Here is a 57,671-nt window from a genome sequence, read left to right as displayed (position 1 = left end):
ATGGATCCGCAAATGACTTCGATCCAACCAAATTGTTCTTTATGATTTACTGTATTTTCGAGAAACATTTTGTATTTTTCTACCTTTAAAAATGAATAGTTTTTATTACTTTGTAACGGTAACAAATTTATTAAAAAAGACCTGCCCTACTCACTATAATCTCAAAAGTTATGAAAAAAAAATTGGAAGCCGATTTAATCAGCATTGCGCACAGAATATTACAGCTAAAAAATAAATCTGACATCAATCAATTATATTTGGAAACGCAGAAATTATATGAAAAACTTTCTGTCTTACGATTTGTAGAGGAGCATTTTGGCGATGTAAAACCTACTATTGGTACTCTTGAAATGGAGAAAAAAATAGAACAAGCTTTTGATCAACAGGAAACGGCACGACCTGATACGCAGGTAGTAATCGACGAAGTAGCGGAAGAGGTTATTATTGAAACACCTGTAGAACAAGCTTCAGAAATTACTGGAATATTACAACCTACAACTAACATAGTTGTTGACGAAATAATTTCTGAAGAAAAAGAGGACGAAAAAGAGGAAGAAGAGGAAGAAGAAGAAGTTATTGAAACGCCTTTAAATGATTTTGAAGAAATTCAAGAAATGGTTACTGATGGAGAAATCCATCCGGAAGAAAAAACAGAACCTCAAATTCCACCATTCCTTCCATCTTTCGAATTAGAAGAAGAAATTAAAGAAAATGAAGCCAAAATCGAAGCCCCAAAGAAAAATGAAGCAATTCAAATTTCTTTCGAAGATTTATTAGGTGGAAATTATCACGACACTCAATTTGTAAAAGTACAACAAATTGAAAATATCCCAACTGCGGTAGTAATTGAAACCCCTACAGAGGTTGAGTCGGAGGAGAAAAAACCGGAAAATATACTTGAAGAAAAACCTGAAAATGCTGAACCAAAAATTGTTTCTTTAAACGAGAAGTTAGCGAAAGGAATCAATATAGATTTGAATGATCGTATTGCCTTTACAAAACACCTTTTTGGTAATAGCAGCGAGGATTACAACCGTGTTTTAAATCAATTAATTACGTTTGATACATTCTATGAAACCCGAGATTTTATTCAGGATATGGTAAAACCAGATTACAACAACTGGAAAGGAAAAGAAGATTATGAAGAACGTTTTATGGATATTATAGAGAAAAAATTCCTTTAAAAAATCAACTTTACAACAATTAGCAATCCTTTTTGTTACTTTTTGAAATACACTTTTAGTTTTAAATTCGAGTTTAAATTTTATGTCAAAATTATATATAGTTCCTACGCCAATTGGCAATCTCGAAGATATGACGTTTCGAGCCATTCGAATTCTTAAAGAAGTCGATTTGATTCTCGCCGAAGACACTCGAACGAGTGGTAAATTACTAAAGCATTTCGACATTTGCACACACATGTATAGCCATCATATGCACAACGAACACAAAACGGTAGAGAATTTAATCTCCCGATTGAAGGCCGGAGAAAACATCGCCCTGATTTCGGATGCGGGAACTCCTGCAATATCTGACCCCGGCTTTTTATTGACTAGAGCTTGTGTCGAAAATGGCGTGGAAGTAGAATGTTTGCCAGGAGCCACGGCATTTGTTCCGGCATTAGTCAACAGCGGTTTACCCAATGATAAATTTGTTTTCGAAGGATTCTTGCCTGATAAAAAAGGGAAACAAACTCGTTTTTTAGCTTTAGCCGAAGAAACGCGAACTATGATTTTATATGTTTCTCCCCATAAATTATTGAAAACCTTAGTCGAATTTATCACTTATTTCGGTGAAGACAGACCCATTTGCGTGTGTAGAGAATTATCAAAACTATATGAAGAAAATGTTCGAGGAACAGTAAGAGAAGTTTTGACTCATTTCGAAAAAATAGCACCAAGAGGAGAAATCGTGGTAGTTGTAGGCGGAAAAACAATAATCAAAGAGCCGAAAAAGAATAAATTTTCGGAAGAAGAGTAAAAAATGAGCAAACCAAACATTGTAATCATCGGTGCCGGACTAACTGGTTTAGCAACTGCTTATTTTTTGCAAAAAAAAGGGATTGAATTCGTAGTATTAGAAGCGAATGACAGCATTGGTGGACGAATAGAAACAATCATCGGCTCACATGGCGCAACCATGGAAATGGGCGCCACGTGGTTTGGAAGACAACATCCACACTTAATCCAATTGCTCGATGAATTAAAATTGGAGTATTTCAAACAGTACACGCAAGGCATTTCTTTGTTCGAAACCATGTCTTTTGTGCCTCCGCAAAAATTTGAAATTCCAGATTCTGAAGAACCCTCTTATCGTATTGTTGGTGGAACAAAGATATTAATTGAAAAATTAGTTTCGCAAGTGGGTTTACAGAACATCAAGACTCAAACTAAAGTGATTTCGATAAAAGAAATAGGCAATCAATTAGAACTAACTGATTCTATTGGCAACTGTTTTTTAGCATCTAAAGTAATATCCACATTGCCCCCGAATCTATTGGTACAAACCATCCAATTTGAGCCTAATTTACCTGAATCATTTATACAATTAGGAAAAGAAACACATACTTGGATGGGAGAATCTATAAAATTTGCTGTCGAATATGCTAACCCATTTTGGAGAGAAAATGGTTTTTCTGGAACTTTATTTAGTCAAGTCGGCATCATTAATGAAATGTACGACCACTCCACTTACGATACTACTGGTTTTGCGTTAAAAGGCTTTCTGAATGGTGGTACTAATATACTTTCTAAAGAAGATCGGAAAGCAAAAGTTATCGCTCAACTAATAAAAGGCTTTGGTCCCGCGGCTGCAGATTATGTAGGATACCACGAGAAAGTTTGGCGGGATGATCCGTTAGTCTTCTATCCTTACGAAACTCTTGTGATGGGACATCAAAACAATGGTCATGCCCTCTATAAAAACGCATTATTAAACGAAAAACTATATATTTCAGGTTCAGAAACGGCTTCTGAAAATCCAGGTTATATGGATGGAGCAATTGTTGCTGCTAAAACTATAGTTTCAAAATTTCAATAAAATAAAAATTTTTTTTATGAATATTACATCCTTTTTAGAAAAATTAAATAAAACTCCTGAAGCGATTACATTTGCAGAAACCATTGCGGTAATCGAAGCAAATTTTGATTTTACCGAAACGGCTTTCGAAAATGGATTGCAGCATAATGCAGCTGGCGAAAACTCTGGTTCTTGTAAATTGTTCGCTTTCGCAGAAATCCAAAACTTATCAGAAGCTGCCACTTTAGCTTGCTTTGGAGCTTATTATTATGATGATGTATTGAAAAATCCAAATGGAACTGATCATCAAAACATTCGTAATTTTATGAAAACCGGTTACGATGGAATTGCATTTTATGGAGATGCTTTGGTTTTGAAAGTCTAAAAATTGTTATTCAAAACAAACAATTATTTCAAAAATCGTTACGTACAGATAACAAAAAAATATAAAATCGTTATGTGTAGATAACAATTTTTTAATACATTTGTTATCTAAAACAGCCAAAATGGAAAATCTATTATTAGAATTTCAACAAAAAATAAGCCGAACATCATTAGAATTTCAGCGGTATTTGATTGACGAAATCGACTGGAACAACCAATTAATTGCCGTAAAAGGAGCGAGAGGTTCCGGCAAAACTACCATGTTGTTGCAGTACATCAAAAAATATTTGAATTTAAAAACCAGTTTGTTTGTTAGTCTTGACCATTTGTTTTTTATTGAAAATACATTAATTAGTTTGGCTAAGGATTTTTCTAAAATTGGAGGAACCCATTTGTTGTTAGACGAGGTTCATAAATATCCGAATTGGTCGAGAGAATTAAAATTGATCTATGATGATCTTCCCGAATTAAAAGTGATATTCACCTCCTCTTCGATGTTGGAAATATACAAATCTGAATCTGATTTGAGCAGACGAGCCGTGACTTATGATTTGAAAGAAATGTCTTTTAGAGAATTTATTGTTTTCGAAACCGGACTCGATTTAAAATCGCACACCTTAGAAGATTTATTAGAAAATCATACTGAAATTGCCAATTCGCTTTTGCAGCAAATAAAACCGATTCCGTTATTTTTGAAATATCTTGAGTTTGGAGCGTATCCTTATTATAAGGAGAACATCAAATTGTATCACCAGAAATTAATAAACACTATTAATTTAATAATTGAAGTGGATATAAATGCGGTAGATCACATCAGTTACGATTTGATTATTAAACTCAAAAAACTATTATTTGCCATTGCAACGAGCGCTCCTTTTACGCCGAACATCACGAAATTGAGCGAAAGAATCGGAGCTTCGAGAGCGGTATTGATTCAAGCCATAAAACAATTGGAAAGAGCGGGATTAGTAAACGAATTGTACCGTCCGACTAAAGGAATTGGCGTATTGACAAAACCTGAAAAACTATTTCTGAACAACACCAATTTGATGTACGCTTTGGCAAAAGGAAATACTAATGTGGGTAATTTGAGAGAAACTTTTTTTGTAAATCAATTCAAAAATCTAGCAGTAATTCACTTGGCAGATCAGGGTGATTTTTTAATTGATGAAAAATATACTTTTGAAATTGGAGGAAAAAACAAAACACAAGTACAAATTCATAACGTCAAAAATAGTTATATTGCTAAAGACAATATTGAAATTGGAATTGGGAATATTATTCCAGTTTGGCTTTTTGGCTTTTTGTATTAATTTCATATAAACAGCAAGACAAACGCTTTAAATTTTAGACTTTAAAAAAAATTAAACCATTAAGAAATTAAGAAAATTAAGGGGTAATGAATCTTAATTTCTTAATGGTTATACAAAAAACCCGCTTTATAGCAATCTCAAATTCGAAAAAATATGCGCTGGACCATCAAACCAAAACCTTCCGAAGAAAAAATCAATCATTTGGCGAAAGCCTTGAATGTAGAAGATTTTGTGGCGACCTTATTAGTGCAACGCGGTATTGAAACATTCGAAGAAGCTAAAGCCTTTTTTCGCCCCTCTTTAGACCACTTGCACGATCCTTATCTGATGAAAGATATGGACAAAGCAGTTGAACGAATAGAAAAAGCCATTTCAAAACAGGAGAATATTCTCGTTTTTGGCGATTATGATGTCGATGGAACGACGGCAGTTTCTCTCGTTTCTTCGTATTTTAGAACGTATTATCCCAATGTGGCGACTTATATTCCAGATCGTTATGACGAAGGTTACGGCATTTCTTTTAAAGGAATTGATTTTGCCGATGACAATGAATTTTCATTGATAATTGCTTTAGATTGCGGTATAAAATCCATCGATCATGTGGATTACGCCAAAGAGAGAAACATCGATTTTATCATTTGTGACCACCATAGACCTGGCGAATTCTTACCCGATGCCATTGCGGTTCTCGATCCAAAACGAGACGATTGTACTTATCCATATGATGAATTATGCGGTTGCGGAATTGGTTTTAAATTGATTCAGGCTTTAGCCAAAAATAGAAACCAAACCATTGAGGATTTAATTCCTTATTTGGATTTAGTTGCTGCTGCCATTGCTGCCGATATTGTTCCGATGACTGGTGAAAATCGCGTTCTCGCCTATTTTGGTTTGCAAGTCATCAACTCTGAACCCAGACCCGGAATCAAGGCTTTGATTCACCAAATAAAAAAACAAACTTTAGACATTACCGATGTCGTTTTTATTATAGCTCCAAGAATAAATGCTGCTGGACGCATCAAACACGGCAATCACGCAGTAGAATTATTAACCGAATTCGATTTTGAACAAGCCCAACAATTTGCCTCCGAAATCGAGTCTTATAATTCGGAGCGAAAAGATTTAGACAAATTAATTACCAAAGAAGCGCTGCTGCAAATCCATGACAATGAGGAAAAAGAACGATTTACCTCCGTAGTTTTTCAAGAGGATTGGCACAAAGGCGTGATTGGAATTGTAGCTTCAAGACTTATAGAAACTTATTATCGTCCAACACTGGTTTTTACCAAAAGTGGCGATAAATATGCAGCATCCGCAAGGTCTGTTAAAGGTTTTGATGTGTACAATGCATTGGAAGCGTGTTCGGAACATTTGGAGCAATTTGGAGGACACATGTATGCAGCTGGAATGACTTTGAAGGAAGAAAATTATTTACTATTCAAAGAGGCTTTTGAAAAAGAAGTGGAAAAAACCATACATCCCGATATGCTAATTCCAGAAATTGCAGTCGATGCCGAAATTAATTTTGCTGATATTACTCCAAAATTAACTCGGATTCTCAAACAGTTTGAGCCTTTTGGACCTCAAAATATGACTCCGGTTTTTTTGACAAAAAATGTAAAAGATACGGGATACGGAAAACCAATGGGACAAGAAGAGGAACATTTAAAACTATTTTTAAAACAACCCCAAAGCTTCGACATCGGAGGCATGGCAACAATTGGCTTTGGTTTAGGAAACAAATTCGATTTGACTACCAATCAAAAAACATTCGATGCCGTATATTGCATTGATGAAAACGAATGGAACGGAAAAATTAGTTTACAATTAAGATTAAGAGATATAAAATAATAGATTACCCATTAGATGAAGAAGAAAAACGACCCTTATGCAGCCTTGCGTTATAAAGAATTCAATATCTTTTTAATATTACGTTTCGCTATGGTTTTTGCTTGGTCCATGCAATTTATTATTATTGAATGGCAAGTATATAGCTTAACCAAAGATCCGCTTTCACTAGGAATTATTGGTTTAATGGAGATAATTCCGGCGATTGCAATGGCTTTGTTTGCAGGACATATTGTCGATCAAAAAGAAAAAAAAGGATTACTTCTCAAATGTATTTTGGGGTTTTCGGTGATCAGTTTTGGGTTGTTTTTACTGACATGGCCAACATTCATAAGTGATTTTTCTACCAAAATGGTTTTATATGGTATTTACTTTTTAGTGTTTTTAGGAGGAATCGTAAGATCGTTCCTAGGACCAACCATATTTTCACTTTTGTCATTAATTGTTCCTAAAAATTTATATCCTAATGCCGCTACATGGAGTAGTACCGTTTGGCAAATTGGTTCCGTTCTAGGACCCGCGGTGGCTGGTTTTTCTATCACTTGGATTGGGGTTCACTGGTCGATGTGTTCTGTATTTGCGTGTTCTATTTTTGCTTTACTTGCTTTATCCCAAATACCTACTAAACCTATTTTGAATCCTAAAATTGGAGAACCCATTATGGACAGTTTGAAAGAAGGGGTGAAATTTGTTTTCCAAAATAAAACCATCTTAAGTGCTTTATCGCTCGACATGATAGCCGTTCTTTTTGGTGGTGCTGTGTCTCTTTTACCCATATTTGCACAGGATATTTTAAAAGTGGGACCCGAAGGATTTGGCGTTTTAAGAGCTGCTCCAGCTGTTGGATCTTTTTTGATATTGATTGTTTCAGCTTATATTCCCTTCAATAAAAATGCGGGAATAAAGCTTTTATCAGCGATTTTTGCCTTTGGAATTTGTATTATCGTCTTTGGAGTTTCGACCATCTTTTGGTTATCTGTTGCCGCATTATTTTTAAGTGGGGTTGTCGATGGCGTTTCAGTGGTGATACGCCAAACTATTTTACAATTGAAAACTCCCGATCATATGCGAGGCAGGGTTTCGGCAGTGAATTCTATATTTGTGGGTTCTTCAAATGAGTTGGGTGCTTTTGAAAGCGGATTGACCGCAAAATTAATGGGAACGGTAACGTCAGTGGTTTTTGGGGGAACAATGACACTTATAACCGTACTTATTACTGGAGCAATATCGCCAACATTTAGAAAACTGGATTTGCAAAAAGACATTGACGAACACGAAAATCACAAGGAATAAATCTATTTTGCATTACACCACTCGACTCTGGATTAAAATAAATGTGATTTACAGCGGGGCGTTGCGCAAGGGATTGCAGTGGAAATCCTTTGTGGGTCCGTTTTTTAACGAGACCCACAAAGATTGTAGCGTAAAGCCCGACCCGCCTTTTTCGGCGGGATGCGCCCAAATGATTTGGACTTTACAAATATTTCTTGATTTCGAAATTTTCTCCATCAAAAACACCGTACGTAAAATAACTGATCCAATCGCCCAGATTAACATATTCTGAGTTTTCACCTACCGTTATTTTCATAGGCAGATGGCGGTGACCAAAAATGAGATAATTATAATGCTTGGTTTCTAATTTTCTTTTCGAATAAAGGATAAGCCATTCATTCTCTTCGCCAAGAAAATTTACATCTTCATCACCCGAAATCAATTTGTTTTTCACCGAAAGATATTGAGCCAGACCTACTCCAATATCCGGATGAAGCCATCTAAAAAGCCATTTTGAAAACGGATTTGTAAATACTTTCTTCATTCGTTTGTATCCCATATCGCCTGGACCTTTTCCATCGCCATGCCCTATGAGAAATGTTTTGTCTCCAAAAGTATATTCCTGGTTATCGTGATAAACAGGAATATTTAATTCTTTCTGGAAATAATCCTCCATCCATAAATCGTGATTTCCTACGAAGAAATAAATAGGAATACCGCTATCTCGGATTTCGGCCAGTTTGCCTAAAACCCGAACAAATCCTTTTGGCACAACTGTTTTGTATTCGAACCAAAAATCAAACAAATCGCCTAATAAAAATATCGCTTCCGCATCTACTTTTACCTCATCAAGCCAGGCCACAAATTTTTTCTCTCTGGGAAAACTTAATTCAGGAGTTGGCGCACCAAAATGCTGATCAGAGGCGAAATATATCTTTTTGTTATTTGGTAATTGCATGAATCTAAAGTATGGATTTTTGATTGTCGCTTGCGTACCATTCTGCAAAAGAGGAATCCGTTTCTTGAAGTTTTAAAGAAAAAAGGGTAATTCCATCGGGTAATCTATTTTTTATTCTTTGTGAGAAATCAATCACCATATTCTCGCTGGTAGGCTGATAATCTACTAAAATAACGTGATGACCGCGTTGTATTAATTCGTTTGCCAGTTCAATATGTGGTGTTGTTTCATTAAAAACCGTTGCATGGTCAAATTGATCCACAATTTCTTCTTTTACAATTTTTTTTAAATCTGTAAAATCGATTACCATTCCAAATTTTACATTATTTCGGTCGGTGATTGGAGTCCCAATTACGGTTACTGACAATTTATAACTATGTCCATGAACATTTTTACATTTTCCGTCATAACCATATAAGGCATGGCCAGTTTCGAAACCAAATTGTTTTGTAATTCTGATATTGCTCATCGAGATTTTATTTTGATTGCAAATTTAGTGAATAATTACCCGTTTTTATCTCTTTTTTTTGCATTGGAATACATCCAATACGCCAACCCGATTAAAATTACAAAGGGGACAAATGACCCAATAATAACCCCAGTCTGATAACTGTTATCGGTAGCATGCTTCAGTTTTTCGGCAATATTTACTTGTTGAGCGAGTGCTATAATTGTCATGTTAATTTATTTTTTAAATTGAGTTAATGCCTTTCTCGAATAGTCAGAAAGCACTAATTTTCCCGTAATCGCAGCGCGCTCGAACAAAAGTGTTTCCCAGTGATCTGTTCCTTCCCAAAGGACTTTTTTCATTTCGCTTAAGGCTTCCGGATTATAACTGGCTAAATTCGAACAGAAATTTTCTAATGCTCTATCAAGATCCTCCGTGTTTTCAAAAACATCTGCATACAATCCTTTGGCTGCAGCCCAATCGGCCGTTTTCCATTCGTGAGCCGCCAAAGTCATTTCAGCCAAGGCTGTTTTTCCTATTTTTCTCGAAACTGCGGGTTCTATCACAAAAGGACCGATTCCAATCGCTAATTCTGATAATTTTATAGAAGCGTTTTTGGTTGCCAATACATAATCACAGGCTGAAGCAATCCCAACGCCCCCGCCTACGGCTTTCCCATGAATACGTCCTACAATTATTTTCGTACACTTGCGCATGGCATTGAGTAAGTGAGCAAATCCCGAGAAGAATTTTGTTCCTTCTTCTTGATTCGAAACCGCTAAAAGTTCATCAAAAGAAGCGCCGGCACAAAAAGCTCCTGTCCCTTCACTTTTCATAATAATGACAGAAACTTCTGGATTACTACTTAAATCGTTGAGTGCATTTGTTAAACGGTCTAACAATTCCCGAGGAAAAGAATTACTCGCCGGATGCCCAAATTCGAGCGTAGCGACTTTATTTTCTATTGTTGTAATGAGCGAACCGATTGAATTTTGCGTTATCATAGCACTTATTTTGCTGTAAAGTTAAAAAAATAGCCGATGCTTTTGGTCTTTTTTCAAATAGAATGGATTTGTCTTTTTGAAATTTGCTTTTTGCTATATTTATATGTTATATTTGTCAAATAATCCTCAGAATCCAGCTTAGTTGGCTAGACCATTCTGAATGATTTTAGGAAAATTTCCGTTTTAGATTAAATTTTGGGGGATTAGCTCATTTGGCTAGAGTGCTTGCCTGGCAGGCAAGAGGTGACCGGTTCGAATCCGGTATTCTCCACAAAAAACCGCAATTACTTGTTTTAAAAGTGATTGCGGTTTTTTATCTTTTAACCCAAAAGAAAAAGGTAGGGTAAAAGTCTTAAATAAACAGTTTCTCAATATTTAATTTTTCCCACATGTCTCATTATGCGGACAATTTTAGATTTTCTATTATTGATATACGAAGAAGAACTTGTCGCTGAATACTTTCTTGGATTCGGCAAAATAGCTGCTATTCCCGCAGCCTGCTGTGGCGTAAGGCTCGATGCACCTTTTCTGTACCAATGTTCTGCCGCTGCTTGGGCTCCATAGACCCCATCACCCATTTCAATACTATTCAGATAGACTTCCATGATGCGTTCTTTGCCCCAAATCAATTCAATCAAAACCGTAAAATAAGCTTCCAGGCCTTTTCTAAAATAACTTTTTCCTTGCCACAGAAATACATTTTTAGCCGTCTGTTGAGATATAGTACTTCCGCCTTTTATTCTTCTACCTCGCTCATTATTCTTATATGCTTTTTGCAAGGCAGCAAAATCGAAACCGTTATGACTTAGAAAGGTCCCATCTTCACTGGCAATAACTGCTTTTTGTAAATTGACAGAAATATTTTCAATGGACTCCCAATCGTGACTAAAATGGTTTTCTTTTCCTGCCATCTTATTTTCAATCCCGCGGATTACCATCAAAGGCGTAAACGGTACGGGCAAAAATTTAAATAGAACCACAAAAAAGAGTGACAAGCCAATAAACCATAATAATATTTTGAATAGAAATCGGGTCAATTTACTCATAAACGGAGTTGTGTCTTTTTTTACTGGTTTTTTTGCTTTATTTACTGGTTTTCTTGCTGTTATTTTGGTTGCCATTATATTAAATCTGCTAATTCTTGTCCTATTAAACTTCCTATCGCTACTCCCATTCCTCCTAATCTTACTCCACAATACACATTTTCGGACAATTGGGAAACTATAGGATTCTTGCTGTTTCCTATTCCCATTATACCACTCCAGCGATGGGCAATTTCAAATTTATGGTTTGGCAAAATTACTTCTTTTAATAGCTGTTCCAATTTATTTTGCACAATTTCTGTTTGACCAAATTCTGTTGTAGTTTCGGTATCAAAATCAAGATTTCTACCACCACCAATTAAAATTCGATCCCCAATATTGCGGAAATAATAATACCCTCTGTCTAGGTGAAAAGTTCCTTTAATATCTAAATTTTCTATAGGCTCCGTAATTAAAACTTGGGCTCTGGCAGGTTTTACAGCTCCATCCGTCAATACATTTGCAAATCCGTTGGTCGCAAACAATATTTTTTTTGTGCTAAAACTAAAATCACCAAGCGCTACTTCAACACCATTTCCTTTATCCAAATATGACGTTACCGTTTGCTGATTTAAAATCAAAATATTTTCAGAAACTGCTTGTTTCATCAAAGCCTGCATCATATTCCCCGTATCAATCTGTGCTTCAAATGGATTAAAAATAAGGTATTCCTGAATGCCACCAAATCCAAAACGATCGACCTCTTTAGCAAAAACATCGGCTTTAAAAAGTGGTTTTAGGATTTCATTTATAAAAGATAATTTACCGACACATTCGGAATAAGCACTTTCATCATCTGTTAAAAACAACTCATAACCACCATAAGGTTTAAAATCTATTGCTGCATCACCAAGTGTTTTTCTTAATAGTTGCAAACCGTTCCAGCGTTTTTTTAAAAGATTCACAACCTCCTCTTCCGAATGGGATTTTAAATCATCCATAATTTCTGAAAGACTGCCAAAACAAGCGAAACCAGCATTTTTTGTACTGGCGCCTTGCGGTAATATTCCCTTCTCTAAAACCAGAATTTTACTGTCCGGGAATCTTTCGCGCAAGCGCAATGCAGTATGGAGACCTACAATACCGCTTCCAACTATAGTGTAATCTACATTTGAAAACCAATTTTTTAATTCCCAATAACTTAAATCCATATCGCAAATAATTTTTATAAAAATAATATTTTTTACCTCTGATAAGCTATTGAATAAAAATAATTATTAAAAATTAAACAAAGTATTCCATTCCTAAAACGCTCCAAAAATCATTTGTAATACTATTAACTTAAAATTTACATTAAAATCAGTGTTAAACACATATAAATGGAATTTTGTTATAAAATTTCGTTAAAACGGCAAATTAATTATATATTTGAAACGTTAAATTTAACCAAATACCACAATCCTATTTATGAAAAAAAATCTACTTTCAATTGCATTAATTGCAATTACCAGCTTTTCTTATGCCCAAGGAGGAGCTCTGTGGAAAACCAGTATTAAGAAAAACGGTTCAACTGTTTTTGAAAACAAATCATTAATATCGAACCCTAACTTATTTGAACTAGATGTAAATGAACTACAAAAAAGTCTTATAAATTCTCCTAAACGAAATGCAACAACAGCTAAATCAAGCGTAATTGTTTCTTTTCCAAATGCTGATGGAAAATTAGAACGTTATAGAATTTTTGAATCTTCCAATATGGATCCTGCCTTAGCGGCAAAATATCCTGAAATCAAGTCTTATGTCGGAAATGGAATTGACAATCCTACATCTTCAATCTATTTTAGCACCTCTCCACTTGGAATACAAACAATGGCTATTAGTGCAGATAAATCAGCCGTATTTATAGAACCTTACACAAAGGATTTAAGCACTTATGTTGTCTATAAAAAATCAGACAAAGCAGCATCATTATCTAAATTTGAATGTACGATAATAGCGAATGCAAAAAAAGATTTGAAGAACAACAGCCTTTTAAACAGACCAAATGCAGATGATGGAAATTTAAGGACTTTTAGATTAGCACAGTCTGTAACTGGTGAATACACTACCTATTTTGGTGGCACAAAAGCTTTGGCTTTAGCAGCAATAAACAACACGATGACACGTGTAAATGGAGTCTTTGAAAAAGATTTCGGTGTTCATATGAATCTTATTGCTAATAATGATCTAATAATTTACACAACCGCTTCTACAGACCCTTACTCTGCTTCAGCGTCTAAAGCAAATTGGAATCAAGAATTGCAAACTAACCTTACCAATGTAATAGGTAGCGCTAATTATGATATTGGTCACTTATTTGGTGGTGATGGTGGTGGTGGTAATGCAGGTTGCATCGGTTGTGTCTGTAAAAACCCAAGTACTACTGTACCATTAGGAAAAGGAAGCGGATATACTTCCCCGGGTGATGGAATTCCTCAAGGAGATAATTTTGACATTGACTATGTTGCTCACGAAATGGGACATCAATTTGGTGGAAACCACACTTTCACTCATAGTAATGAAGGAACTGGAGCTCAAATGGAACCGGGTTCAGGTTCTACAATTATGGGTTATGCGGGTATTACTGCATTAGATGTTCAACCACATTCTGATCCTTTTTTCCATGCGGAAACAATTCAACAAGTAACCAATTACGTAAAAACAACTACTTGTCAAACTACAACTCTTACTGGTAATGCCGTTCCAACAGCTAGCGCTGGTTTAGATTATACTATTCCAAAAAGCACTCCTTTTATGTTGACGGGTGCTGGAACTGATGCAAACGGTGACGTTCTTACTTATGATTGGGAACAAATGGACAATGGTACAACTGCCGCTGCACCAAGTGCTACTAAAACAACGGGACCAAATTTCAGATCTTATGCCCCTAGCGCTTCAACAGTTCGATATTTTCCTAAAATGTCATCCGTATTGACAGGAGCAACAACTACAGCAGGAACTGAACTTACTGTAGAGGCTTTGTCTTCTGTGGCGCGTACATTGAACTTTAGATTAACTGTTCGTGACAATCATGCTGGTGGACCGGCAAACAATAGTGATGATGCTATAATTACTGTAAATGCAACGGCAGGACCTTTCACCGTTAGTTCTCCAAATACAGCAGTTTCTTATGTAGGTGGATCATCTCAAACGGTGACTTGGAATGTTGCAGGTACTACTGCAAATGGTGTTAACACAGCAAATGTTGACATTCTACTATCTACAGATGGAGGAACTACTTTTCCTGTTACGCTACTTGCTGCAACTCCAAATGATGGGACACAAGCGGTAACAATTCCTAATACTGCCGGAACACTAAATAGAATCATGGTAAAAGGAACAAATCATATTTTCTTTGATGTTTCAAATACTAATTTTACTATTACAACAGGTTCTTCTGATACAGTTGCTCCATCTGCACCAACAACATTGGCGGCAGCCGGAACTACAGCTACAACTACTAATTTATCTTGGACAGCTTCTACTGATAATGTAGCTGTAACAGGTTATGATGTTTACCAAGGAGCAACTTTGAAAGCAACAGTTACAGCAACAACATATGCTGTAACAGGATTAACAGCTTCAACTGCCTATACATTCTCAGTAAAAGCAAAAGATGCTGCCGGAAATGTTTCTGTTTCAAGTAATGCAGTAAATGTTACAACTTCAACTACATCTATCACTTATTGTGCTTCTCTAGGAAGCAGTACCGCTGATGAAAAAATTGGAAAAGTAGTTTTAGGAACTATTAGCAACACTTCAACTGGAACAGCAGGTTATGAAGACTTTACTTCATTATCTACAAATGCTACCAAAGGAACTGCAAACACGATTACAGTTACACCTTCTTGGACAGCCACAGCTTACCCTGAAGGATATGCAGTTTTTATTGACTACAATCAAAATGGATTATTTACTGATGCTGGTGAATTAGTGTGGTCTAATGCTGCATCTACTACAACTCCAGTTTCTGGTTCATTCACAATTCCATCAACAGCAACATCAGGCGCTACACGAATGAGAGTTTCAATGAAATACAATGCAATCCCAACTGCTTGCGAAACTTTCCCTTATGGTCAAGTTGAAGATTATACGATAAATATTGTTGCAGGAACACCTGACACAACGGCTCCTGCTACACCTGCGGCTTTAGCGGCTTCCGGGACTACTCAAACTACAACAAATTTAACTTGGACAGCCTCTACAGACAATGTAGCCGTAACAGGTTATGAGGTATATCAAGGCGCTACTCTAAAAGCTACTATTATAGGAACAACTTATGCTGTTTCAGGATTAACCGCTTCAACTGCCTATACTTTTTCAGTAAAAGCTAAAGATGCTGCCGGAAATATTTCTGCTTCAAGTAATATAGTTAATGTTACCACTTTAGCTGTTGTCGTTTCTACTTATTGTACTTCTCAAGGAAACAGTGTTGCCGATGAAAAAATTGGTAAGGTGGTTCTTGGAACTATCAACAATACTTCAACGGGAGGAACGGGTTATACTGATTTTACAAGTATTTCAACAAATCTAACTCTTAACACAGCCAACACTATTACTATTACTCCAGCATGGACTAGTACCGCTTATTCAGAAGGATATTCCGTTTGGGTTGATTATAATCAAGATGGAGATTTTGCTGATGCTGGGGAACAAGTTTGGACTAAAGCCGCTTCAACTACGACTCCTGTTTCTGGAACATTCACCATTCCTGCAACCGCAACAATTGGTTCAACAAGGATGAGAGTTTCGATGAAATACAATGCAATTCCAACCGCTTGTGAAGCTTTCTCATATGGACAAGTGGAAGATTATACCATAAATATAGTTTCTGGAGCAAAACAATCTGAAACATCACGAAACACGATCACAGATATTAAATTATACCCTAATCCAACCTCTTCAATTATAAATGTAACTTCAGTTTCTGAAAATGCTACATTTAAAGTGTATAACTTATTGGGACAAATGATTATCAATGGTAAATTATCGAACGGTTCAATCGATGTTTCGAATATTAATGCTGGTAATTATATTTTAGAAATTACTGATAAGGAAACAACTTCAGTAAAACGCTTTATCAAACAATAACAAATAAAAACGCATTTTTCCTCCCTCTAATTTGGAAAGTCCTAATACTACCAAAAGGAGCAGGAAATTAAAACTAAAAACTATCTCAATTGAGGTAGTTTTTTTTTGGACTTAAATGAGTAATTTTATCCTTTATAAAAAATCAATTTTAAAATGAAAAAAATACTTTTTTTAACTCTAACAATGATTAGTTTGAATGCAGTAGCACAAAATGTAATGACCCCCGAATTACTTTGGAAACTAGGAAGAATAACCCCGTTAGGTATTTCCAAAGACGGAAAAAACATCGTCTATAAAGTTTCCACTCCATCTATTGAGGAAAACAAATCAAACTCAAAATTTTACACTTTACCTGTAATTGGGGGAAATCCAACCGAGGTAAAAGACTCTAAAGAAATTTTAAAAGACAAGAACATTTCTCCAGACAGCAAATACATTGTTTACAATGAAGAAGTGAAAGTTGATAAAGTTCTTGGAAAAGATTACTACCCTGATCTGGAGAAATCTCAAGTTCAAATCTACAATGGATTAGATTATCGTCATTGGGACACTTGGAACGAAGGGAAATTTAACCATGTTTTTTATAAAGAAAACAAGGAAGGTTCTGTTGGAATTGACATTCTCAAAGGAGAAAATTTCGATAGCCCACAGAAACCTTTTGGTGGAGACGAAGATTATATTTGGTCCCCAGACAGCAAAAACATTCTTTACGTGAGTAAGAAAAAAGCAGGAACACAATATGCTATTTCCACAAACACCAATATTTTCGAGTACAATCTGGAAACTGGAAAAACCATAAACAGAACCGAAGAAAATCTTGGGTATGACATGGCCCCGCAATTTTCGCCAACAAGAAATCTGACTTGGCTACAAATGAAACGCGATGGCTACGAAGCGGACAAAAATGACTTAGTTGTTAGTTTCAAGGGAATGAAGATGAATTTGACTGCCAATTGGGATGGTACTGTGGATCATTTTATGTGGAGTAGCGACGGCAAAAAAATCTATTTTGTTGCGCCAATCGATGGAACAAAACAATTATTCGAAGTTAATTTTCCAGGTTTGACTAAAATAGCTGTTAGGGTCAGCCAAATTACAAATGGTGATTTTGATGTAAACGATTTACTTGGATTTTCCGGCGAAAATATCATCGTAACTAGAACAGACATGAATCATGCGGCTGAAATTTTTTCATTTAATTTAAAGAAAAAAAATTGGAAACAATTATCAAATATAAATACGGCAACTTATAAGTCTTTGGCGTTAAGCAAAACCGAAAGAAGATACGTTACCACAACAGATGGCAAGAAAATGTTAGTTTGGGTAATTCTTCCTCCAAATTTTGATGCTTCAAAAAAATATCCAACGCTTTTATATTGCCAAGGAGGACCACAATCTCCATTAACCCAAAGCTATTCTTTTCGTTGGAATTTTCAATTAATGGCAGCAAACGGCTACGTTGTTGTAGCGCCAAACCGCCGCGGAATGCAAGGTCATGGTGTAGCGTGGAACGAACAAATAAGCAAAGATTGGGGTGGACAAGTCATCAATGATTATCTATCTGCCATTGATGATGTAGCCAAAGAAAACTATGTTGACAAAACAAGATTAGGATGTGTTGGCGCCAGTTATGGCGGTTATTCTGTATTTTACTTAGCCGGAATTCACAACAACAGATTTAAAACTTTTATCGCGCATGATGGGGTTTATAATACCCAAAGTATGTTTGGCACCACAGAGGAAGTTTTCTTTAACAACTGGGATTTTGGTGGAGCATATTGGGAAAAAGACAATGCTGTTGCCCAAAAAACCTACACGACTTTTAATCCGATGACTATGGTAGAAAAATGGAATACACCTATATTAATCATTCAAGGCGGAAAAGATTTTCGTGTGCCAATAGGACAAGGGCAGGAAGCTTTTCAGGCGGCACAATTACGAGGAATAAAAAGCAGGTTTTTATATTTCCCTGAAGAAAACCATTGGGTGTTAAAACCCCAAAATGCTCAAGTGTGGCAAAAAGAGTTTTACAAATGGTTAAAAGAAACTTTGTAAATTTACATTTCGATGGAAAACAAAAAAACTCGCTTCGCAGCGAGTTTTTTTTTATAAATAGAATTCCTTTATTCTGGATCGTTCATTTTAAAAGTATCCATAAAGGCAGTTGTATAATTCCCTGCAATATATCGAGGATCATCCATTAATTGTCTGTGGAATGGAATGGTTGTTTTTATTCCTTCAATTACAAATTCATCTAAGGCTCTTCTCATTTTGCTAATTGCTTCTTCTCTCGATTGTGCCGTAGTAATTAACTTTGCAATCATAGAATCGTAATTTGGCGGAATGGTATAACCGGAGTAAACATGTGTGTCTAAACGAACACCGTGTCCACCTGGCATATGAAGTGTTGTGATTTTCCCTGGAGAAGGACGGAAATCATTATAAGGATCTTCCGCATTAATTCTACATTCGATAGCATGAAGTTGTGGTAAATAGTTTTTACCTGAAATAGGAATTCCAGCTGCAACCATTATTTGCTCACGGATTAAGTCGTAATCAATAACTTGTTCCGTAATAGGATGCTCCACTTGAATACGGGTATTCATTTCCATGAAGTAAAAGTTACGGTTTTTATCAACCAAAAATTCTACTGTTCCTGCACCTTCGTATTTAATATATTCAGCTGCTTTTACAGCTGCTTCACCCATTTTTTGACGCAATTCATCGGTCATAAATGGAGATGGAGTTTCTTCAGTTAATTTTTGATGACGTCTTTGAACAGAACAATCTCTTTCCGAAAGATGGCAGGCTTTTCCATAAGAATCACCAACAACTTGAATTTCGATATGACGAGGTTCTTCGATTAATTTCTCAAGATACATTCCGTCGTTTCCAAAAGCAGCAGCAGATTCCTGACGGGCATCTTCCCAAGCTTTTAACAAATCTTCTTCTTTCCAAACCGCTCGCATTCCTTTTCCACCACCACCAGCAGTTGCTTTCAGCATTACTGGAAAACCGAAGTCTCTTGACAATTGCAACGCTTGTTCATAAGATTCTAAAATCCCTACTGAACCTGGAACACAAGGAACACCAGCTTCAATCATGGTTGATTTAGCAGAAGCTTTGTCTCCCATTCGATCAATCATTTCCGGAGAAGCTCCAATGAATTTGATTCCGTGTTCTTGACAAATTTTAGAAAATTTTGAATTTTCAGAAAGAAAACCGTATCCTGGATGTATAGCATCTGCATTGGTAATTTCAGCAGCGGCAATAATATTGGACATCTTTAAATAAGACAAGTTACTTGGAGGCGGCCCTATACAAACTGCTTCGTCAGCAAACTTTACATGAAGACTTTCAGCATCAGCAGTAGAATAAACAGCTACAGTTTTGATACCCATTTCCTTGCATGTTCTAATTACGCGAAGCGCAATTTCTCCCCTATTTGCAATTAATATTTTTTTAAACATCTATTTTGAGTTATGAGTTATGAGTTATGAGTTTTTTAAAATTATGATTGATCAAAAACCAATTCATAATTTATAATTCATAATTTATAATTAATTTAAGATGGGTCTACTAAGAATAAAGGCTGATCAAATTCTACAGGTGACATATCATCCACCAATATTTTTACAATTTTACCAGATACTTCAGATTCAATTTCATTAAACAACTTCATAGCTTCAATAACACAAAGCACGTCTCCTTTAGCAATAGTTTTACCTACTTCAACAAACATAGGTTTGTCTGGCGATGGTTTTCTATAGAAAGTTCCAATAATTGGAGATTTTATAGTGATGTAATGAGCATTTTCTGCCACCGGAGCTTCTGCCACTGGAGCAACCGCAGCAATTTGCTGAGGAGCTACTGCTTGTTGAAGGGGAGCATGATTTGGCATTTGTTGTACATACGTCGTCTCGGTTACATTTCCTTCTAAAGTTGTTCTAATAGTGATTTTAACATCATCCATTTCTAATTTAACTTCTGCAACTCCAGAATTAGCTACAAACTTGATTAAATTTTGAATTTCTTTTAAATCCATAATTGGTTATTTTTAGTTTAAATTTATTTTTTATCGTATGCCCATTTTAGATAAATGGATCCCCAAGTAAATCCGCCTCCGAAAGCTGCCAAAATAATTGTATCTCCTTTTTTGAACAAATGCTCAAAATCGTAGAGTACTAATGGCAAGGTCGCTGATGTTGTATTTCCGTATTTTTCGATATTGATTAGAACTTTAGAATCCTCTAAATTCATTCGATTAGCAGTGGCATCAATAATACGTTTATTAGCCTGATGCGGCACTAACCAATCGACATCTTCATTAGTTAGGTTATTTCTTTTCAAAATTAACTCACTGGCATCAGCCATGTTCGTTACAGCATATTTGAAAACAGTCTTCCCATCTTGTATGATATTGTGTCTGTTTTCTTTTATTGTTTCTGAGGAAGCTGGATGAAGAGATCCGCCGGCATCAATTTTTAAAAAATCCCGACCAATTCCATCGCTTCGCAAATATTCATCTTGTAGTCCTAATCCTTCGTAATTAGGTTCGAATAAAACTGCTCCTGCACCATCTCCAAAAATTATACAGGTTGATCTATCAGTATAATCGACTATAGATGACATTTTATCCGCACCAATTAAAAGTACTTTTTTGTACCTTCCAGATTCTATGTAAGCTGCAGCAGTAGACATTCCGAATAAAAAGCTGGAACATGCTGCTTGCAAATCATAAGCAAATGCATTTGTGGCTCCTATTTCAGTAGCTACATATACTCCTGTCGCCGCTACTGGCATGTCCGGTGTAGCAGTTGCCATTATTACTAAATCGATTTCTAAAGGGTCAATATTGGCTTTAGCTAATAAATCCTGAGCTGCCTTAATAGCAAGAAAGGACGTTCCTTTGTCCTTATCTTTAAGGATTCTTCTTTCTTTTATTCCTGTTCGAGAAGTAATCCACTCGTCATTTGTGTCAACCATGGTTTCCAGAATTTTGTTTGAAAGCACAAATTCTGGTACATAGCCTCCAACAGCGGTAATTGCGGCCGTAATTGTATTCATTGTATTCGCTTATTACTAGTCAAATGTTGCCATTTGAAAATTTTTAAAAGACCTTAAAATTACAAAAAAAATCCAAAACATACCGTTTTAAGACTTCTTATTTAAATGGAAATTAGAAACAACAAAAAAACTCTCACGATGTGAGAGTTCGAATATCATTTACAAAAATGTATTAAGCAACAGCTACAGATTTATCTATAACAACTTGCCCTCTGTAATACATTTTTCCTTCATGCCAGTAGGCTCTGTGATACAAGTGTGCTTCGCCAGTTATAGGGCAAGTAGCGATTTGTGCTACAGTAGCTTTGTAATGTGTTCTTCTCTTATCTCTTCTTGTTTTGGAGATTTTTCTCTTAGGATGCGCCATTTTACTATATTATTTATCCGTTAATAGTTGCTTTAATTTGTCCCAACGCGGGTCAATATTTTCTTCTTTTTGTACTTCTTTTTTATGCTCTTTTTTTTGTTCTTTTATTGTCAATTCTTTCAGCTTTGTTAAGGCTTCAGTATTTAAACTTCCATCTTTAACTCCTGGATGAACTCGTCTTAGAGGGACGGAGAGCACTACCATTTCATAAATAGATTGTGAAACATCTATTTCAAACTCACCAAATGGTAAAATAAGCAAATCTTCATTGTCATTATTATACGTTTCTCCAAAACGCACAATCAATTTAATCTTGCCTTTAATTGGCAAATCAAAATCTTCACTTGTAAGATCGCAAGGAACATTTACAGTTCCTGCATGCTTGAAACTAAGCTCTAGCATGTTGCTTTTCTTCTCTAAAACTACATTAACTTTGATATTTGAATTTTGAAATTCAGTATAATCAAAGATTTCAAAGAACGCATTATTGATTTGATATTCAAATTGATGTTTGCCTAGCTTTAATCCTACGAAAGGAATTAAATATTCTTTTGTCTTGTTCATTTCAACAACAATTTACCCTAATCTTCGGGAGTGCAAAGATATAAAATTATTGCAAAACAAATAATCTTATTCACCTTTTTTTGTTTATAACTGTCTTTCTTTTGTTTTCAGCGGTTTTTCACTGATTTCCTTGTACTGATTTCTGGAATTATAAACATCAATAGCCAGATAAACCGCTTCTTTAAATGAATTATAGTCCGCAATACCTTTCCCTGCTATATCATAAGCAGTCCCGTGATCAGGAGATGTTCTGATTTTATTTAATCCAGCAGTATAATTGACTCCTTTACCAAAAGACAATGTTTTAAACGGAATCAACCCTTGATCATGATAAGCCGCAATAACAGCATCGTATTTTTCATATTGGTTGCTACCAAAAAAACCATCAGCAGCAAAAGGACCAAATACCAAGGTGCCTTTTTCAAATAATTTTTTCAAAGCAGGCTTTATTATTGAATCATCTTCCTTACCAATTACCCCACCATCACCACAATGTGGATTTAAACCTAAAACAGCAATCTTGGGCTTAGTGATGCTAAAATCCTGGATTAATGATTGTTTTATTGTTTGGATTTTTTTTATGATCAACTCTTCCGTAAGTTTAGATGCCACTTCGCTTACTGGAATATGATCTGTCAATAAACCAACTCTTAAATTATCTTGAACCATTAACATTAAAGCGTCACCTTCTAACTCTTGATCCAAATAATCTGTATGTCCCGGAAACTTGAATGTTTCTGATTGTATATTATACTTATTTATAGGCGCAGTTACTAATACATCGACAAGGCCTTCTTTCAAAGCATTAGTCGCAGCTATAAACGATTTTATTGCATATTGACCAATTTTCTCATCGTTCACTCCAGGATTTAAATCAACCCCTTCTTTCCAAAGATTTAAAACATTTATCTTCCCTACAACGATTTGATCTAGCTTATCAATTCCGTGAAGCATTGACGTTGACTCAAAACTTTTTTTTACGAATGACATTATTTTCACATTAGCAAAAATAACTGGCGTACATAGTTCCAACATCCGTGAATCCTCGAATGTCTTTAAAACAACTTCGCTTCCAATACCGTTTAAATCTCCAATTGAAATTCCAACGATTATATTTTCTGCCTTTTTCATCATGACCTAACGTTATTTATTGCTAATTTTGAAGTGCAAATTTAGTAAAATAAAACAAGAAATGTTTACAGGAATAATAGAAACACTTGGTGTAATCCAAGAAATAGAAAAAGACAAAGACAATATTCATATTACAATTGATTCCTCCATTACTGGCGAACTTAAAATTGACCAAAGCGTAGCTCATAACGGAATCTGTTTGACTGTTGTAGCTTTAAAAGATACTTTTTACACCGTAACAGCTATTGACGAGACAATTAAAAAAACAAATTTAGCATCTTGGAAAATAGGAGACAGTGTGAATCTTGAAAGAGCCATGAAACTTGGTGACCGTCTTGACGGCCATATCGTGCAAGGCCACGTTGACCAAACCGGAACTTGCATTGTTGCAAAAGAAACTAATGGAAGCTGGCTTTACACGTTTGAATACGACGAAACACTAAACAATATGACTATTGAAAAAGGTTCTATAACCGTAAATGGCGTTAGCTTAACTGTAGTAAATTCAGAGAAGAATCAATTTAGCGTGGCCATTATTCCTTACACTTATGAACACACCAATTTTAAATCATTTGAAGTAGGTACAAAAATAAATCTGGAATTTGACGTAATTGGGAAATATGTCTCTCGATTATATGCTAATAAATAACGCAAGAACTTTATAAAAACAAAAACTCCAATTTAAATTGGAGTTTTTGTTTTTAATCTATGACTGTAAATAATATAAATTCCAAAAAGCAATGCAATTATTATTAGCGTAAGAATATTCTCATCAATAGGTAATCCTGGCGGCGGAGGTGGCTTACGTCTTCCAGTAAGTGGCGGTGGCGGTGGATTTTCCGCAATAGCATATAACGTCCCAAATAGGAAGGCAATAAAAAGATAAAATTTGTTTGGCAAAATGTTCATAATTTCCAAAAATAGTAAATCAATCGTTCAAAAAAAGTAATTTCAGCTATTTATTATCAATCTTTATTAAATTTAGCAAAAAAAAATCAATTTATCCCGAAAACCAGTCCTTATTATACAAAGGTTTGCATCTTGCATGCAGTCCTATTTCGATATACACAAAAATATAAAACCCCTCAAAATCAATAAATTTTGAGGGGTTTTTTGTGGTCCCACCTGGGCTCGAACCAGGGACCACCTGATTATGAGTCAGGTGCTCTAACCAGCTGAGCTATAGGACCGGTTAAGAGTGTGCAATATTACCACTATTTTTCATTTGCTCCAAATATTTTTGACTTAGATTTTAATATAGTTCAATTATTAACTTTTTTCAAACAGAAACCAACTGAATATTAGAATACTACACTCTTATCTACCAAAGAATTATTTTATTTCTTGACACAATTCAATCAAAACACCATTAGTGCTTTTTGGATGCAAAAACGCAACTAGCTTATTATCAGCTCCTTTTTTAGGGATTTCGTTCAAGACAATAAATCCCTCTTTCTTTAAACGCGCTATTTCCAGCACAATATCTTCTACATCAAAAGCAATATGATGTATACCCTCCCCTTTTTTCTCTATAAATTTAGCAATAGGACTATCCGAATTAGTAGCGGCTAGAAGTTCTATTTTATTTGGACCAACATTAAAAAATGAAGTACTTACCCCTTCACTTTCTACATCTTCAAATTTATAAGGTGGAGCGCCCAGTAATTTTTCGAAAATTAAATTGGAAACTTCTAAATTTTTAACTGCAATTCCTATATGTTCAACTTTTCTCATCATTTAAATATTTAACCATAATTTAGCTACGAAGTTAAAAAGTATACCAAGTGTATATCTTAAAAACCTCAAAATTTCTTCTGCGGTAAATTTACACATTAAAAGCTAAAAAGAATAAGAAGAATCCTAAAAGTAAACCTACTTAAGCATCCATAATAATTTCATAAAAGTTTCAATTCCATTAATTATAATTGTTATTTTGTAGATTCTAATTCTAATTTGATATGTTGAAAAACAATTTAAGATATATTTCCCTGATTTTGATTCTGTTAGTAATCAGTTGCGCCAAAAGAGGAACGATAACCGGAGGCTCAAAAGACACACTCGCACCTGTTTTAAAAATGAGTTTCCCTGAAAATTTCAGTACTAATTTCAAAGGAAATGAAATTAAATTGGTCTTTGACGAAAACATCATATTAAAGAATCTTAATAAGCAGTTAATCATATCTCCACCAATGAAACAGGAGCCATTGATATTACCAACCACCGCCAGTAAATTCATAACTATTAAAATAAAAGACACGCTGCAACCTCATACAACGTATAGCTTCAATTTTGGTCAAAGTATCTCTGACAACAACGAAGGAAATCCATACAATCAATTTAAATATGTATTTTCAACTGGAGACCATATCGATTCATTGTCTCTCAGCGGGAAAGTCAGAGACTCCTACAATAAAGAAGCAGAGCCATTTGTTTCTGTAATGCTTTACGAAATAAATGACAAATTTAAGGATTCAGTAGTTTATACCGACAATCCAAGATACATAACAAACACCCTTGATAGTTTAAAAACCTTTAAAATAGAGAATTTAAAAGCTGGAAAATACCTTCTTGTGGCAATGAAAGATTATAATAGCAACAATAAATTTAATCCAAAAAAAGACAAAATCGGATTTAACAAACAGTTTATCACCATTCCAAACGACAGCGTTTACGAATTACAATTATTCAAGGAAGTTCCCCCATTTAAAGCTTACAAACCTAGTCAAGCTTCTGGAAACAGATTAGTCATGGGATATGATGGAAAAGTAAGTTCATCGAGTGAAAGACCGAAAATAATCTTAAAAAACAGGGATGATTCCGACGCTTCAGGACTTGCAATTGTTATTACTCAATTACCAAAAAAGGATTCTCTCCAAATTTGGTACAAACCTATAAAAGTAGATTCATTATCTTTAGCTGTTGCCAAAGATAAATACATAGAAGATTTCAAATTCAAAATTAAAGATCAGAAAAAAGACACTTTGAACATTACCGCTTTACAAAATGAAACTTTAAATTTCAGGGATCGAATGACTTTTGAAACAACCACACCATTAGTTAAATTTGATAATTCAAAAATCAAATTAGTCAACAAAGCCGGAACTTCAATTCCTTTCACTTCTGAATATGACGAATTTAATCAAAAACTGTATTTAGATTTTAAGAAGGAACCTTCTGAAGATTACGGATTTACCATTCAACCTGGAGCGCTGATTGATTTTTTTGAAAAGTCAAATGATACTTTGGAATATAAAATAAAAACAAAAAGTTTCGCTGAATTTGGAAACCTTAGTGTGTCTTTGCAAAATGTGAAGCAATTTCCTATAATTGTAGAACTAACTAATCCAAAAGGAGAAGTTTTAGCCACTGAATATTCAGACAAAAACACTTCGATAGATTTTAATTTAATCGAACCAACTTTATATTCTCTTCGTGTGATTTATGATGTGAACAATAATAAGGAATGGGATTCAGGTAATTATTTAGAAAAACGTCAAGCCGAAGAAGTTATTTATCTATCAAAAGAAATTGATGTTCGCGCGAATTGGGATGTAAATCAAGTATTTGATTTGAGTCTTCCCTATATTCCTGAACCGAAAAAGAAAACGGACAACAAGAATAAATAAATTATTAACTTTTAATTTCAAAAGCATCCCTATCATTCAAAAAGCCTAATTTTTGTCTTGTCAGCATCATTTTCTCTTTGTCTAGTTCGATGGAGAAAACAGCTTCGGATTCAGTAGGTTCCACTAAATACTCTCCAAGAACATCGACAACTTGGGAGTGTCCCGTGTATTCATATCCATTATCATCCTCGCCTATTCTGTTAACCCCAATAGCATAACTCATGTTTTCTATTGCACGAGCTTTAATCAAGGCATCCCAAGCATTTATTCTGATTTTTGGCCAACTCGCCACATAAATTAAAAGTTCATAATCTTCCGAATTTCGAGAAAACACAGGGAATCGCAAATCATAACACACTTGGAGACAAATTTTCCAGCCTAAATAATTGACGATAACTTTTTGTGTTCCGCTGGTGTACACTTTATCTTCCCCGGCCAATGTAAATAAATGTTTTTTATCATAAAACTGAATTTCCCCTGAAGGAAAAACAAACAACATCCTATTATAGAAAGTATTATTTTCTTCAATAACTACACTACCTGTTATGGCAGAGTTTTTGGCTTTCGCCAAAGACCGCATCCATAAAACAGTTTCGCCTTGCATGGTTTCAGCAACAGCTCTGGGATTCATGGTAAAACCGCTCGTAAACATTTCAGGAAGTACAATCAGATCTGTCGTATTAGAAATCGAATTTATTTTTCCTTCGAAATAGCTTCGGTTTCGTTTTGGGTTTTCCCAAATTAAAGGCGATTGGATTAAGGTAACTTTCATTTAAAATTATTTTTATAAAGATAAAAAAAACGCATTCAACTTTTAAATTGAATGCGTTTAATAAATATTAGATATTAGTTTATCCTTTCAAACTCGCAGATAAATATTCTCTGTTCATTCTGGCAATATTTTCAAGAGAAATTCCTTTTGGACATTCTACTTCACATGCTCCAGTATTAGTACAATTACCAAAACCTTCCGCATCCATTTGCGCTACCATATTCATTACACGGTCAGCAGCTTCCACTTTACCTTGTGGCAATAACGCAAACTGAGATACCTTTGCAGAAACAAATAACATAGCTGATGAGTTTTTACAACTTGCTACACAAGCTCCACAACCGATGCAGGTTGCTGCGTCAAAAGCTCTATCTGCGTCATGTTTAGGTATAGGAATTGTATTTGCATCAATAGTGTTCCCAGATGTGTTTACAGATATAAAACCTCCAGATTGCTGGATTCTGTCAAATGCACCTCTATCAACTACTAAATCTTTAATTACTGGGAAAGCTTTTGCTCTAAATGGCTCGATAAAGATAGTGTCTCCATCCTTAAATTTACGCATGTGCAATTGACAAGTGGTAACTAAACGGTCTGGACCATGCGCTTCACCATTGATGTATAAAGAACACATCCCACAAATTCCCTCACGGCAATCATGGTCAAATGCAACAGTATCCTCTCCTTTTACGATTAATTCATCGTTCAAAATGTCAAGCATTTCAAGAAAAGACATGTCTGGTTCAATTCCGTCAATAGGATATTCTACAATTTTACCCTCTGCAGCGGCATTTTTCTGACGCCATATTTTTAATGTAAGTTTCATATATTTTTAGTTTGAAAGTCTGAAAGTCTAAAATCGAAAGCCTTTACTTTAAGACTTTTGACTTTTAACTTTTGACTAAATTCTATTTATAACTTCTTTGAACTAGTTTAACGTTTTCGAATATCAATTCTTCTTTGTGCAACACTGCATCGCTAGGATTACCTTTGTATTCCCATGCTGCAACGTACGCAAAGTTTTCGTCATCACGTTGTGCTTCTCCCTCGGGTGTTTGATATTCTTCACGGAAGTGACCTCCACATGATTCGTTTCTATGCAATGCATCTTTGGCAAACAACTCTCCTAATTCAAGAAAATCTGCAATACGAAGTGCTTTAGCCAGCTCAGGATTAAAACTATCCGCTGTTCCAGGAATTTTCACTTCTTTATAAAACTCTTCTCTAATTGCTGCAATTTCGCTTTGTGCTTCCGTTAACCCTTTAGCATTACGCGCCATTCCAACTTTATCCCACATGATTTTTCCTAATTTTTTATGGAAATAATCTGCTGGTTTAGAACCTCCGTTATTCATTAAAGCTTCAATCTGTTGCGTAACATTTTTCTCTGCTTGTTCAAATTCTGGAGAATCAGTAGAGATAGTACCCATTTTAATATCTGGTGCCAAATAATCTCCAATGGTGTAAGGCAATACAAAATAACCATCTGCCAAACCTTGCATCAGTGCAGAAGCTCCCAATCTATTTGCTCCGTGATCAGAAAAGTTAGATTCTCCAATAGAGAAACATCCCGGAATCGTAGTTTGTAAGTTATAATCAACCCAAGTTCCTCCCATGGTATAATGTACCGCAGGATAAATCATCATAGGTGTTGCGTATGGATTTTCATCAACGATTTTCTCATACATTTGAAACAAGTTACCGTATTTATTGGCAACTACTTCCGTTCCTAATTTTATAACTAAAGCAGCGTCTTTTTCGTCTAAATGCTTTAGTCTTGCCTGGTCAACTCCATATCTTTGGATAGCTGCAGCGAAATCTAAATAAACAGCTTCTCCTGTTTTATTTACTCCAAAACCAGCATCACATCTTTCTTTAGCTGCACGAGAAGCAATATCTCTAGGCACTAAATTTCCAAAAGCTGGATATCTTCTTTCTAAATAATAATCTCTGTCAGCTTCCGCAATTTGGGTTGGTTTTAATTTTCCTTCACGAATTGCTTTAGCATCTTCTAACTTTGCAGGAACCCAAATACGCCCATCATTACGCAACGATTCAGACATCAATGTCAATTTCGCTTGGTGATCTCCAGAAACCGGAATACAAGTTGGGTGAATTTGTGTATAACAAGGATTTGCAAAATACGCCCCTCTTTTATGAATTTTCCAAGCCGCAGTAACATTACTTCCCATCGCGTTAGTCGAAAGGAAAAATACGTTTCCGTATCCTCCAGAAGCAATAACAACTGCATGAGCCGAATGTCTTTCTATTTCTCCAGTAATCAAGTTACGCGCTATAATTCCTCTTGCTTTTCCGTTTACGATTACTAAATCCAGCATCTCGTGACGGTTGTGCATTTTAATTTTTCCACGACCAATCTGGCGATTCATTGCTGAATACGCACCTAATAATAATTGTTGTCCAGTTTGTCCTTTTGCATAAAAAGTTCTTGAAACTAATGTACCTCCAAAAGAACGGTTGTCCAATAACCCCCCATATTCACGAGCGAAAGGAACACCTTGAGCCACACACTGGTCAATAATATTTGTAGAAACCTCCGCAAGACGATGTACGTTTGCTTCACGCGCACGATAATCTCCCCCTTTTACAGTATCATAAAATAAACGGAAGGTTGAATCTCCATCACCTTGATAATTTTTTGCAGCGTTGATTCCACCTTGAGCAGCAATAGAGTGCGCACGACGCGGTGAATCTTGAAAGCAAAATGCTTTTACGTTATATCCTAATTCTGCTAATGTAGCAGCAGCAGAACCTCCAGCTAGACCTGTACCAACTACAATAATATCTAAATTACGTTTGTTAGCAGGGTTTACTAAATTAATATGATCTTTATAATTTGTCCATTTGTCCGAAATTGAACCACTAGGAATTTTTGAATCTAATGCCATTATAATTTAATATTAATGATTAAAATGATGAAATAATGCAATGAAAATGAAACCAAAAGGAACTACAATTGCAAAAGCATATCCTAATGTATGCAAAGATTTTGAATATTTGTTATTGAATCCTACTGATTGAAAAGAAGAATTGAAACCATGCCACAAGTGCAATGACAATAAAAGGAATGACAAAGAATACAATCCTGTACGTACTGGACTTTCGAATTTTTCAGCTAATTCATGAAAATATCTTGTTGGCTCCAATGGATTAACATCAACATATTTATAAACCATTTCTGGGAACCAAAAATCGTAAAAGTGCAATGCAAGAAATGCCAAAACAACTGAACCAGAAATAATCATATTTCTTGAAGCCCAAGAAGAATTAGCCGCGCCGTTGTTCTTTGCGTAAGAAATTGGTCTGGCAGCTCGGTTTTGAAAATCTAGAACAAAACCCATAATAAAGTGAAAAACAACCCCTATAATTAAAATTGGCTGAATAACGAATTGAACTAAAGGGTTATTTCCCATAAAATGGGATATTGAATTAAAAGTATCGGCACTGAAAACCGATGTCATATTGATAAAAAAGTGCTGTGCTAGAAACAACATCAAAAAAAGTCCTGAAAGTGCCATAGCTACTTTTTTTGCTATTGACGATTTCAATAATGCAGATTTTGCCATAAGATTTATATAAATTGTTTTTAAAAATGCTACAAAAATAAAGCAAATAGTAAAGAACTACAACCTTTTCGCTGTTATTTATAATGATTTTAAAGTGTTAAACACAACCCATTAAAAGAGCTTCTGAAACTGCAGCGTACCGCGCCAAACCATAGTGATTCAATTGAACAAATGCGAAAAACTGAGGATTCCATTTTTATGAATTTCACCAATAATTAGAATCAAATTATCGAATCCATAATTTTGAATGTTATCTATTTTTAAATCCATAAAATAGTTCAAAAAAAATCCTTTACATTTTTAAAAGATTGTGATTTTTTAACACCATTTGCAAGCAAAACATTTAAAAAAGTAACAAGAAATTGGAATACGAAAATGCATTTTTCAACAAAAAGTCTGATTAAGCTAAAAACATTAAAATTGGAAAACCCAAAAAAAGGCCTAAACATCTTCCAAATTGAATAGAAGCAAACAAATTAACTGAATTTAGTCATGTATTGTTGCACTATTAAATCTGTATTTTCATTTCGGGTTTTCTGCTCTAACTGAATTGGTGGAGATGCTCTTTCTAGGCAATTTTTAACCGCACACGTTTCACAAGTTACGCCCACAATTTGTTTTTGGATGGATTTATTATCAATGAACTTGAATTTTTTCTTCACACTCGGAGTGATCAATATTCCCACCGAAATACTTCTTAAACAATCTTTTTTGAACGGATCCAATGTTGCTGAAGAAAAGACTAAATACTCATTACTACTATTGTCATAACGCGAAATTTGCGCGTCAAAAAAGTGACTTTTATTTTGTTTCATTGCATTCTCTATCGTCTTGATTGAAACCCATCTTCGGCAATAATGCTCATTCATTTCATTAGCATGGGGCTCTTGCTGATTCGTAATATGCAGTTCCTTTTTAATTTGATAAGTATCAGCACCAATTTTATGAGACAATCGCAGAAAAAATAGATTCTTTAATTGAAAATCTTTTGGTAAGATATTAGTCAATCTTTGATAAAAAGATTCCGGTGAAACATTGAATTTACCCATCAACTGAATCATTTCCTGTGGTTTTGGATCTGTTTTCATTAAGAATAAATTCAACTCATCAATCAGTTGTTGTCTAGGAATAAGTAATGCTCCGGCAAAATACGAAGCATAGAAATTATTAAGAACCTGGTCGAAATTATCAAATTTTATCCAACTAAAAGTATACAGTCTTTCGGTTATTTCAAGGTAATTATAAGCAATTTCTTTGGCCAAAATAAATGCTTTTTGAGGCTCATCAATATCTAATGAAAGCAACAAAGTCTTGCTTTTTGGAACAAAAATCGATCTTAAATCCCCCAATTGTTCTTGTTCCGAAAAAACGAGTTCCTGAATGGTATAACCATATTCCTCAATTAGTATAGCAGATAATTCTTCAATTGAAATTTTAGTGTCAATATTTATATGAAAGGCTTTCGAAAACTGCAATACTTTTTGTTCCAAATCTTCAAAATAATTATTATGCGCTTCTTGATAAGAACGTAAAGCAGCCAAGAAAAAACTTTCCCGAGTTAAATTATAATGCTGGGCAATTTCAATAATGGTGCTTATGAACGCATTTACTTTCGCGGGAGCATTCGCAATGATATCAATAAGATCATTTTCCTGAATCCCGAAAATTTCCAAAGGAATCTCCTTTAAAATCCCTGATTTTAAAATTTCACCGATAGGCGCCAAATTATTATCCAGTTTTAAAGAAACCATATGGTCGTATGAAACATCCAATTTTTCAGACAGAAGAATAATCTTATCTGTTTTAGGATATTTTTTTCCTTTTTCGATTTCGTTTAAGTACGATTTTGAAAGGTCGGTAATCTTAGCTAAACCAAATAACGACAAGTTCTTGTTTGTACGAGCCTGCTTGAGCTTGAGCCCAAAAATCAACTTTATATAATCCTTTTCTATGTTCATAAAATCAAAGATACGCTAAAAAACAAAAACGTCAAAAAAATATTTTTTACATTTTTAGCGTACGTTCGCTTGTTTTGTAAAAAACTTTTTGTACTATTGTCATGTAAAACGAATTAACCATGATACATCAAACCGAAACAACAGAAAAAATGTTACAGTTTTCAACTGAAACAAATGGCCATTATCCAGAAATATTGACGGATGAGGCAATTGATTTTTTAACAGACTTGCACCAAAAATTTAATGACAAAAGACTTTTGTTATTAGAAGACAGAAAAAAACAACAAGTCTTGTTTGACCAAGGAGCATTACCAAGTTTTCCTGCCGAAACAAAAAGCATTAGAGCAAGCAATTGGCAAGCTGGAAAAACTCCAAAAGATTTATTAGACAGAAGAGTCGAAATAACCGGTCCTGTTGATAGAAAAATGGTTATTAATGCACTTAATTCGGGGGCAAAAACTTTCATGGCAGATTTTGAAGACAGTACTTCACCAACCTGGAGTAACTTGATTAGCGGGCAACAAAACTTGAAAGATGCCGTAAACAGAACAATCGCTTTAGAAGACACTAAAAAAAATAAAAAATACAGTCTAAACGAAAAAACGGCAGTATTAATAGTTCGACCTCGAGGATTGCATTTACCAGAAAAGAACATTCTGATTGATGGTCAACAAACTTCAGCATCACTCATTGATTTTGGCTTGTACGCTTTTCACAATTACAAGCAATTGATAGAAGATGGAACGGCGCCTTATTTTTATATTCCAAAATTGGAACATTATTTAGAAGCAAGATGGTGGAATGAAGTTTTTGAATTTACACAGGAATATTTGGGAGTACCAAACGGAACATTCAAAGCGACCGTTTTAATTGAAACCATAACGGCCAGTTTCCAATTGGATGAAATCATTTTTGAATTGAAGGATCACATCGTTGGTCTTAATTGCGGCAGATGGGATTACATTTTTTCATACATCAAAAAATTAAGAAACAATCCAGCATTTATTGTTCCAAATAGAGATCAAGTGACTATGACTTCACCTTTCATGAGCGCTTATTCACAACTGGTTATTCAAAGATGTCATAAAAGAAACATACATGCTATAGGCGGAATGGCCGCTCAAATTCCGATAAAAAATGACGACGAAGCTAACGCAATTGCTTTCAACAAAGTAATAGCCGACAAAGAACGTGAAGTTAAAAATGGTCACGACGGGACTTGGGTAGCGCATCCGGATTTGGTTTCATTAGCCATGAAAATTTTCGACAAACACATGCCAACGGAAAATCAAATTCATATAAAAAGAGCAGATTTACAGGTTACCGAAAAAGATTTGTTAGAAACTCCAAAAGGAACAATCACCGAAGAGGGCGTTAGAAAAAACATTAGCATTTCTGTTTTGTATATCGCTTCCTGGCTAAACGGACAAGGTGCTGCGGCCTTACACCATCTTATGGAAGATGCCGCTACTGCCGAAATATCAAGATCACAATTGTGGCAGTGGCTTAAAAATGAAGTGGTATTAGACAATCAAAAAGTATTAAACGAGAAATACTACCACCGAATGGCAATGGAAGAATTTGAAAAAATAAGAAAAATTGTTGGAGATGAAAATCATGAAAAACAAAAATACAGATTGGCGGAACAACTGCTAGACATACTTGTTGTAAATGACAATTTCATCGAATTTTTGACAATCCTAGGATATAAATACATCTAAAAAATCTATTAACAAACAACCATAAAAACGCAGAAAAATGAAAACAACAGAAACAAGAATTCAAGAATTAGTTGCAGACTGGATCACTAACCCAAGATGGAAAGGAGTAGAACGCCCTTATACTGCTGAGGAAGTTATCAAATTACAAGGGTCTTACATCATAGAGCACAGCGTCGCAAAAATTGGAGCTAACAACCTATGGAACAAACTTAATTCTCAAGATTTTGTAGCTGGACTTGGAGCATTAACAGGTAATCAAGCCATTCAAGAAGTTGAAGCAGGTCTTGATGCAATCTACTTAAGCGGATGGCAAGTTGCCGCTGATGCAAATGTTGCCGGCGAAATGTACCCAGACCAATCTTTATACCCTGCCAACAGTGTTCCATTGGTAGTAAAACGAATTAATAACGCACTTTTACGTGCCGATCAAATACAAGTTGTAAACGGCACAACCGATAAAAAACAATATTTAGTTCCTATCGTTGCCGATGCCGAAGCAGGTTTTGGAGGAAATTTAAATGCTTTTGAATTAATGAAATCGATGATTGAAGCAGGTGCTGCTGGTGTTCACTTCGAAGATCAATTGAGTTCAGCAAAAAAATGCGGTCACTTAGGCGGAAAAGTATTAGTTCCTACTCAAGAAGCAATCAACAAACTGATCGCAGCAAGACTAGCAGCAGATGTTATGGGAACTCCAACTTTAATTGTTGCCCGTACCGATGCTGATGCTGCCAATTTATTAACAAGCGACATTGATCCCAGAGACGCAAAATTCATTACAGGTGAGAAAACAGGAGAAGGATTTTTCTATGTAAATTGTGGAGTAGAACAAGGAATTGACAGAGGATTAAGCTATGCGCCTTATGCTGATTTGATTTGGATGGAAACCAGTAATCCTGATTTGGCTTACGCCAAACAATTTGCAGATGCGATTCACAAAGAATTCCCGGGTAAAATGTTAGCGTATAACTGTTCTCCATCTTTCAACTGGGCTGCAAAATTATCTGTTGCCGAAATGGAAACGTTCAGAGAAGACCTTGCTGCAATGGGTTACAAATTTCAATTCATCACTCTTGCTGGATTTCACGCCTTAAACACAAGCATGTTCGAATTGTCAAAAGCGTATAAAGAAAGAGGTATGGCTGGTTATTCTGAATTGCAAGAAAGAGAATTTGCATTGCAGAAACACGGTTTCAAAGCCGTAAAACATCAAGGTTTTGTGGGAACATCTTATTTTGATGCCGTTCAAAATACGGTTACCACAGGAAAATCATCTACAACAGCCATGAAAGATTCTACTGAAGTAGCACAGTTTTAAGAAGAACTTATTTAGTTAAGAACACAAAGCGTATGGATTTAAAATGTAAATTTTAACTTCTGCGCTTTGTGTTTTTTTATTTAAAATTTATCAAATTCATAACTAAAAACAATTTAAACTTAGTATTTTTGAGTAATTAAAAGTATAAACCGAATTGTTATGAAATACCATCAAATTGACCGTGACTTATTTATAAAAAATCGTGCAAAATTCACGGCTCAAATGAAGCCAAAAAGTGTAGCGATTTTTAATTCTAATGATATTTACCCCGTTTCTGCCGATAGCACTTTGCCATTTGCACAACACCGCGATATTTTTTATTTAAGCGGAGTTGATCAAGAAGAAAGCATCTTATTACTTTTTCCTGATGCGCCCTACAAACACCAAAGAGAGATGTTATTCCTGAAAGAAACCAGCGAACACATTGCAATTTGGGAAGGTGAAAAACTGACGAAAGACCGAGCATTTGAAGTTTCAGGAATTAGAACCGTTTACTGGTTGCAGGAATTTGAAAAAATCTTGTTCGAAATGATGACTCATTCTGATACAATCTACATAAATACCAATGAACATTATCGTGCAACCGTGGAAACTGAAACCCGTGAAGCGCGCTTTGTAAAATGGTGGAAAGAGAAATATCCTGCTCATGCTGTCGCAAAAAGCAACCCGATATTGCAACGTTTGCGATCTGTAAAAGAAAGCGAAGAGTTGGATTTAATCCAAAAAGCATGTGATATTACCGAACTCGGTTTTAGAAGAATATTGCCTTTCGTGAAACCAAACGTAACCGAATACGAAATCGAAGCCGAGTTGATTCACGAATTCATTCGCAACCGTTCCAGAGGTTTTGCCTACACGCCAATTATCGCTTCGGGAAATAATGCGAATGTATTGCATTACATCGAAAACAACCAACAATGCCAAGCCGGTGATTTGATTCTACTTGATGTTGCTGCCGAATATGCTAATTATTCCAGTGATATGTCTAGAACCATTCCTGTTTCAGGAAAATTTACGGGCAGACAAAAAGAAGTTTACAATGCTGTTTTACGTGTAAAAAACGAAGCTACTAAAATGCTTGCTCCGGGAACACTTTGGAAACAATACCATATTGAAGTGGGGAAAATCATGACTTCTGAGTTGCTAGGTTTGGGATTAATTGACAAAGCCGATGTGCAAAACGAAAATCCAGACTGGCCAGCCTATAAAAAATACTTCATGCACGGAACTTCCCACCACATGGGATTGGACACGCACGATTACGGAATTCTGACCGAACCTATGCAAGCGAATATGGTTTTCACCGTAGAGCCGGGAATTTATATACCTGCCGAAGGTTTCGGAATCCGTTTGGAAGACAACATCATCGTTAAAGAAAGTGGCGAACCCTTCAATATGATGCGCAACATTCCTATTGAAGTGGAGGAAATCGAAGATTTAATGAACGCATAATATTTAAAAAGCTATAAAATAGGCAGTCTAGAGCAATCTAGGCTGTTTTTTTTTTGGAGCAGAAATTATCGCTTTTCAAAACAACGTTCCCTCCTGCTGTTCGTTTTATCTCTTGTTCCGTTCCCACTCCACAAGAGGATATCACTGCCATCAGGGCTATAGACAACATTTTTTTTTCAGAAGAACTAAAATGTTAAATCAATTATAAAACTGTAACTTTAGAAGTGATCACCATACTTATTTAATGGTCATTGATACATTAAAACCAGTAAGGCATTAAGAAAAATTAAGTGTAAATTCTTAATGAAACTTAATTTCTTAATGGCTAAAAAAATTCAAACAAAAACTTAAAACATAGAAATCATGCAAGCACACGAAATAGATTACCACATATATGGCGATGAAATGCAATATGTAGAGATAGAATTGGATCCACAGGAAATCGTTATTGCCGAAGCGGGCAGTTTTATGATGATGGATAACAATATCCAAATGGAAACCATTTTTGGAGACGGATCCGGACAGGAAAACGGATTGTTTGGCAAACTTTTAAGTGCCGGGAAAAGGGTTCTGACAGGAGAAAGCCTTTTCATGACCGCATTTATCAATCAAAACAATACCAAAAGTAAAGTTTCATTTGCCGCTCCGTATCCCGGAAAAATTATCCCAATTGACTTAACCCAATTTGGCGGAAAATTCATTTGCCAGAAAGATTCTTTCCTTTGTGCTGCGAAAGGCGTTTCCGTTGGAATCGAATTTTCTAAAAAACTCGGTCGCGGTCTTTTTGGTGGCGAAGGTTTTATCATGCAAAAAATAGAAGGAGATGGAATGGCGTTTGTACATACGGGAGGAACATTAGCCAAAAAAGAATTAGCCGCTGGCGAAATCTTAAAAGTAGACACTGGTTGTATTGTTGGTTTCACCAAAGATGTCGATTATGATATTGAGTTTATCGGCGGCATCAAGAATTCTATTTTTGGCGGCGAAGGATTATTTTATGCCTCACTTCGCGGCCCCGGAACGGTTTATGTACAATCCTTACCTTTCAGCCGCCTCGCGGACACAATTATTGCTTCTGCGCCAAAAGCAGGCGGAAGCAGTCGAGACGAAGGTAGTTTATTAGGCGGATTAGGAAGTTTGCTCGATGGAGATAGAAGATTTTAAGTTTTTTTAGACATGCAAGATTTCAACAACAAATTGTCATCCTGACGAAGGAAGGATCTCACTTGTTTCCAAATTACTAAATTCCGTCGAAGGAGGAATCACCGTTAGGCAATCAGTCTGATGAGATTCCTCCTTCGTTGGAATGACAAACTAAATGTTGAATTTAGGTTATGAAAAATGGAATGAAAATTTTTTACAATAATTTCTATGCTTAAAACGGTTTACTGCTCCGAAATTCCTACAAGTAAAAAAAAAGACCTGATAGGAAATATAAATTACAGCTTTCAGAAATGGAAGCTCTTTTTTTTCCAGCAATCTAAAACTTTTATCAACTTATAGGACTTATATGGTTTAAAAAAATTAAAGCCCTAATTTTGCAAAAACTTAATTTTCCATTTTGAAACACATTCAATTCAAAAACACACAAATCTCCTATTCTGATACCGGGAAAGGCACTGCTATTGTCTTACTTCATGGTTTTTTGGAAAACCAAAGCATGTGGGATAACTACATTGCTGAATTTTCTAAAAAAAACCGCGTCATCACTATTGATTTATTGGGTCATGGCGAATCAGAATGTTTGGGCTATGTGCATTCTATGGAAGATCATGCGGATGCCGTTCATGCCGTACTAGCTGATTTACGCATCCGTAAAGCTATTTTTGTCGGGCATTCTATGGGTGGTTATGTCGCTTTGGCTTTCGCCGAGTTGTATCCTAAAAATATCAAAGGATTGGTTTTACTCAACTCAACCGCAAAATCCGATAGCGAGGAACGTAAAATAAATCGAGATCGCGCTATTAAAGCGGTGAAACAATCCTTTATAAATTTTGTTTCACTTTCAATTGCTAATTTATTTAGTGAAGACAATCGTGAAAGACTCATTGCTGAAATTGAAGATGTGAAAAACAAAGCGCTAAAAACACCTCTTCAAGGAATCGTTGCCTCACTGGAAGGAATGAAAATTCGCCAAGACCGTGAAGTTTTATTGCATTTGACGACCTATCCAAAAATATTAATTCTAGGCGAGAAAGATCCTGTTTTACCCTATGAAGAAACCAAGGAACAAATAGAGAATACCAAAGTAGAACTGGTTACGTTTCCTGATGGACACATGAGTCAGATTGAAAATAAAGAAGAATTATTGAACGTATTGCTATTATTTTTTAAAAGAATTTAAATCATTCCTGATTTCAAATATCCTTTTTCTACCAATTTGCTTTTGCCTTTTAAGTGATGCATTTTTCCTTCTTTCATCAACGCCAGTCTTGTGGAGACCTTAATCACATTTTCATAATTATGATCCGTGATAATAATTCCTTTTGCAATGGACATTTCTGTGATTAATACATTTATTTTTTCAATCATAATTGGTGACAAACCGTTGTAAGGTTCGTCTAACAAAACGAATTTTGACGCGTTATTCAGGATTAACTTGATTTCCAAATAGCGCAATTCTCCGCCGGACAAATGCTTTATTTTTTTGTTCAGCATCGATTGAATCATTTCATCCGCATGAAATTCCTCTAGTTTATCTTTTGTAATGGATAATGCAATCGTTTTTTTTATCGAAAATGAATTCGGAATGAAATTATCTTGAGGCAAATAACTGATTTGGTTTAGTAATTCGCTGGTTTTAGATCTCACAACCGCATCCACGCGAACAAATTTAAAATCGGCCTCTACAATTCCGAAAATAATTTTTAACAAAGTAGATTTTCCAGAACCATTTCTGCCTAAAACCCCAATAATATCCCCCGTTTCACATTTCAAATACACATCCGACACGATGCTTTTTCCGTCATACTGTTTTTGAACGCTGTCAACTTCTAAAACACTTTTAGTCATACTAATTGAACTGTTAAGTTAATGACTAAAATCAAAATTATCGAAAAAATAAAATTCATTAGAAAGCTAAAAAACAATAAATCCAATTTTGAAATTCCATTGTTGAAATAAAACAGGTATTCATTCTTGGAATTTACTTCTTTTATCAAAAGACTAATGAAGAAACCAAAAATAATAAGCACATATTTAAAAGTTTCAAATCCACCAAAAACCCACGCCAAAGCACTTATTGACACGTTAATGGTCAAAGTGCTTTTGTAAAATTCAAAAATGTTGGCTAATTTTCTGATGCGGAATTCTGTTTATATTACTTTTTCCTCAAAAGGAATAGTCGCATTCAGAATTTCACTCAATAACACAACAATTTGTTCCAAATAATTGGATAAAACTACCTCGTTTATAATTGAATTCATTTCTTTTTCTTCTTTAAAATTAAAAGGTAAAAATCCTGATTTTAGATTCTTAAAAGAGATAATTCCCGCTTCGATGGGCTTCCCTTTCGCTTCCTGTTCGTACATAAATGCATACGCCAAGACTTGAATGATTTTATCACTTTTAATGTCTTCCGTCAATCCGTTCCAAGATTTCAGCGTGACACTTGCTTTTTCCACTTTTCCCGTTTTATAATCAATAATTCGAATGATTCCGTTGCGCTCTTCAATTCGATCTACATTTCCTTTAATCAATACCGGAAAAGGCAAATTAGGATGATTTAAAATGCGTTCAAAAGTTTGTTCCAAAGCTAAAATTTTAATCGCGTCACCATTTTTAATGCTTTCGCGTTCCACTTTCAGAAAATTCGAAACATTGCGCTTGGCCACTTCAAACGCCAACAAATTTCTTCCCTTTTTGATTTCGCCTTCTTTGTAAACGAGTTTGAATTGTTTCAGCACCTCGGCATCAATTTGTTTGAAACAATTTTCAATGTCTTTTTCAAAAATAAATTTGCCGATGAAAGGTTCGTATAAAACCTTCAATGTTTCATGAATAATGGTTCCCAGAGTATTCAAGGCAATATTTTCCTCGACTTCTTCGACTTCGCTGATGCGCAAAATCTTTTGAAAATAAAACTGAATCGGATTACGGATATAACTCGTCAATGCCGATGGCGAAAACCCCTTTTCGGCAATTTCTTGCAATCGAACCATCACCGATTCCGATTTTGGAATTACCATCGGTTGATAAGCCGTATTAGGCAACACCGCATTGTAAATTTCGTGAGTTAACGTATGATTTTTTTGCTTTTCGACTTCGAGTTGGGTTATAAATCGGCTTTTTTCACCCGCATCCAACCCTTCACTTTCGGTATTATAAATCAGATAAATGGTTTTGGCGCGTTGTAACAAATGATAAAAATGATAGGTATAAATAGCATCTTTTTCTTTGAATGTCGGCAGTCCCAATTCTCTTTTCACATCATAGGGAATAAAAGAATTCTGGGATTTTCCAGCAGGAAATTTCCCTTCATTCATTGAAGTGACAATGACAGTTTCAAAATCAAGTACACGGCTTTCTAAAACTCCCATAATCTGCAAACCATTCAAAGGCTCTCCTTCAAAAGAAACTTCAGCTAAATCAATTACTTGTTTATAAATGGCGTATAGTGTTTCTATTTTATCAATATGCGCATGTTTCGAATAATAATTTATCAGTTTATTGATGACTTTAAAAATAGCAAAAACAAAAGCCTTCGTAATTTTCTCTTCTTCGTTATCGTTACTTAAATTTTTTTTTATAGTTTGCAATAATTTAGAAATCGTTTCTAATACCGGAATCGAACCATTTTCCCATTTTTGGAATAACAAAAGAAATAATTCACTTGGAATTACATTCAATTCCATCAATTTCTGATGTGTAATAAAAGTGTAATTATTTTGATTGATGACATGGACAAGTGTACTAGTTTTGGCATACGGTTCCACCAAAGGATGTGTCAAAATATCCAATACATCTTTGTAATACAAAACATAACTTTTGGCATTTCTAGACAACGCATTCGTGTGCATCTTGAACAATTTAGCAATCAAAATCTGAGCTGGATTATTCTTACTGGAATATCCCATCGTGATATTCAAAGCTCCTACACTTGATGGTAACGAATATAAAAGTGGAACCAATAAATTTTCCTCGCCCAGAACAACCGCTACTTTATCTAATGACGCATCAGTCCCGAGGCTTCGGGATTCATTAATAATATTTTCTATAATGCTTCCGCTGATTTTAGCTTGACCAATTGACTTTGGCGTACCTATAACATGAATGTTTTTAGCGTGCGAAAAATCATTTACAATCCATTCAAAAGGATTTGATTTGTAATGTTTCCAACTTTCCTTAAAACGTCTTACGAACAATCCTGCGTCATGATACGGGTCGTTTAGAAAGGTTTGGTCTACGTCCCAATATATCTTGGCTTGGTCAGAGGCGATAAGATGCTGGATTATTTTTTCTTCGGCTGCATTCAACGCATTGAAACCCGCAAAAATAAATTGTTTGTCTTGTACAGAATTCGTAAAATGATTTAAGTTATTAACTGCCTCTCGGTAAATCAAGCCTTGATATCCGATTCCTTTATTCAATAAATGAGTATATAAAGATTGATAATAATTGGGTAGTAATTTCCAAAAATCGATATATTTTTCCAATAATGGCGTTTTGTTTTCAACTTCAATTCCCCATTTTTTTATGTCTTCAATATCTTTCAAGTAAGACAAAACATGAGACGGATCTAACAAATAGCGATCAATTTCATTAAAATCCTGCAAAAGTGTTTTTGCCCAATTGGCAAATAATTCAAAGGTTTGTTGGTTTGATTTTTCAGTGATTGAAAGGTACACTTCATAAAATTCAAACAATAATTCGATTGGGTCAATCGAACGGATACCAGAAATATCTTGAATAAAATCTTCAACACTAATAATTTCGGGCGAAAGGATATTAGTTGAAACTTTATTCTTCAACGCTTCGATTAGGAATATTTTGGCACGTTTATTTGGAAGAATAACTATTACATTGGATAAACGATCTGAATAATCATCAATTAAAACGGCGGCTATTTTATCTAAAAAAGAAGTATTTGTCATTTTATAAAAATAAAAAAAACGCCTCGATAAATCGAGGCGTTTTCTAGAAATATTTTAGAAAAAATTATTCTTTTATTAAAGAAATTTCAGTTCTTCTATTACGTGCTTTTCCTTTAGCAGTTTTATTAGTGTCAATTGGTTTAGTTTCACCAAAACCTGTATGTTTTAATCTGTCAGCAGCGATTCCGTTTTCAATTAAATAATTTTCAACTGCATGCGCTCTGTTTTCAGATAATGTTTGATTCATTTCATTAGAACCATCGCTATCAGTATGACCTTCAATTAAGAATCTTGAATAAGGATATTCTTTTAAGATTGAAACGATTGATTGTAAAACTGGGTAAGTTTGTTTTTTGAAAGTAGATTTTCCAGAATCAAACAAGATAGTTCTACTATACTCATTTAATTTCATCATAACTTCTTCAGAAACTTCAGGACAACCTTGGTTAGCAACTGTACCTTTTACATCGATACATTTGTCATCTTTGTCTAAAACACCATCTCCATCAGTATCTGGCCAAGGACAACCTGCGTTTTCTTTAGGACCTGCAACTGTAGGACATTTGTCATCTTTATCAGCAACACCATCGCCATCAGCATCTGGACATCCTCTCAAAGCAGCTAAACCAGCAACATCTGGACAATCATCATCTTTGTCAGCAATTCCGTCTCCGTCTCTATCAGGACAACCGTTTAATGCAGCTAATCCGAATTCAGTTGGACAAGCATCAGCACTATCTTGAATACCATCTCCGTCAGTATCAGGACATCCGTTGAATTGTTTTAAACCAGCAACTTCTGGACAAGCATCATCTTTGTCATAAATTCCATCACCATCTGTGTCTTTTCCTCCAAATTTGAAAGTAAGTCCAGCAGTATGTTGGAAAAAAGAAGGAGCATCTGGAGTTCCAGAAGCATCTTCTCTATCTCCAAAAGATTTTTTGTATTGAGTAGCAAGAGATAAACCAATGTTTTCAGTAAACCAGAAAGTTAACCCAGCACCTGGATTAATTGTTCCATAGCTACTATCACCAAAGAAATTGTATCCACCACCTACAGAAAGAGAAGGATCAATTACTTTAGATTTTATCAAATCCATAAAACTATATCTAATAGTTCCATCTATACCGTAGTACATCAAGTCCCCTGGATTAGAAACTACCATTCCTCTAGCATCATGACCAACAGCAGTTGGAGCAAATTTTACATATTTTGTAATTTTGTTAACTGATCCCGAAAGACCAAAAGAGAAACCTTGTCCTACGTATCTAGATACACTAAGATAAGATACAGAAGGAAGAATATTCCAATTGTCTTTTACAGCGAATGGCTGAGAAAAATGTTGGTCTAACCATCCATGTCCTCCACCAGCACTTGTTCTAGTGTCAATGGCATTCACTCCAAAAGAGATTGCCCATGGGTTGTTACTGTCTTGTGCGTGGGAGGTTAAACCCATCACCATCATCACAGCAAGTAAAAGTTTGTTAAGATGTTTCATACTTGATTTTTTTAATTAAAATTTAGTTAATTACGAACAAAAGTAATGAGTAATTTTATATTTACAAAATGAAATGTTAAAAAAAACCTACAAATTGGAGCAAAAGTGGAAATTATATAACTTCAACTCAAAATTATACAATTTTTAACATCTTGCCCACTTCAATAAATGCATTAATTGCCTTGTCTAAATGAGCAGTTGTGTGAGCCGCTGATAATTGAACTCTAATTCTCGCTTTATCCTTTGGAACTACAGGAAAAAAGAAGCCAATTACATAAATCCCTTTTTTCAACAACTCATTTGCCATGGTTTGCGATAATTTGGCATCATATAACATTACTGGCACGATTGCTGAATCGCCATCAATGATATCAAAACCTGCTTTCTTTATTCCTGCTTTGAAATAATTAGTATTCCATTCTAATTTATCACGCAAAACAGTATCTCTCTCTAATATTTCAAAAACTTTTATTGATGCACCTACAATAGCAGGAGCCAGAGAATTCGAAAATAAATAAGGTCTTGATCTTTGACGTAATATTTCAATAATTTCTTTTTTAGCAGTCGTGTAACCACCCATTGCTCCGCCTAAAGCTTTCCCTAATGTCCCGGTAACAATATCTACACGCCCCATCACACCCTTGGCTTCTAGTGTTCCTTTTCCGGTTGCACCTATAAATCCAGCTGCATGACATTCGTCAACCATTACCATAGCGTCATATTTATCAGCTAAATCACAAATTTTGTCCAGCGGCGCCACTACGCCATCCATAGAAAAAACTCCATCTGTCACAATTAATTTGAAACGAGTTCCAGCCTCAGTAGCTTTCATTAATTGTTTCTCTAAATCTTCCATATTGCTATTTTCATAGCGATAACGCGCTGCTTTACACAAACGAACGCCGTCAATAATAGAAGCATGATTCAAACTATCCGAAATAATACAATCTTGTTCTCCTAATAACGGTTCGAAAACACCACCATTAGCATCAAAAGCTGCTGCATAGAGAATAGTATCTTCGGTTCCGTAAAATTCAGATATCTTTTTTTCTAATGTCTTGTGAATATCCTGAGTTCCACAAATAAAACGCACGGATGACATTCCGAAACCATGTGTATCCAACGCATCTTTTGCAGCCTGAACCACCTCTGGATGCGAAGACAGTCCAAGATAATTGTTAGCACAAAAATTTAAAACGGTCTCACCTGTAGAAATCGTAATTTCGGCTCCTTGTGGTGAAGTGATAATTCTTTCTGATTTGAAAATTCCATTATCTACAATACTTTGAAGTTCTGATTGCAGGTGTTGTTGTATTTTTCCGTACATGATTTTATTAATGTTTAAGTTTTAAAGTTCTTGCCCTAAAGACATGAAAGTTCAAAGTTTATATTTTTCGGTTACAAATGTACTACATCGATTGCTGAACCTATATACACAAGTGCTTTTTTTACCACTTTATATCCCATTAATTCAATTGCACTTTGATAGTTCTCGAGTTGTAATTGGTATTTTGAATTGTGCGTTCCCGTTTTATAATCCAATAAAAACACTTCTTTATCTTTAGTCAAAACCATTCTATCCGGCTTGATAGTCTTCCCTTGCTTTTGGATTATGGTTTGTTCGTTTAAAACCTCATTTTCCTCAGAAAAATAAGTTGAAAGTTCACTATGATTAACAATTTCCTGAATGCTTTTATAAACAGTTTCTTTTTGACTAAAAGTGATCAATCCACTTTCAATGGATTTTGTAATGGCCAAATCCACATCGTTTTTCGTTTTCACAAAAGACAAAATTTCGTGAACTACATTCCCATATTCTATAGCTTCCTGTTGATACGTTCCCCACATTAAAGCTTCTCGCTGCGCAATTTTTATATTCTTTGGATTGAGAATTTCCAGAACCAAAGGAATTGTCTTGGAAGTATCGACATGCTTCTTTTCAATAGATAATTTTGTGGATTTCCCAATTTCGTATTCCAATTTACTTTCGTCAAATTGTCCTTTATTTATCAAATAATTAATAAAAAAGACACACATATTATTTTTAGGAATTTCTCCTTTTCGGGACAAATTCATATTGGAAATTACATACAATTGTTCTTCGGCACGAGTTAAAGCCACGTATAAAACATTGATGTTATCTAATAATTCCTCTTGTTTTTTTTGATTGTAAACTAACGATGCTTCCTCGCCAAAACCTTCAACGGCACTGCTATTATCAATTAAAACTTTGGGCAGACCAAAATCCTGTTCTTCGGCGTTGAGCCACAACTTATCTTTTGGCTTTCTTGAATAATCTTCTTCTGCAAAAGGAAAAATAACCACCGGAAATTCCAAACCTTTCGATTTGTGAATCGTCATAATCCGAACTGCATTATTACCTTCCGGTGAAGGAATACTGAATTTGTCGGCATTTTTATCCCAAAAATTCAAGAAGTCTGAAATTCCAGCTTGGTTCCGAATGTCTCGTTCGAGAACAATGTCTAGGAAATATTGGACGTAGGCATTACTTATTTTTGGATTTAGAAATTTTGAAATAATAACCTCGACAGCCTCATACAATGATTTTTTCCTGATGTTTTGAAATGAGAGTTCGACATTGAAACTCATTAACCATTTTTCGAAATCGGCTTCCTGCTTCTGTTCCATTCCTTTAGCAATGAAATCATGAACCGGTAATTGATCCTGACTGTTTTGAGCCAAATATTGAAGAAAGTTAGCTTTCGCCTCTAAATCCGAATTATTCTTTAAATACTTCAGCAAATGAATAATCAGTCGAACTTCAGTCGCGTTTTGTATCATCAAAGTTTCTGATGACAAAAGCGGAATTTTTTGTTCTGTCAAATAATTGGCAATCGCAATTCCCTGGCTTCGTTTTCTGGTCAAAATCACGATGTCTTTGTATTCAAAACCTTCCCGAATTACTTTTTGAATCGTATTTAATGTCGCCAAAACATACAATTCCGTTTTATCCAAGGCTTCTTCCTCTCCCGAAGCTTCGGGATTATCATCTATTTTCTCCACTTTTGGGATGAAAGAAATATTCACATAACCGCCCGTTTTATCGTTTGTCTTTTGGTGGCTGTGATTGGCATATAAATCTTTATAATCTAAATGTTCGAATTCATTCGATAATAATTGAAAAAAGTCATTGTTGAATTCAATTACCTGCGAATACGAACGATAGTTTTTATCTAAATGTTCCAGAACTTTCTCCGGATTATTAAACGGATTTTGATCTTTACTCAAATCGATAAATTGTTCTGCTTTCCCGCCACGCCATCTATAAATGGACTGTTTTGGATCGCCCACAATCATCAAAGTTCCTTTTTCGCCATCAATTTCGCTAGATGTGGCGTTATCTATAAGCGGAATCAGGTTTTGCCATTGCATTTCGGATGTGTCCTGAAATTCGTCAATAAAAAAATGACGGTAACGTTCCCCTAATCTTTCATATATAAAAGGAGCAGGTTGATTTTGAATTTCCCTGTGAATTATTGCATTAAATTCGGAAATGGAAAGTACGTTTTGCTCGCTTTGGATTTTTGCCAATTCATTACTAACCGTATTCAACAATGACAAAGGCGTAATGTTTTTCAGGAAAGCTTTGTAAAAATCTCGCTTTTCGAAAGTTTTATAAATCCGGTCCAAAATCTGTAATAATTCCGGGATTATGTTTTCAATAATTGCTCTATCTTTGGCGGTTTTATTGATTTTTATATCATCAAATTCGTGGTAGGTTTTGTTTTTTGGATTGAATTTTCCTTCTTGAATGCTTACCAAATGTTTTGGGAAATGTCCTGCCGAAAATGATTTAATATCAATTCCATTTTTTTCTATTAACGCCAATGCTTCTTCCGCAAAAACAACACTTTCTTTTTCCAAAACTTTGCAAGCCTCAGCCAATTTTGCTTTTATTGCAACAAAATCGGCTATGGATTTATCTTGAAAATGCGTGATTTCGTTTCTATTATTTTCATTGAGAACCAAACGACCGGTATCGAGAATCTCTCGTGAAATATCCCAAGATTTGTCATCATCGGTTTTTTCCATCGTAAAATCGATCAACAACTTTGTCAATGTTTCATCTTCTCCGGCTTGCGCTATAATGGCATCAACGGCTTCAACCAACAAATTTTCGGTATCTAAAGTGACTTCAAAAGTCATGGGCAAACCTAAATCATGAGCAAACGCCCGAATGACTTTATGCGTGAATTTATCAATCGTAGAAATATCAAACGCGGCATAATTATGAATAATGTGCTTGATGATTTGTTGCGATTTGGTTTTAACTTCAATAAGAGAAAGCCCAATTGGCTCTTCGCTCCATTCCTCAGGATTGTCTATTTTTCTTTTACCCTCCACCAAATCCTGCATTAAAGCCTGTGATTTTGGGCTTGGCTCGTCTTTGGCAAATTCAGAAAGACTGCCTACGATGCGGCTTTTCATTTCGTGCACCGCTTTGTTGGTAAACGTAATGGCGAGAATGTTGCGATAGGCATCATTTTTCTTGGCAACAAGAATAATTTTTAAATATTCTTTGACTAATGCATAGGTTTTTCCGGAACCGGCTGATGCGTCGTATATGGAGAAGGAAGGTCTTTGCATCTAGATTTTAGATTTCTGATTAACGATTTTAGATTTCTGATTTAAGATTAGCTTTCTAATTTCCTAAATCTCCTAGCCCTGATGGAAACGACATCCTTTCTTGCCGGTTTTCGGCAGGAAAGATATAGTGAACAGCAGGAAATAGCTCCTAAAAACAGAACTATTAACAGGTTACTTTTAAAATTTGTCCCGAAACTTCGGGATAAACCTTAAAAGTAGTATTTTTGCAGCATGGAAACAAATAGACAGAAAAAAATAGGTGGGGTGATCCAAAAAGATTTGGTTGATATTCTGCAAGGTGAAGTGAGAAAAAACGGAGTTAGTAATTTGATAATTTCGGTATCCAAGGTTGTTGTAACTTCAGATTTATCTGTGGCTACGGTGCATTTAAGTGTTTTTCCTCAGGATAAAGCAAAAGAGATTTTAGAGGCGGTTAAGTCGAATTCTAAAACGATAAAACATGATTTATCACAAAGAGTACGTTTGCAATTGAGAAAAGTGCCTAATTTGGTTTTCTTTATTGATGACTCTTTAGATTACATTGAAAAAATTGACAATGCCTTAGCGAACAGAGATAATCCTATAGAAAACAGAGATCTTTTGGATAAACGCAGATTTCAATAAAATTTGAATTTTCCTCTTTACATAGCCAAACGCTATATTCTTAGCAACAGCAAAAACAACGCTATTAATATCATCAATCGCATTGCCAGCATGGGAATTATTGTGGGGGCGATGGCTTTGTTTGTGGTTTTATCCGTTTTTAGTGGACTGAAAGTTTTTAGTCTTTCGTTTACCAATGACATTGATCCGGATTTAAAAATAAGCAGCACTTTAGGGAAATCATTTTTTATTTCTCCCACTCAGGAAAGCCAAATTAAGAAAATTGATGGTCTTGCTTCGTATACCAAAATAATTGAAGAACGGGTCTTATTTACTTTTGACGGAAAACAAGAAGTTACTTATCTGAAAGGTGTTGATGCCAATTTCAGTAAAGTTAATGCAATTAAAAAAAAGCTTTTTAATGGTCAGTGGCTGAAACCGGATACGTATCAAGTGGTTGTTGGTTATGGAATTGCCCAGAAGTTTTCGATGGGTTTACTCGATTTTAATAATCAATTGGAAGTTTTGGTCCCAAAGCCAGGAAAAGGCACCATCGAAAATCAAGAACAAGCCTTTAACAAAACTGATATTATTCCTGTTGGTATTTATGCCATCAGCGAAGATTTAGACTCAAAATATGTTTTTGCCGATTTAGGTTTAGCGCAAGAATTATTGGAATACAAAACCAATCAGATTTCCGGAATTGAAATAAAAGAGAAACCGGGAGCGGATGAAAATGCTATTATCAGCCAACTACAAACTATTTTCAATACTAAAATTACCGTAAAAAATAGGGCTCAGCTTAATGAATCGCTCTATAAAATGTTGAATACTGAAAATATAGCCGTGTATTTAATATTTACTTTGGTCATTGTTGTGGCGCTTTTTAACTTGATTGGCGCTTTAATTATGATGATTTTGGACAAAAAAGGAAATCTAAAAACTCTTTTTAATTTGGGAACAGAAATCAAGGATTTGCGAAAAATATTCCTGCTTCAAGGTACTTTATTGAGTGTTTTTGGCGGGATTATCGGGCTGGTTTTAGGAATTATAATTGTGTTACTGCAACAACAATTTGAACTTATTATGATAACACCGACACTGGCTTATCCTGTAATTTTCAATTTAGAAAATGTACTAATTGTTATGGCAACCATCGTTACGCTTGGGTTTGTGGCTTCACTTATTGCGAGTAGTCGTGTAAGTAAAAAATTGTTGGAATAGTTTTTTACCGCTAATTCGCTAGTTTTTTAAAAAGATTAATCTTCAAATTTATCGGCTCTTTTTAATAAGATCAACAACTATAAATTAGTGGAATTCGTATTAAAAATATCTGGTTACACTACCTCATAACCCGCATATGACTCTTCAATTTCATTCAAAGCGGCGAACAATTCTTCAGGACTATCTAGCGTTACTAATTTTTGTTTGTGGGTTTTAAAAGAATGTATTCCTTTAAAATAATTGGTATAATGAGGACGCGTTTCAACAATTCCTAGTCTTTCTCCTTTCCATTCCATCGCCCAAGTGAGGTGATTTCGAACCGCTTCAACTCTATCAATAACGGTAGGTTTAGCCAAATGCTCTCCTGTTTTGAAATAATGTTTGATTTCGTTAAAAATCCACGGGTAACCGATCGCAGCACGACCAATCATGATTCCGTCAATACCGTATTCATTTTTATATTGTAATGCTTTTTCGGGAGAATCGATATCGCCGTTGCCAAAAATAGGCATTGTAATTCTTGGGTTATTTTTTACTCGGGCAATATGCGACCAATCGGAATGGCCCTTATACATTTGGGCACGCGTTCTGGCGTGAATGCTTAAAGCGGCAACACCAATGTCTTGCAAACGCTCCGCAACCTCATCGATATTGATGGAATTATCATCCCAACCCAAACGGGTTTTTACGGTTACTGGCAAATGGGTGCTATCAATAACGGCTTTCGTTAAGCGAATCATTAAATCAACATCTTTCAGGACTCCGGCTCCGGCGCCTTTGCAAACGACTTTTTTAACAGGACATCCAAAGTTAATATCGATCAAATCCGGATTTACCGCAGAAACAATTTTAGACGACATCGCCATGGCTTCCTCGTCACCACCAAAAATCTGAATCCCAACGGGACGCTCATAATCGAAAATATCTAATTTCATTCGGCTTTTGATGGCGTCGCGAATCAATCCTTCGGATGAAATGAATTCGGAGTACATCAAATCGGCACCATGCATCTTGCACAATCTGCGGTATGGAGGGTCACTCACATCTTCCATAGGTGCAAGAAGTAATGGGAAATCAGGTAATTCTATGTTGCCAATCTTGACCATCTGCTTAATTTTTGTGCAAAATTACAACTTTTAGATGAATCACCGATTGCAAGAAGAGAAAAGACTTAGCAGTAAACCTTTTAGTTTGTAAATTCTAGGCTTTGAAGCTATTGATTTTAGCGTATATTTGCAGATTAATTGTCGCGGTTTGCGAATGTGCGTGAGGGATAGAAGAGGAAATCCTTTTCCTTTTTTCTTTAAAAAGGAAAAGATTGAACGAATAGCCCGACCGAGCTGGAACGATAGTGGAAGAGAGGTCACGCCCTGAAATTAATTCAGGACAAACCCAAAATAAAATTGATACTTACAGAAAATGAAACATATTAGGAATTTTTGCATTATTGCACATATTGATCACGGGAAAAGTACGCTTGCTGACCGTTTACTTGGGGCAACTCAAACGGTTACCGCTCGTGAAGAAAAGGCGCAATTGCTAGATAACATGGATTTGGAACGCGAACGCGGGATTACGATTAAGAGTCACGCAATTCAGATGGAATATACTTATAAAGGCCAGGAATACATCCTGAATTTGATTGATACTCCAGGACACGTGGATTTTTCGTATGAGGTTTCTCGTTCTATTGCGGCTTGCGAAGGCGCGCTTTTGATTGTAGATGCTGCACAAAGTATCCAAGCACAAACGATTTCGAATTTGTATTTGGCTTTAGAAAACGACTTGGAAATTATTCCGGTTTTGAATAAAGTGGATTTACCAAGTGCCAATCCAGAGGAAGTAAGTGACGATATTATTGATTTACTTGGATGTAAATTGGAAGATATAATTCATGCTTCGGGTAAAACTGGTTTTGGTGTAGAAAATATATTGGCAGCGATTATCGAAAAAATTCCACCTCCATCCGGAAATGTGGATGAGCCGTTACAAGCCTTGATTTTTGACTCGCATTACAATCCGTTTAGAGGAATTGAAGTTATTTTCCGTGTGAAAAACGGACAAATAAAAAAAGGTCAAAAGATTAAATTCATGGCTACCGGAAATGAATATTTTGCAGACGAAATTGGTACCTTGAAATTGAATCAAGTTCCCAAACAAGTAATTTCAGCCGGTGATGTTGGGTATTTAATTTCTGGAATTAAAGAAGCAAAAGAAGTAAAAGTGGGTGATACGTTGACGGATGCAAAAACACCAACAACGAATATAATTAAAGGTTTTGAAGATGTGAAACCAATGGTTTTTGCGGGAATTTATCCTGTAGATACTGAAGATTATGAAGAGTTGAGAAACTCTATGGAAAAACTACAGTTGAATGATGCTTCGTTGGTATTTTTACCGGAAAGTTCGGCAGCTTTAGGATTTGGTTTCCGTTGTGGATTCTTGGGAATGTTACACATGGAAATTATTCAGGAGCGTTTAGAGCGTGAGTTCAATATGACTGTTATCACAACAGTTCCCAACGTTTCGTATTTGGCTTACACCAAAAAAGATCCTACGACACCACTTATTGTAAACAATCCTTCGGACTTGCCTGAGCCTTCTCGTTTAGACCATGTTGAAGAACCTTTTATAAAAGCAACTATCATTACAAAATCCGATTATGTTGGGAATGTAATGAGTCTGTGTATCGAAAAACGAGGTTTGATTACCAACCAAACGTATTTGACAACAGAACGTGTTGAATTGACTTTCGATATGCCTTTGGCAGAGATTGTATTTGATTTTTACGATCGTTTGAAAACGGTTTCTAAAGGATATGCTTCGTTTGATTATACACCAATCGGAATGAGAACGTCTAATTTGGTTAAAGTGGATATCTTATTGAACGCAACGATAGTCGATGCTTTGTCCTCTTTGATGCATGCCGATAATGCGTATCAAATTGGTAAAAAAATGTGTGAGAAATTGAGAGAATTGATTCCTCGTCAACAATTTGACATTCCTATCCAAGCTGCTATTGGGGTTAAAGTTATCTCACGCGAAACCATCAAAGCCTTACGTAAAGATGTTACGGCCAAATGTTATGGTGGGGATATTTCACGTAAACGTAAATTATTGGAAAAACAGAAAAAGGGTAAAAAACGTATGAGACTGGTTGGAAATGTTGAGATTCCACAAGAAGCGTTTATGGCGGTTTTGAAATTGAATGATTAAAGCCCCCTAATCCGAGAGGGAGGAATTAGGATGAATAAAAAAAAATCCCGCTAAAGTGATTTAGCAGGATTAGTATTTTGCACAGAGGACAAGATTAACTCAGTTGATTCCGCATAGGGAGCCTCATAAGGAAACTAATGCTTTGCAATACATGTCTCTTCCTTTTTTGATCTAAACGCTTAGCCAAACAAAAAAATGGCACACTATTAATTAAAAAATGCTTCCCGTTCAGGAAGCATTTTTTATTTGCAGAGAGGATGGGAACGAAACCTTCTTATTTTATCTAATTTCATATAACTTTATAACATTCTAAAAACATTAAAAAAACTTTACAAAGGTTTGATTTTATTGACTTTGTTGTGTTTTTGTGTTGATTTTGTTAAATTTTAAAAAATCGGCAAATTAGATAAATGTTGCCCCTATGTTGGCACTATTAAGAAAAACATTATATTTTTTATTTATATTTGATAATTAATAAATCTAAATTATTAAAAATATGGCTACTTTTAAATATTTCACAAAAGGCGACAACAATCCAACTACAATTTATTTAAGATTTACACAAGGTCGAAAATTTGATTTAAAAAAAACCACATCACTTTTAATAAATCCAAAATATTGGAATAACAAAAAAGGCGAGGTTAAACAAGTTGAGGAATTTAGTGATAAAACAAATTTTCAAAATAGATTAAACGAATTAGAAACTATTATTGTAAACGGGTTTAATACTGATTATTCAAATGGAATTATTATAAATTCAAATTGGATAGATGATAAAATAAAATCATTTTTAAATCAAAGCAAAGAAACCGATTTAATATATTTTAAAGATTATGCAGAGCATTATTTAAAAAACCTACCAAACATAGTTAGAAAAAACGGTGTAACGGGCGTTACTGATGCTACTTTGTCAAAATTTGGTACAATAGTAAAAAAAATTGAAGGCTTTGAAACCTACCAAAAAAAACGATATAAATTAACGGATGTTGATTTAAAATTTCATAAAGATTTTATTTACTATTTGCACGATGTCGAAAAATTAGGTTTTAATACAACTGGAAAATATTTGATGTTTGTGAAAACAATTGTTTTGGATGCTAAAAAAAACGGTTTTCCTTTTAATCCTGATATTTTAAAAGAAGACTTTAGAGCAACCAAAGAAAAAACAACTTTTATTACACTTTCAGAAAAAGAAATTGATTTAGTTTTTAATCATAATTTCAGTAAAAACCCAAGTTTAGACAATGCTCGAAACTGGTTAATAATTGGCGTTTGGACTGGAGCAAGAGCGGGCGATTTATTGAATTTTACAAAGAAAAAAATTAAAGATAATTTTATAGAATACGTTGCACAAAAAACAGATCAAAAAATAGTTTTACCGTTACATTGGCAAGTAAAACAAATTATAGAAAATTGTAACGGTTTGCCTCATAAAATTTCAACTCAAAAATATAACGATTATATTAAATTAGTTTGTCAAGAAATTGGACTTAATGAAAAAATTGAAGGTGCAAAAAGTATAGATATTAATAATATAAAAGGCGAAAAAGCAAAAAAACCGAAAATTTGGCGAAAACAAAAAGGGACTTATAAAAAATGGGAGCTTGTAAGCACCCATATTGGAAGGCGGTCTTTTGCTACTAACCATTACGGAAAATTACCTACACCCGTTATAATGTCGGCAACGGGGCACACAACAGAAAAAATGCTACTCGGATATATTGGAAAATCCTCACAAGACAATGCGAAAATATTAAAAGATTACTGGAATAAATTGGAACAAATTAGAGCGGAAAAAACCGTTTTACAAATCGCTAAATAATTCAATTATGAAAATAAAAAAGTGCTTTTTTAACTAAAGGTGCTTTTTTTATGGTATAAATCAGCAAAGAACTTGAAATGCAAAGCTGGGCAAACTTTGGCTCACAAATACGTTAACAACCTTCCAAAAGTGGATAAATCAATTTGACTTTCACTTTCATTAAAATCCTTCCAGTATTAGATAAACCACTTTGGCTTTGAAGGATTGAAACGGAAGCAACTACTTGTATTATTCAGCAAAGAAGTTGAAATGCAAAGCTGGGCAAACTTTGGCTCACAAATACGTTAACAACCTTCCAAAAGTGGATAAATCAATTTGACTTTCACTTTCATTAAAATCCTTCCAGTATTAGATAAACCACTTTAGCTTTGAAGGATTGAAACGGAAGCAACTACTGGCATTATTCAACAAAGAAGTAGAAACATAACGCTGGGCAAACTTTGGATCACAATTGCATTAACAACATACCGAACTCAATAAATCAATTTGGCTTTGAAGGATTGAAACGGAAGCAACTACTGGCACTATTCAACAAAGAAGTAGAAACATAACGCTGGGCAAACTTTGGATCACAATTGCGTTAACAACCTTCCAAAAGTGGATAAATCAATTTGACTTTGAAGGATTGAAACGGAAGCAACTACTGGC

Annotated in this window: 46 protein-coding genes and 2 tRNA genes (1 of these 48 running past the window's edge); 21 read left to right on the top strand and 27 right to left on the bottom strand. The window is 35.1% G+C overall.

The window, feature by feature from the left end; all coding sequences use genetic code 11:
• A protein-coding gene (locus tag H4V97_RS11085; protein ID WP_209549736.1) for a thymidine kinase crosses the window boundary here: on the bottom strand, positions 1-68 show its 5' portion. Its footprint begins 523 nt before the window's first position; the window shows 68 of its 591 coding nt (coding positions 1-68); it begins with the start codon at positions 66-68; its stop codon lies beyond the left edge, outside the window.
• 102 nt (positions 69-170) lie between these two features.
• Between H4V97_RS11085 and H4V97_RS11080 the strand changes: the two genes are divergently transcribed.
• The 7 genes from H4V97_RS11080 (at position 171) to H4V97_RS11050 (ending at position 7,856) form a co-directional block, all read left to right on the top strand.
• The gene (locus H4V97_RS11080) at positions 171-1,184 is read left to right on the top strand and encodes a hypothetical protein (protein ID WP_209549735.1); all 1,014 of its coding nucleotides are present in this window, start codon (positions 171-173) and stop codon (positions 1,182-1,184) included.
• Between the two features lie 82 nt (positions 1,185-1,266).
• On the top strand, positions 1,267-1,980 hold the full coding sequence (gene rsmI, locus H4V97_RS11075; RefSeq protein ID WP_209549734.1) for a 16S rRNA (cytidine(1402)-2'-O)-methyltransferase: 714 nt from the start codon (positions 1,267-1,269) through the stop codon (positions 1,978-1,980).
• A 3-nt stretch (positions 1,981-1,983) separates the two neighbouring features.
• Positions 1,984-3,039, top strand: a complete 1,056-nt coding sequence (locus tag H4V97_RS11070) for a flavin monoamine oxidase family protein (protein WP_209549733.1) — start codon at positions 1,984-1,986, stop codon at positions 3,037-3,039.
• Positions 3,040-3,055: 16 nt separating this feature from the next.
• On the top strand, positions 3,056-3,403 hold the full coding sequence (locus H4V97_RS11065) for a HopJ type III effector protein (RefSeq protein ID WP_209549732.1): 348 nt from the start codon (positions 3,056-3,058) through the stop codon (positions 3,401-3,403).
• A 121-nt stretch (positions 3,404-3,524) separates the two neighbouring features.
• The gene (locus H4V97_RS11060) at positions 3,525-4,715 is read left to right on the top strand and encodes an ATP-binding protein (protein ID WP_209549731.1); all 1,191 of its coding nucleotides are present in this window, start codon (positions 3,525-3,527) and stop codon (positions 4,713-4,715) included.
• 153 nt (positions 4,716-4,868) lie between these two features.
• Positions 4,869-6,566: a single-stranded-DNA-specific exonuclease RecJ gene (recJ, locus tag H4V97_RS11055; protein WP_209549730.1), complete on the top strand. Its 1,698-nt coding sequence runs from the start codon at positions 4,869-4,871 to the stop codon at positions 6,564-6,566.
• Between the two features lie 15 nt (positions 6,567-6,581).
• On the top strand, positions 6,582-7,856 hold the full coding sequence (locus H4V97_RS11050; RefSeq protein ID WP_209549729.1) for an MFS transporter: 1,275 nt from the start codon (positions 6,582-6,584) through the stop codon (positions 7,854-7,856).
• A 181-nt stretch (positions 7,857-8,037) separates the two neighbouring features.
• Here the strand turns inward: H4V97_RS11050 and H4V97_RS11045 are convergent, their stop codons facing one another.
• The 4 genes from H4V97_RS11045 to H4V97_RS11030 are packed head-to-tail and all read right to left on the bottom strand — an operon-like array spanning position 8,038 to position 10,245.
• Positions 8,038-8,793, bottom strand: a complete 756-nt coding sequence (locus tag H4V97_RS11045; protein ID WP_209549728.1) for a UDP-2,3-diacylglucosamine diphosphatase — start codon at positions 8,791-8,793, stop codon at positions 8,038-8,040.
• 4 nt (positions 8,794-8,797) lie between these two features.
• Positions 8,798-9,262 carry a 6-pyruvoyl trahydropterin synthase family protein gene (locus tag H4V97_RS11040; RefSeq protein ID WP_196851220.1) on the bottom strand — a complete coding sequence of 155 codons (465 nt, stop codon included), beginning with the start codon at positions 9,260-9,262 and terminating at the stop codon, positions 8,798-8,800.
• A gap of 35 nt (positions 9,263-9,297) precedes the next feature.
• Positions 9,298-9,471, bottom strand: a complete 174-nt coding sequence (locus H4V97_RS11035; RefSeq protein WP_196851221.1) for a hypothetical protein — start codon at positions 9,469-9,471, stop codon at positions 9,298-9,300.
• A 6-nt stretch (positions 9,472-9,477) separates the two neighbouring features.
• Entirely contained in the window at positions 9,478-10,245 is a 768-nt protein-coding gene (locus H4V97_RS11030) for an enoyl-CoA hydratase/isomerase family protein (RefSeq protein WP_209549727.1), read from the bottom strand.
• Positions 10,246-10,442: 197 nt separating this feature from the next.
• On the opposite strand from H4V97_RS11030, the gene H4V97_RS11025 reads away from it, so the two are divergent.
• Positions 10,443-10,516, top strand: a tRNA-Ala gene (locus tag H4V97_RS11025).
• A gap of 97 nt (positions 10,517-10,613) precedes the next feature.
• Here H4V97_RS11025 and mtgA read toward each other — a convergent pair.
• Positions 10,614-11,366, bottom strand: coding sequence for a monofunctional biosynthetic peptidoglycan transglycosylase (gene mtgA, locus H4V97_RS11020; RefSeq protein WP_196851223.1), 753 nt, complete (start codon positions 11,364-11,366; stop codon positions 10,614-10,616).
• Entirely contained in the window at positions 11,366-12,478 is a 1,113-nt protein-coding gene (locus H4V97_RS11015; RefSeq protein ID WP_209549726.1) for an NAD(P)/FAD-dependent oxidoreductase, read from the bottom strand. The genes mtgA and H4V97_RS11015 overlap by 1 nt, the downstream gene beginning before the upstream one ends.
• Positions 12,479-12,734: 256 nt before the next feature.
• Here H4V97_RS11015 and H4V97_RS11010 point away from each other — a divergent pair, with 256 nt between their 5' ends.
• Positions 12,735-16,397, top strand: coding sequence for a GEVED domain-containing protein (locus tag H4V97_RS11010; RefSeq protein WP_245345227.1), 3,663 nt, complete (start codon positions 12,735-12,737; stop codon positions 16,395-16,397).
• Positions 16,398-16,550: 153 nt separating this feature from the next.
• Positions 16,551-18,452, top strand: a complete 1,902-nt coding sequence (locus H4V97_RS11005) for an alpha/beta hydrolase family protein (RefSeq protein ID WP_209549725.1) — start codon at positions 16,551-16,553, stop codon at positions 18,450-18,452.
• 68 nt (positions 18,453-18,520) lie between these two features.
• Here the strand turns inward: H4V97_RS11005 and accC are convergent, their stop codons facing one another.
• The 6 genes from accC to pdxA form a co-directional block, all read right to left on the bottom strand.
• Positions 18,521-19,867: an acetyl-CoA carboxylase biotin carboxylase subunit gene (accC, locus tag H4V97_RS11000; protein ID WP_073209026.1), complete on the bottom strand. Its 1,347-nt coding sequence runs from the start codon at positions 19,865-19,867 to the stop codon at positions 18,521-18,523.
• Between the two features lie 95 nt (positions 19,868-19,962).
• Positions 19,963-20,442, bottom strand: a complete 480-nt coding sequence (gene accB, locus H4V97_RS10995; protein ID WP_196851227.1) for an acetyl-CoA carboxylase biotin carboxyl carrier protein — start codon at positions 20,440-20,442, stop codon at positions 19,963-19,965.
• A 23-nt stretch (positions 20,443-20,465) separates the two neighbouring features.
• Positions 20,466-21,464 (bottom strand): beta-ketoacyl-ACP synthase III, encoded by a 999-nt coding sequence (locus H4V97_RS10990; protein WP_196851228.1) that lies wholly within the window; start codon positions 21,462-21,464, stop codon positions 20,466-20,468.
• Positions 21,465-21,636: 172 nt separating this feature from the next.
• A complete protein-coding gene (gene rpmF / locus H4V97_RS10985) occupies positions 21,637-21,831 on the bottom strand; it encodes a 50S ribosomal protein L32 (RefSeq protein WP_007137315.1) in 195 nt (64 codons plus the stop codon).
• A 9-nt stretch (positions 21,832-21,840) separates the two neighbouring features.
• Positions 21,841-22,395 carry a YceD family protein gene (locus tag H4V97_RS10980; protein ID WP_196851229.1) on the bottom strand — a complete coding sequence of 185 codons (555 nt, stop codon included), beginning with the start codon at positions 22,393-22,395 and terminating at the stop codon, positions 21,841-21,843.
• Between the two features lie 84 nt (positions 22,396-22,479).
• Complete coding sequence (gene pdxA / locus H4V97_RS10975) at positions 22,480-23,529, bottom strand: 4-hydroxythreonine-4-phosphate dehydrogenase PdxA (protein ID WP_196851230.1); 1,050 nt, start codon at positions 23,527-23,529, stop codon at positions 22,480-22,482.
• A gap of 58 nt (positions 23,530-23,587) precedes the next feature.
• On the opposite strand from pdxA, the gene H4V97_RS10970 reads away from it, so the two are divergent.
• Positions 23,588-24,175, top strand: a complete 588-nt coding sequence (locus H4V97_RS10970; RefSeq protein WP_196851231.1) for a riboflavin synthase — start codon at positions 23,588-23,590, stop codon at positions 24,173-24,175.
• A gap of 32 nt (positions 24,176-24,207) precedes the next feature.
• Here the strand turns inward: H4V97_RS10970 and H4V97_RS10965 are convergent, their stop codons facing one another.
• The 3 genes from H4V97_RS10965 to mce all read right to left on the bottom strand — a co-directional run bounded on the left by H4V97_RS10965 (position 24,208) and on the right by mce (position 25,260).
• The gene (locus tag H4V97_RS10965; RefSeq protein WP_196851232.1) at positions 24,208-24,435 is read right to left on the bottom strand and encodes a hypothetical protein; all 228 of its coding nucleotides are present in this window, start codon (positions 24,433-24,435) and stop codon (positions 24,208-24,210) included.
• Between the two features lie 207 nt (positions 24,436-24,642).
• Positions 24,643-24,716 (bottom strand) — tRNA-Ile (locus H4V97_RS10960).
• 142 nt (positions 24,717-24,858) lie between these two features.
• On the bottom strand, positions 24,859-25,260 hold the full coding sequence (mce, locus tag H4V97_RS10955) for a methylmalonyl-CoA epimerase (RefSeq protein WP_196851261.1): 402 nt from the start codon (positions 25,258-25,260) through the stop codon (positions 24,859-24,861).
• Between the two features lie 224 nt (positions 25,261-25,484).
• Between mce and H4V97_RS10950 the strand changes: the two genes are divergently transcribed.
• Positions 25,485-27,152, top strand: a complete 1,668-nt coding sequence (locus H4V97_RS10950) for an Ig-like domain-containing protein (protein WP_196851233.1) — start codon at positions 25,485-25,487, stop codon at positions 27,150-27,152.
• A 4-nt stretch (positions 27,153-27,156) separates the two neighbouring features.
• On the opposite strand, the gene H4V97_RS10945 is transcribed toward H4V97_RS10950, so the two are convergent.
• The 5 genes from H4V97_RS10945 to H4V97_RS10925 form a co-directional block, all read right to left on the bottom strand.
• The gene (locus H4V97_RS10945; protein WP_196851234.1) at positions 27,157-27,924 is read right to left on the bottom strand and encodes an amidohydrolase; all 768 of its coding nucleotides are present in this window, start codon (positions 27,922-27,924) and stop codon (positions 27,157-27,159) included.
• Positions 27,925-28,003: 79 nt separating this feature from the next.
• On the bottom strand, positions 28,004-28,750 hold the full coding sequence (locus H4V97_RS10940; protein WP_196851235.1) for a succinate dehydrogenase/fumarate reductase iron-sulfur subunit: 747 nt from the start codon (positions 28,748-28,750) through the stop codon (positions 28,004-28,006).
• Between the two features lie 82 nt (positions 28,751-28,832).
• Positions 28,833-30,833 (bottom strand): fumarate reductase/succinate dehydrogenase flavoprotein subunit, encoded by a 2,001-nt coding sequence (locus H4V97_RS10935; RefSeq protein WP_196851236.1) that lies wholly within the window; start codon positions 30,831-30,833, stop codon positions 28,833-28,835.
• Positions 30,834-30,845: 12 nt separating this feature from the next.
• Positions 30,846-31,511 carry a succinate dehydrogenase cytochrome b subunit gene (locus H4V97_RS10930; protein WP_196851237.1) on the bottom strand — a complete coding sequence of 222 codons (666 nt, stop codon included), beginning with the start codon at positions 31,509-31,511 and terminating at the stop codon, positions 30,846-30,848.
• A 476-nt stretch (positions 31,512-31,987) separates the two neighbouring features.
• A complete protein-coding gene (locus H4V97_RS10925) occupies positions 31,988-33,469 on the bottom strand; it encodes a helix-turn-helix domain-containing protein (RefSeq protein ID WP_196851238.1) in 1,482 nt (493 codons plus the stop codon).
• A 119-nt stretch (positions 33,470-33,588) separates the two neighbouring features.
• Here H4V97_RS10925 and aceB point away from each other — a divergent pair, with 119 nt between their 5' ends.
• The 5 genes from aceB to H4V97_RS10900 all read left to right on the top strand — a co-directional run bounded on the left by aceB (position 33,589) and on the right by H4V97_RS10900 (position 40,304).
• Positions 33,589-35,190 (top strand): malate synthase A, encoded by a 1,602-nt coding sequence (gene aceB, locus H4V97_RS10920; protein WP_196851239.1) that lies wholly within the window; start codon positions 33,589-33,591, stop codon positions 35,188-35,190.
• 37 nt (positions 35,191-35,227) lie between these two features.
• Complete coding sequence (gene aceA, locus H4V97_RS10915; protein WP_196851240.1) at positions 35,228-36,508, top strand: isocitrate lyase; 1,281 nt, start codon at positions 35,228-35,230, stop codon at positions 36,506-36,508.
• Positions 36,509-36,667: 159 nt separating this feature from the next.
• A complete protein-coding gene (locus tag H4V97_RS10910; RefSeq protein ID WP_209549724.1) occupies positions 36,668-37,960 on the top strand; it encodes an aminopeptidase P family protein in 1,293 nt (430 codons plus the stop codon).
• Between the two features lie 363 nt (positions 37,961-38,323).
• Entirely contained in the window at positions 38,324-39,124 is an 801-nt protein-coding gene (locus H4V97_RS10905) for a TIGR00266 family protein (RefSeq protein WP_209549723.1), read from the top strand.
• A gap of 397 nt (positions 39,125-39,521) precedes the next feature.
• Positions 39,522-40,304, top strand: coding sequence for an alpha/beta fold hydrolase (locus H4V97_RS10900; protein WP_209549722.1), 783 nt, complete (start codon positions 39,522-39,524; stop codon positions 40,302-40,304).
• On the opposite strand, the gene H4V97_RS10895 is transcribed toward H4V97_RS10900, so the two are convergent.
• The 5 genes from H4V97_RS10895 to H4V97_RS10875 form a co-directional block, all read right to left on the bottom strand.
• Complete coding sequence (locus tag H4V97_RS10895; RefSeq protein WP_209549721.1) at positions 40,301-40,972, bottom strand: ATP-binding cassette domain-containing protein; 672 nt, start codon at positions 40,970-40,972, stop codon at positions 40,301-40,303. The genes H4V97_RS10900 and H4V97_RS10895 overlap by 4 nt on opposite strands.
• Positions 40,973-41,274: 302 nt before the next feature.
• Positions 41,275-44,052: a PD-(D/E)XK nuclease family protein gene (locus H4V97_RS10890; protein ID WP_209549720.1), complete on the bottom strand. Its 2,778-nt coding sequence runs from the start codon at positions 44,050-44,052 to the stop codon at positions 41,275-41,277.
• Positions 44,053-44,116: 64 nt separating this feature from the next.
• Positions 44,117-45,550: an OmpA family protein gene (locus H4V97_RS10885; protein ID WP_209549719.1), complete on the bottom strand. Its 1,434-nt coding sequence runs from the start codon at positions 45,548-45,550 to the stop codon at positions 44,117-44,119.
• 133 nt (positions 45,551-45,683) lie between these two features.
• On the bottom strand, positions 45,684-46,877 hold the full coding sequence (gene kbl / locus H4V97_RS10880) for a glycine C-acetyltransferase (protein WP_209549718.1): 1,194 nt from the start codon (positions 46,875-46,877) through the stop codon (positions 45,684-45,686).
• A gap of 71 nt (positions 46,878-46,948) precedes the next feature.
• Entirely contained in the window at positions 46,949-50,158 is a 3,210-nt protein-coding gene (locus H4V97_RS10875; RefSeq protein ID WP_209549717.1) for a UvrD-helicase domain-containing protein, read from the bottom strand.
• 231 nt (positions 50,159-50,389) lie between these two features.
• On the opposite strand from H4V97_RS10875, the gene rbfA reads away from it, so the two are divergent.
• Together rbfA and H4V97_RS10865 are read left to right on the top strand one after the other, a co-directional pair.
• Positions 50,390-50,782 (top strand): 30S ribosome-binding factor RbfA, encoded by a 393-nt coding sequence (gene rbfA / locus H4V97_RS10870; protein ID WP_073352883.1) that lies wholly within the window; start codon positions 50,390-50,392, stop codon positions 50,780-50,782.
• Positions 50,783-50,785: 3 nt separating this feature from the next.
• Positions 50,786-51,985 (top strand): ABC transporter permease, encoded by a 1,200-nt coding sequence (locus H4V97_RS10865; RefSeq protein WP_209549716.1) that lies wholly within the window; start codon positions 50,786-50,788, stop codon positions 51,983-51,985.
• A gap of 113 nt (positions 51,986-52,098) precedes the next feature.
• Here the strand turns inward: H4V97_RS10865 and dusB are convergent, their stop codons facing one another.
• Positions 52,099-53,091, bottom strand: a complete 993-nt coding sequence (gene dusB / locus H4V97_RS10860) for a tRNA dihydrouridine synthase DusB (protein WP_209549715.1) — start codon at positions 53,089-53,091, stop codon at positions 52,099-52,101.
• A gap of 313 nt (positions 53,092-53,404) precedes the next feature.
• Here dusB and lepA point away from each other — a divergent pair, with 313 nt between their 5' ends.
• The gene (gene lepA / locus H4V97_RS10855; protein WP_196851253.1) at positions 53,405-55,201 is read left to right on the top strand and encodes a translation elongation factor 4; all 1,797 of its coding nucleotides are present in this window, start codon (positions 53,405-53,407) and stop codon (positions 55,199-55,201) included.
• Between the two features lie 496 nt (positions 55,202-55,697).
• Positions 55,698-57,023 (top strand): phage integrase SAM-like domain-containing protein, encoded by a 1,326-nt coding sequence (locus H4V97_RS10850; RefSeq protein WP_209549714.1) that lies wholly within the window; start codon positions 55,698-55,700, stop codon positions 57,021-57,023.
• Positions 57,024-57,671 lie beyond the last annotated feature (648 nt).

The sequence above is a fragment of the Flavobacterium sp. CG_23.5 genome (assembly GCF_017875765.1).
GTDB lineage: Bacteria > Bacteroidota > Bacteroidia > Flavobacteriales > Flavobacteriaceae > Flavobacterium.
The sequence above is the reverse complement of the archived record's forward strand: the minus strand, read 5'-3'. Positions and strand labels throughout refer to the sequence as shown.

Coding starts and splice junctions, on each gene's coding strand:
- H4V97_RS11080 (WP_209549735.1), top strand. CDS start 171: ATGAAAAAAAAATTGGAAGCCGATTTAATCAGCATTGCGCACAGAATA.
- rsmI (WP_209549734.1), top strand. CDS start 1,267: ATGTCAAAATTATATATAGTTCCTACGCCAATTGGCAATCTCGAAGAT.
- H4V97_RS11070 (WP_209549733.1), top strand. CDS start 1,984: ATGAGCAAACCAAACATTGTAATCATCGGTGCCGGACTAACTGGTTTA.
- H4V97_RS11065 (WP_209549732.1), top strand. CDS start 3,056: ATGAATATTACATCCTTTTTAGAAAAATTAAATAAAACTCCTGAAGCG.
- H4V97_RS11060 (WP_209549731.1), top strand. CDS start 3,525: ATGGAAAATCTATTATTAGAATTTCAACAAAAAATAAGCCGAACATCA.
- recJ (WP_209549730.1), top strand. CDS start 4,869: ATGCGCTGGACCATCAAACCAAAACCTTCCGAAGAAAAAATCAATCAT.
- H4V97_RS11050 (WP_209549729.1), top strand. CDS start 6,582: ATGAAGAAGAAAAACGACCCTTATGCAGCCTTGCGTTATAAAGAATTC.
- H4V97_RS11045 (WP_209549728.1), bottom strand. CDS start 8,793: ATGCAATTACCAAATAACAAAAAGATATATTTCGCCTCTGATCAGCAT.
- H4V97_RS11040 (WP_196851220.1), bottom strand. CDS start 9,262: ATGAGCAATATCAGAATTACAAAACAATTTGGTTTCGAAACTGGCCAT.
- H4V97_RS11035 (WP_196851221.1), bottom strand. CDS start 9,471: ATGACAATTATAGCACTCGCTCAACAAGTAAATATTGCCGAAAAACTG.
- H4V97_RS11030 (WP_209549727.1), bottom strand. CDS start 10,245: ATGATAACGCAAAATTCAATCGGTTCGCTCATTACAACAATAGAAAAT.
- mtgA (WP_196851223.1), bottom strand. CDS start 11,366: ATGGCAACCAAAATAACAGCAAGAAAACCAGTAAATAAAGCAAAAAAA.
- H4V97_RS11015 (WP_209549726.1), bottom strand. CDS start 12,478: ATGGATTTAAGTTATTGGGAATTAAAAAATTGGTTTTCAAATGTAGAT.
- H4V97_RS11010 (WP_245345227.1), top strand. CDS start 12,735: ATGAAAAAAAATCTACTTTCAATTGCATTAATTGCAATTACCAGCTTT.
- H4V97_RS11005 (WP_209549725.1), top strand. CDS start 16,551: ATGAAAAAAATACTTTTTTTAACTCTAACAATGATTAGTTTGAATGCA.
- accC (WP_073209026.1), bottom strand. CDS start 19,867: ATGTTTAAAAAAATATTAATTGCAAATAGGGGAGAAATTGCGCTTCGC.
- accB (WP_196851227.1), bottom strand. CDS start 20,442: ATGGATTTAAAAGAAATTCAAAATTTAATCAAGTTTGTAGCTAATTCT.
- H4V97_RS10990 (WP_196851228.1), bottom strand. CDS start 21,464: ATGAATACAATTACGGCCGCAATTACCGCTGTTGGAGGCTATGTACCA.
- rpmF (WP_007137315.1), bottom strand. CDS start 21,831: ATGGCGCATCCTAAGAGAAAAATCTCCAAAACAAGAAGAGATAAGAGA.
- H4V97_RS10980 (WP_196851229.1), bottom strand. CDS start 22,395: ATGAACAAGACAAAAGAATATTTAATTCCTTTCGTAGGATTAAAGCTA.
- pdxA (WP_196851230.1), bottom strand. CDS start 23,529: ATGATGAAAAAGGCAGAAAATATAATCGTTGGAATTTCAATTGGAGAT.
- H4V97_RS10970 (WP_196851231.1), top strand. CDS start 23,588: ATGTTTACAGGAATAATAGAAACACTTGGTGTAATCCAAGAAATAGAA.
- H4V97_RS10965 (WP_196851232.1), bottom strand. CDS start 24,435: ATGAACATTTTGCCAAACAAATTTTATCTTTTTATTGCCTTCCTATTT.
- mce (WP_196851261.1), bottom strand. CDS start 25,260: ATGAGAAAAGTTGAACATATAGGAATTGCAGTTAAAAATTTAGAAGTT.
- H4V97_RS10950 (WP_196851233.1), top strand. CDS start 25,485: ATGTTGAAAAACAATTTAAGATATATTTCCCTGATTTTGATTCTGTTA.
- H4V97_RS10945 (WP_196851234.1), bottom strand. CDS start 27,924: ATGAAAGTTACCTTAATCCAATCGCCTTTAATTTGGGAAAACCCAAAA.
- H4V97_RS10940 (WP_196851235.1), bottom strand. CDS start 28,750: ATGAAACTTACATTAAAAATATGGCGTCAGAAAAATGCCGCTGCAGAG.
- H4V97_RS10935 (WP_196851236.1), bottom strand. CDS start 30,833: ATGGCATTAGATTCAAAAATTCCTAGTGGTTCAATTTCGGACAAATGG.
- H4V97_RS10930 (WP_196851237.1), bottom strand. CDS start 31,511: ATGGCAAAATCTGCATTATTGAAATCGTCAATAGCAAAAAAAGTAGCT.
- H4V97_RS10925 (WP_196851238.1), bottom strand. CDS start 33,469: ATGAACATAGAAAAGGATTATATAAAGTTGATTTTTGGGCTCAAGCTC.
- aceB (WP_196851239.1), top strand. CDS start 33,589: ATGATACATCAAACCGAAACAACAGAAAAAATGTTACAGTTTTCAACT.
- aceA (WP_196851240.1), top strand. CDS start 35,228: ATGAAAACAACAGAAACAAGAATTCAAGAATTAGTTGCAGACTGGATC.
- H4V97_RS10910 (WP_209549724.1), top strand. CDS start 36,668: ATGAAATACCATCAAATTGACCGTGACTTATTTATAAAAAATCGTGCA.
- H4V97_RS10905 (WP_209549723.1), top strand. CDS start 38,324: ATGCAAGCACACGAAATAGATTACCACATATATGGCGATGAAATGCAA.
- H4V97_RS10895 (WP_209549721.1), bottom strand. CDS start 40,972: ATGACTAAAAGTGTTTTAGAAGTTGACAGCGTTCAAAAACAGTATGAC.
- H4V97_RS10890 (WP_209549720.1), bottom strand. CDS start 44,052: ATGACAAATACTTCTTTTTTAGATAAAATAGCCGCCGTTTTAATTGAT.
- H4V97_RS10885 (WP_209549719.1), bottom strand. CDS start 45,550: ATGAAACATCTTAACAAACTTTTACTTGCTGTGATGATGGTGATGGGT.
- kbl (WP_209549718.1), bottom strand. CDS start 46,877: ATGTACGGAAAAATACAACAACACCTGCAATCAGAACTTCAAAGTATT.
- H4V97_RS10875 (WP_209549717.1), bottom strand. CDS start 50,158: ATGCAAAGACCTTCCTTCTCCATATACGACGCATCAGCCGGTTCCGGA.
- rbfA (WP_073352883.1), top strand. CDS start 50,390: ATGGAAACAAATAGACAGAAAAAAATAGGTGGGGTGATCCAAAAAGAT.
- dusB (WP_209549715.1), bottom strand. CDS start 53,091: ATGGTCAAGATTGGCAACATAGAATTACCTGATTTCCCATTACTTCTT.
- lepA (WP_196851253.1), top strand. CDS start 53,405: ATGAAACATATTAGGAATTTTTGCATTATTGCACATATTGATCACGGG.
- H4V97_RS10850 (WP_209549714.1), top strand. CDS start 55,698: ATGGCTACTTTTAAATATTTCACAAAAGGCGACAACAATCCAACTACA.